The organism is Candidatus Phyllobacterium onerii, from assembly GCF_028331445.1.
GTDB classification, from domain to species: Bacteria; Pseudomonadota; Alphaproteobacteria; order Rhizobiales; family Rhizobiaceae; genus Phyllobacterium; species Phyllobacterium onerii.
Map to the genome: position 1 here is coordinate 1 of NZ_JAQMHX010000003.1, position 57671 is coordinate 57671.

General features: G+C 55.5%; 56 protein-coding genes (1 of these 56 running past the window's edge). 24 read left to right on the plus strand and 32 right to left on the minus strand.

Translation table 11 applies throughout. The features are described 5' to 3' along the window. Positions 1–288 precede the first annotated feature (288 nt). From PHA01_RS08060 to PHA01_RS08075, 4 genes are read right to left on the minus strand one after another with little or no spacing between them, the layout of a single operon-like run. Positions 289–909, minus strand: coding sequence for an ABC-type transport auxiliary lipoprotein family protein (locus PHA01_RS08060; RefSeq protein WP_271894464.1), 621 nt, complete (start codon positions 907–909; stop codon positions 289–291). A gap of 36 nt (positions 910–945) precedes the next feature. Then, positions 946–1938: an MlaD family protein gene (locus PHA01_RS08065; RefSeq protein ID WP_271894465.1), complete on the minus strand. Its 993-nt coding sequence runs from the start codon at positions 1936–1938 to the stop codon at positions 946–948. Positions 1939–1941: 3 nt separating this feature from the next. Beyond that, positions 1942–2811, minus strand: coding sequence for an ABC transporter ATP-binding protein (locus PHA01_RS08070; protein ID WP_271894468.1), 870 nt, complete (start codon positions 2809–2811; stop codon positions 1942–1944). A 7-nt stretch (positions 2812–2818) separates the two neighbouring features. Continuing rightward, a complete protein-coding gene (locus tag PHA01_RS08075) occupies positions 2819–3994 on the minus strand; it encodes an ABC transporter permease (RefSeq protein ID WP_271894469.1) in 1176 nt (391 codons plus the stop codon). 57 nt (positions 3995–4051) lie between these two features. On the opposite strand from PHA01_RS08075, the gene dgcA reads away from it, so the two are divergent. Further along, positions 4052–5035 (plus strand): N-acetyl-D-Glu racemase DgcA, encoded by a 984-nt coding sequence (gene dgcA, locus PHA01_RS08080; RefSeq protein ID WP_271894470.1) that lies wholly within the window; start codon positions 4052–4054, stop codon positions 5033–5035. Here dgcA and PHA01_RS08085 read toward each other — a convergent pair. The 3 genes from PHA01_RS08085 to PHA01_RS08095 form a co-directional block, all read right to left on the minus strand. Then, on the minus strand, positions 5032–6234 hold the full coding sequence (locus tag PHA01_RS08085) for an MFS transporter (protein WP_271894471.1): 1203 nt from the start codon (positions 6232–6234) through the stop codon (positions 5032–5034). The genes dgcA and PHA01_RS08085 overlap by 4 nt on opposite strands. A gap of 128 nt (positions 6235–6362) precedes the next feature. Next, a complete protein-coding gene (locus tag PHA01_RS08090) occupies positions 6363–7439 on the minus strand; it encodes a glycosyltransferase family 4 protein (protein ID WP_271894473.1) in 1077 nt (358 codons plus the stop codon). Continuing rightward, positions 7429–8250 (minus strand): UDP-2,3-diacylglucosamine diphosphatase, encoded by an 822-nt coding sequence (locus tag PHA01_RS08095; protein ID WP_224513066.1) that lies wholly within the window; start codon positions 8248–8250, stop codon positions 7429–7431. The genes PHA01_RS08090 and PHA01_RS08095 overlap by 11 nt, the downstream gene beginning before the upstream one ends. Positions 8251–8476: 226 nt before the next feature. Here PHA01_RS08095 and PHA01_RS08100 point away from each other — a divergent pair, with 226 nt between their 5' ends. Together PHA01_RS08100 and PHA01_RS08105 are read left to right on the plus strand one after the other, a co-directional pair. Next, positions 8477–10774, plus strand: a complete 2298-nt coding sequence (locus PHA01_RS08100; RefSeq protein WP_271894476.1) for an NADP-dependent malic enzyme — start codon at positions 8477–8479, stop codon at positions 10772–10774. Positions 10775–10843: 69 nt separating this feature from the next. Further along, positions 10844–11788, plus strand: a complete 945-nt coding sequence (locus tag PHA01_RS08105) for a DUF2865 domain-containing protein (protein WP_271894478.1) — start codon at positions 10844–10846, stop codon at positions 11786–11788. On the opposite strand, the gene gltX is transcribed toward PHA01_RS08105, so the two are convergent. From gltX to rpiA, 11 genes are all read right to left on the minus strand, one after another. After that, positions 11706–13079, minus strand: coding sequence for a glutamate--tRNA ligase (gene gltX, locus PHA01_RS08110; RefSeq protein WP_271894479.1), 1374 nt, complete (start codon positions 13077–13079; stop codon positions 11706–11708). The genes PHA01_RS08105 and gltX overlap by 83 nt on opposite strands. Before the next feature lie 65 nt (positions 13080–13144). Continuing rightward, entirely contained in the window at positions 13145–14959 is a 1815-nt protein-coding gene (locus tag PHA01_RS08115) for an ABC transporter ATP-binding protein (protein ID WP_271894480.1), read from the minus strand. A gap of 359 nt (positions 14960–15318) precedes the next feature. Further along, entirely contained in the window at positions 15319–16995 is a 1677-nt protein-coding gene (locus tag PHA01_RS08120) for an NAD+ synthase (RefSeq protein ID WP_271895033.1), read from the minus strand. A 53-nt stretch (positions 16996–17048) separates the two neighbouring features. Then, positions 17049–17399: a diacylglycerol kinase gene (locus tag PHA01_RS08125; RefSeq protein WP_271894481.1), complete on the minus strand. Its 351-nt coding sequence runs from the start codon at positions 17397–17399 to the stop codon at positions 17049–17051. Positions 17400–17447: 48 nt separating this feature from the next. Further along, on the minus strand, positions 17448–17876 hold the full coding sequence (locus PHA01_RS08130; protein ID WP_271894482.1) for a GFA family protein: 429 nt from the start codon (positions 17874–17876) through the stop codon (positions 17448–17450). A 63-nt stretch (positions 17877–17939) separates the two neighbouring features. Further along, positions 17940–19115: a Na+/H+ antiporter NhaA gene (gene nhaA, locus PHA01_RS08135; RefSeq protein ID WP_271894484.1), complete on the minus strand. Its 1176-nt coding sequence runs from the start codon at positions 19113–19115 to the stop codon at positions 17940–17942. 110 nt (positions 19116–19225) lie between these two features. Next, the gene (locus tag PHA01_RS08140) at positions 19226–20605 is read right to left on the minus strand and encodes a class II 3-deoxy-7-phosphoheptulonate synthase (protein WP_112528508.1); all 1380 of its coding nucleotides are present in this window, start codon (positions 20603–20605) and stop codon (positions 19226–19228) included. Positions 20606–20789: 184 nt separating this feature from the next. Continuing rightward, positions 20790–21458, minus strand: coding sequence for a gamma-glutamylcyclotransferase family protein (locus PHA01_RS08145; protein ID WP_271894486.1), 669 nt, complete (start codon positions 21456–21458; stop codon positions 20790–20792). Continuing rightward, positions 21436–22830, minus strand: a complete 1395-nt coding sequence (gor, locus tag PHA01_RS08150; RefSeq protein WP_271894487.1) for a glutathione-disulfide reductase — start codon at positions 22828–22830, stop codon at positions 21436–21438. Before gor ends, PHA01_RS08145 begins: the two co-directional genes overlap by 23 nt. 115 nt (positions 22831–22945) lie before the next feature. Further along, entirely contained in the window at positions 22946–23524 is a 579-nt protein-coding gene (locus PHA01_RS08155; protein ID WP_271894488.1) for a DUF2059 domain-containing protein, read from the minus strand. A gap of 79 nt (positions 23525–23603) precedes the next feature. Continuing rightward, a complete protein-coding gene (rpiA, locus tag PHA01_RS08160) occupies positions 23604–24314 on the minus strand; it encodes a ribose-5-phosphate isomerase RpiA (protein ID WP_271894489.1) in 711 nt (236 codons plus the stop codon). Positions 24315–24514: 200 nt separating this feature from the next. On the opposite strand from rpiA, the gene PHA01_RS08165 reads away from it, so the two are divergent. The 6 genes from PHA01_RS08165 (at position 24515) to PHA01_RS08190 (ending at position 30051) form a co-directional block, all read left to right on the plus strand. Then, entirely contained in the window at positions 24515–25198 is a 684-nt protein-coding gene (locus PHA01_RS08165; RefSeq protein ID WP_271894490.1) for an HAD family hydrolase, read from the plus strand. A 173-nt stretch (positions 25199–25371) separates the two neighbouring features. Next, on the plus strand, positions 25372–25824 hold the full coding sequence (locus tag PHA01_RS08170) for a BA14K family protein (protein ID WP_417020946.1): 453 nt from the start codon (positions 25372–25374) through the stop codon (positions 25822–25824). Between the two features lie 232 nt (positions 25825–26056). Next, a complete protein-coding gene (locus PHA01_RS08175) occupies positions 26057–27469 on the plus strand; it encodes a circularly permuted type 2 ATP-grasp protein (protein WP_262292963.1) in 1413 nt (470 codons plus the stop codon). A 69-nt stretch (positions 27470–27538) separates the two neighbouring features. Continuing rightward, a complete protein-coding gene (locus PHA01_RS08180; RefSeq protein ID WP_112528524.1) occupies positions 27539–28480 on the plus strand; it encodes an alpha-E domain-containing protein in 942 nt (313 codons plus the stop codon). 5 nt (positions 28481–28485) lie between these two features. Next, on the plus strand, positions 28486–29283 hold the full coding sequence (locus PHA01_RS08185) for a transglutaminase family protein (RefSeq protein ID WP_271894491.1): 798 nt from the start codon (positions 28486–28488) through the stop codon (positions 29281–29283). A 30-nt stretch (positions 29284–29313) separates the two neighbouring features. Continuing rightward, entirely contained in the window at positions 29314–30051 is a 738-nt protein-coding gene (locus tag PHA01_RS08190; protein ID WP_112528526.1) for a proteasome-type protease, read from the plus strand. A gap of 11 nt (positions 30052–30062) precedes the next feature. On the opposite strand, the gene PHA01_RS08195 is transcribed toward PHA01_RS08190, so the two are convergent. Together PHA01_RS08195 and PHA01_RS08200 are read right to left on the minus strand one after the other, a co-directional pair. Continuing rightward, complete coding sequence (locus PHA01_RS08195; RefSeq protein ID WP_271894492.1) at positions 30063–31985, minus strand: L,D-transpeptidase family protein; 1923 nt, start codon at positions 31983–31985, stop codon at positions 30063–30065. Positions 31986–32518: 533 nt separating this feature from the next. Further along, entirely contained in the window at positions 32519–32899 is a 381-nt protein-coding gene (locus tag PHA01_RS08200) for a gamma-butyrobetaine hydroxylase family protein (RefSeq protein WP_271894493.1), read from the minus strand. Between the two features lie 294 nt (positions 32900–33193). Between PHA01_RS08200 and moaA the strand changes: the two genes are divergently transcribed. From moaA to PHA01_RS08240, 8 genes are all read left to right on the plus strand, one after another. Next, positions 33194–34183 (plus strand): GTP 3',8-cyclase MoaA, encoded by a 990-nt coding sequence (gene moaA, locus PHA01_RS08205; protein WP_271895038.1) that lies wholly within the window; start codon positions 33194–33196, stop codon positions 34181–34183. Between the two features lie 131 nt (positions 34184–34314). After that, the gene (locus PHA01_RS08210; RefSeq protein ID WP_334312012.1) at positions 34315–35217 is read left to right on the plus strand and encodes a DMT family transporter; all 903 of its coding nucleotides are present in this window, start codon (positions 34315–34317) and stop codon (positions 35215–35217) included. 2 nt (positions 35218–35219) lie between these two features. After that, positions 35220–35852: a molybdenum cofactor guanylyltransferase MobA gene (mobA, locus tag PHA01_RS08215; protein ID WP_417020936.1), complete on the plus strand. Its 633-nt coding sequence runs from the start codon at positions 35220–35222 to the stop codon at positions 35850–35852. Continuing rightward, positions 35849–36358 (plus strand): molybdopterin-guanine dinucleotide biosynthesis protein B, encoded by a 510-nt coding sequence (mobB, locus tag PHA01_RS08220; protein ID WP_271894495.1) that lies wholly within the window; start codon positions 35849–35851, stop codon positions 36356–36358. The genes mobA and mobB overlap by 4 nt, the downstream gene beginning before the upstream one ends. Before the next feature lie 236 nt (positions 36359–36594). Then, positions 36595–37386, plus strand: coding sequence for an ABC transporter substrate-binding protein (locus PHA01_RS08225; RefSeq protein WP_271894496.1), 792 nt, complete (start codon positions 36595–36597; stop codon positions 37384–37386). A 129-nt stretch (positions 37387–37515) separates the two neighbouring features. Next, positions 37516–38229 (plus strand): ABC transporter permease, encoded by a 714-nt coding sequence (locus PHA01_RS08230; RefSeq protein WP_271894497.1) that lies wholly within the window; start codon positions 37516–37518, stop codon positions 38227–38229. After that, a complete protein-coding gene (locus PHA01_RS08235) occupies positions 38226–39062 on the plus strand; it encodes an ABC transporter permease (RefSeq protein WP_271894498.1) in 837 nt (278 codons plus the stop codon). Before PHA01_RS08230 ends, PHA01_RS08235 begins: the two co-directional genes overlap by 4 nt. A 26-nt stretch (positions 39063–39088) precedes the next feature. Next, the gene (locus PHA01_RS08240) at positions 39089–39709 is read left to right on the plus strand and encodes a glutathione S-transferase family protein (RefSeq protein WP_271894499.1); all 621 of its coding nucleotides are present in this window, start codon (positions 39089–39091) and stop codon (positions 39707–39709) included. Between the two features lies 1 nt (position 39710). Here the strand turns inward: PHA01_RS08240 and PHA01_RS08245 are convergent, their stop codons facing one another. Further along, a complete protein-coding gene (locus tag PHA01_RS08245; protein ID WP_271894501.1) occupies positions 39711–42170 on the minus strand; it encodes a penicillin acylase family protein in 2460 nt (819 codons plus the stop codon). Between the two features lie 56 nt (positions 42171–42226). Between PHA01_RS08245 and PHA01_RS08250 the strand changes: the two genes are divergently transcribed. Beyond that, entirely contained in the window at positions 42227–43099 is an 873-nt protein-coding gene (locus PHA01_RS08250; RefSeq protein ID WP_271894502.1) for an NAD(P)-dependent oxidoreductase, read from the plus strand. Between the two features lie 22 nt (positions 43100–43121). Here the strand turns inward: PHA01_RS08250 and PHA01_RS08255 are convergent, their stop codons facing one another. From PHA01_RS08255 to PHA01_RS08270, 4 genes are all read right to left on the minus strand, one after another. Further along, positions 43122–43601, minus strand: a complete 480-nt coding sequence (locus PHA01_RS08255; protein ID WP_112528551.1) for an Lrp/AsnC family transcriptional regulator — start codon at positions 43599–43601, stop codon at positions 43122–43124. A 110-nt stretch (positions 43602–43711) separates the two neighbouring features. After that, positions 43712–44323, minus strand: a complete 612-nt coding sequence (locus PHA01_RS08260) for a uracil-DNA glycosylase family protein (protein ID WP_271894503.1) — start codon at positions 44321–44323, stop codon at positions 43712–43714. Between the two features lie 21 nt (positions 44324–44344). Further along, complete coding sequence (locus tag PHA01_RS08265) at positions 44345–44956, minus strand: glutathione S-transferase family protein (RefSeq protein WP_271894504.1); 612 nt, start codon at positions 44954–44956, stop codon at positions 44345–44347. After that, positions 44956–45516, minus strand: a complete 561-nt coding sequence (locus PHA01_RS08270) for a thermonuclease family protein (protein ID WP_271894506.1) — start codon at positions 45514–45516, stop codon at positions 44956–44958. The genes PHA01_RS08265 and PHA01_RS08270 overlap by 1 nt, the downstream gene beginning before the upstream one ends. A gap of 249 nt (positions 45517–45765) precedes the next feature. Here PHA01_RS08270 and PHA01_RS08275 point away from each other — a divergent pair, with 249 nt between their 5' ends. Both PHA01_RS08275 and PHA01_RS08280 read left to right on the plus strand, forming a co-directional pair. Next, a complete protein-coding gene (locus PHA01_RS08275) occupies positions 45766–47289 on the plus strand; it encodes a sensor histidine kinase (RefSeq protein WP_271894508.1) in 1524 nt (507 codons plus the stop codon). A 90-nt stretch (positions 47290–47379) separates the two neighbouring features. After that, entirely contained in the window at positions 47380–47826 is a 447-nt protein-coding gene (locus PHA01_RS08280) for a DoxX family protein (protein ID WP_271894509.1), read from the plus strand. Between the two features lie 49 nt (positions 47827–47875). Here the strand turns inward: PHA01_RS08280 and cobT are convergent, their stop codons facing one another. Then, entirely contained in the window at positions 47876–48895 is a 1020-nt protein-coding gene (cobT, locus tag PHA01_RS08285; RefSeq protein WP_271895042.1) for a nicotinate-nucleotide--dimethylbenzimidazole phosphoribosyltransferase, read from the minus strand. A gap of 124 nt (positions 48896–49019) precedes the next feature. On the opposite strand from cobT, the gene cobS reads away from it, so the two are divergent. Genes cobS through PHA01_RS08300 form a run of 3 tightly spaced genes read left to right on the plus strand, consistent with a single transcriptional unit; the run spans position 49020 to position 50753 of the window. Beyond that, positions 49020–49793: an adenosylcobinamide-GDP ribazoletransferase gene (gene cobS / locus PHA01_RS08290; RefSeq protein WP_271894511.1), complete on the plus strand. Its 774-nt coding sequence runs from the start codon at positions 49020–49022 to the stop codon at positions 49791–49793. 18 nt (positions 49794–49811) lie between these two features. Beyond that, on the plus strand, positions 49812–50042 hold the full coding sequence (locus tag PHA01_RS08295; protein ID WP_271894512.1) for a DUF1289 domain-containing protein: 231 nt from the start codon (positions 49812–49814) through the stop codon (positions 50040–50042). 6 nt (positions 50043–50048) lie between these two features. Further along, positions 50049–50753, plus strand: coding sequence for a TIGR02281 family clan AA aspartic protease (locus PHA01_RS08300; protein ID WP_271894513.1), 705 nt, complete (start codon positions 50049–50051; stop codon positions 50751–50753). A 4-nt stretch (positions 50754–50757) separates the two neighbouring features. Here the strand turns inward: PHA01_RS08300 and dusA are convergent, their stop codons facing one another. Beyond that, positions 50758–51741: a tRNA dihydrouridine(20/20a) synthase DusA gene (gene dusA, locus PHA01_RS08305; RefSeq protein ID WP_271895044.1), complete on the minus strand. Its 984-nt coding sequence runs from the start codon at positions 51739–51741 to the stop codon at positions 50758–50760. A 316-nt stretch (positions 51742–52057) separates the two neighbouring features. Between dusA and PHA01_RS08310 the strand changes: the two genes are divergently transcribed. Continuing rightward, on the plus strand, positions 52058–53152 hold the full coding sequence (locus PHA01_RS08310) for a porin (protein WP_271894514.1): 1095 nt from the start codon (positions 52058–52060) through the stop codon (positions 53150–53152). 56 nt (positions 53153–53208) lie between these two features. Here the strand turns inward: PHA01_RS08310 and phnN are convergent, their stop codons facing one another. The 5 genes from phnN to phnE (PHA01_RS08335) all read right to left on the minus strand — a co-directional run. Further along, positions 53209–53823, minus strand: coding sequence for a phosphonate metabolism protein/1,5-bisphosphokinase (PRPP-forming) PhnN (phnN, locus tag PHA01_RS08315; protein ID WP_271894515.1), 615 nt, complete (start codon positions 53821–53823; stop codon positions 53209–53211). A gap of 8 nt (positions 53824–53831) precedes the next feature. Then, complete coding sequence (locus PHA01_RS08320; RefSeq protein ID WP_271894516.1) at positions 53832–54971, minus strand: alpha-D-ribose 1-methylphosphonate 5-triphosphate diphosphatase; 1140 nt, start codon at positions 54969–54971, stop codon at positions 53832–53834. Between the two features lies 1 nt (position 54972). Next, positions 54973–55680 carry a DUF1045 domain-containing protein gene (locus PHA01_RS08325; RefSeq protein ID WP_271894517.1) on the minus strand — a complete coding sequence of 236 codons (708 nt, stop codon included), beginning with the start codon at positions 55678–55680 and terminating at the stop codon, positions 54973–54975. Positions 55681–55761: 81 nt separating this feature from the next. After that, entirely contained in the window at positions 55762–57102 is a 1341-nt protein-coding gene (gene phnE / locus PHA01_RS08330) for a phosphonate ABC transporter, permease protein PhnE (protein WP_271894518.1), read from the minus strand. A gap of 7 nt (positions 57103–57109) precedes the next feature. Next, positions 57110–57671: the 3' portion of a phosphonate ABC transporter, permease protein PhnE gene (gene phnE / locus PHA01_RS08335; RefSeq protein ID WP_271894519.1), read on the minus strand. It continues 398 nt past the right edge of the window; 562 of the gene's 960 nt are visible here — the last part of the coding sequence; the start codon falls outside the window, past its right edge; its stop codon occupies positions 57110–57112.

Below are 57671 nucleotides of genomic sequence, written 5' to 3' on the forward strand. Positions count from 1 at the left end.
TGTTGCCCAAACCTCGGACGGTCGCTTGCCGCAGCGGCTGCGGGCTGTGAATGAGCCCGCAGCCGCATCAACAAAATACCTCATCCCAAACAAACAATCCTCGGGCTTGACCTGAGGAGCATCACGGGTCCGTTTGCTCGACTGGATCCAGTCGAGCAATAGAATGCAATTCGTCGTTATAAATCCGCATCTATCTGGAATGCGTCGGGAAGGTGCAATGTGCGGGCTTCTTGACCGTCGGTCCTCGGGTCAGGCCCGACGATGACGGAGACGTAGGTGCGTTGTCGCTCAGATGACCGACAGTGTCCACGTGACAATATCGTTCGAGGCACTATCAAAGGCTCTGTCAAGCGCGGCGATATAGGATGCATTGCCCTCGCCGCTGACTCGCGATGTCGCGCGGAACACACGCGCGGCGCGCACAGTCCCATTCTTGTCGTTCAATATCTTGATGGCGATTTCGACAATCGCGATCCGGCCGCTGGATACATTGATATTGAAAGTGCGGATGTCGCTGATCACTTGATAGTCGATGGCAAGGCCTTCACCTGGACGCCCGACACCGCCAAGACGACCTGTGCTCTCGAAGGCCTGGACCAGCCGTGATTGTACGATATTCGGCAAGCGATCAGCCCATTGCGCACCCTTCAAGAAGGAAATCGAATTCGGGCCTGATCGAACGACAATATTTTCGCCATCCAGCGCTTTGAGAGCGGAGGGTGCCGCGATCAGAATCTGACGGCCCTGCTTCTTCGGTGAAGAAACGTCTGGCGAAGCGCTGGAAAGATCGAAAGTATCAAGCTTCTTGGAGCTTGCGCAGGCTGAAACGGACAAAGCCAACAGCAGAGCGGCAATAGTCGTTCTTGTTTTCACCAGCGCCCCTCTGTCCGTGTCATGCGAACGCACCAACCCCGTTGACTTTCATGCGATGCGAATCGCCCAAAGTCAACGGCGTGTGCGTCCGTCATACTCCGGAACGCTTCCGCCTCCACCAAAAATTACGCGCTGCGGGTTCTTTTCAAGGTCGGTGATCGCCCGTTCGATGCGCTGAACTGACTGACGGCTCTCGTTTACGAGCGCCTGTACGTCGCGCAGGCCCTGCCCGGAGAATCGGTTGATGTTATCGGTGATCGGCCCGAGCCGGGCGTTCAGATTGTCGGCAACCGCGCGATAGGATTTGAGTGTATCCTGCGCCTCCCTGACGACGCTGCCATCCTGATCCGACAGCTGCTTGTCGAGCTTGGCAAGAACGCCATCAACCCGCGTCGATGCACTGTTAAGCCGGGTCATCATTTGCCGCGCTTCTTTCACCACGGCCTGAACATCTTCGGCACTTTGGCTGAATTTATCGATGACATCGGAATTGTTGGCCAGTGCATCGGTAAACTTCTTGGTATTGTTGACCGTGTCGACCAACGGCCCCTTCACTTCGGTAATGAAGCTTTCAATGGAACCCACTGCACCATCCACACGCTCAAGAATTGTCTGCGCCTTCTGCAAAAGGTTGTTCACGACCGAAGGATCGGCATCCATGCGCGCGATCTGATCGTCCTTGGCAGCTTCTTCCAGGAGGTTGGGCTCGTTGAGCTTACCACCCTTGAGCTCGATGAAGGCCTGTCCGGTCAGGCCGGCAAAGCCCAATGTCGCCTGCGTGGAACGGGTGATGGGCGTCGTCGCGTTGACTTCTGTCTGCGCAATAACCGCATCGGGATTATTGGCATCGATCGACAGGCGACGAACACTGCCAACCTTGATACCGTTGAACAGGACCTGGCTGCCTTCAGCCAGCCCGGTAACGGAGCCGACAATGCGGATTTCAAGCGTCGCGGTTTCACTACGATCACCATACCGGGCGATCCAATAGACGAATCCAAAGGCGAGGATGCACACTACGAGCGTGAAGACACCGACCAGGACATAGTTGGCTTTCGTTTCCATAGATTACTTCGTCTGATCCTGCTCTGCCCTGGGTTGTCCTTTGGTCTGCTCGTGCGTTGATCGCCGCCTGTTGTCGCCGTTGGAGACTATCTGGCGTGCGCGCTTTCCGCGGAAATATTCCTGAACCCACGGATCGTCGAACGCCAGCATGTCCTCAATCGTTCCCTCAACGAGAACTTTCTTCTTTCCCAATACCGCGATTCGGTCGCAAACGGCGAACAAGCTGTCGAGGTCGTGAGTCACCATATAAACTGTCAAACCCATCGTATCGCGCAAATTGGCGATGAGTTCGTCGAATTCCGCCGCACCAATCGGATCGAGACCCGAAGTCGGCTCGTCAAGAAAGACGATTTCCGGATCAAGCGATAAGGCGCGCGCCAGTGCGGCGCGCTTGATCATCCCGCCTGAAAGCTCCGATGGGAACTTTTCAGCTGTATCCGCTTTGAGGCCGACCAGTTCGATTTTCAGGCGCGCAAGTTCATCCATGAGCCTTTGCGGAATATCGAGGTATTCCCGCATCGGCACCTGGATATTTTCAAGCACCGTCAGGGCAGAAAACAACGCGCCCTGCTGGAACAACACGCCCATGCGCATGTCGACGCCTAGCTTCTCTTGTTCCGAGGCGCGATCAATATCATGACCGAAGATCTTGATCTGTCCGCTCTGTTTCTGATTAAGACCGAGGATCGCCCGCATCAGCACCGATTTGCCCGTGCCTGATGCCCCGACGAAACCCAAAATCTCGCCGCGATAGACGTCGAGCGAGAGATTATCCAGAATCTTCGCCCTGCCGAATGACACGCTGACATCCTTCACCGAAAGGATCACTTCTTGCGCGTCAATGTCAGGTTGTTTGCTTGTTGCCGGCGTCATTTCTGGCTCAAAAGTTTATCGATGCGTAGAAGACTGCGAAGATGCCATCGACCACGATAACGACGAAAATGGACTTCACGACGGACGCCGTCACCCGCTGACCGAGAGACTCAGCACTGCCACCAACTTTCATGCCCTCCACCGATGCCATGATGCCGATAATCATCGCCATGAACGGCGCTTTGATCAGACCGGCCAGATAGCTCGACGTATCGATTGCGTCACGCAGCCGCTGAATAAACGCATCGGGCGTGATACCGGAATAGGCCCAGGTGATTCCCATTGCACCGCCCAACGCTGCGAAATCCGCAATGATCGTCAACAATGGCAGGGCAATCACTAGGGCCACCAGACGCGGAAATACCAGAACGCCGACCGGATTGAGACCGATGACGGTGAGCGCATCGGTCTCTTCACGCATTTTCATCGAGCCGATTTCGGCCGTGATGGCACTTCCCGAACGGCCGGCAATCATGATGGCGGTCAGAAGCACGCCGATCTCGCGCAACACCAGAATACCGACAAGATCGACGACGAATATCTCTGCGCCGAAATAACGAAGCTGGAACGCGCCCTGCTGGGCGATGATCGCACCGATGATCGTTGACATCAGCACCACCACCGGCACGGCGCCGATACCCATGCTGTCGAGCTGGTGCACGATCGCTGCCGGCCTGATGCCGCTGCGCCCGCTGCCCTTCATCTGGGCGCCGCGCACGGTTGCACCGAGGATATGCATGGCTTTGGTGAAGTCGTCGCCAAAGGCGTATACGGTTCTGCCGATGGTTTCCAAAAAGCGAATCAGCAGGGATGGCCGCTCGATATGAACCGGCTCCTCAGGTGCCGAAGCAGCTTCGCCGACTGCTTCGAACAAGGCGCCCCAGCTTTCGGATTGTCCTTCGACGGTGACCTGCTTGCCAGCTTTCTCCAGTGTGGTTCGCAGGCGTTCTATCAGCCATGTTCCTGCGGTATCCAGCAATTCAATGCCGGAAACCTCGATTATTGCACTGGAAAAACTGTGATCGTGGGCAATTTCGCGCATGCGGTCATCGACACGGCGAACATTGCGTGTGGTCCATGCACCCGATAGCGTGATCGTCGCGCGGTCGCCGTCCTTGCTGAATTCAACGTGAGGCGGCGCTGCGGTAGAAGCACTTGAATTGTTTGCTCTATCGGTCAACATCACACACACATATCGAGTCTCGTGCTTCCTGTCACTTGAACAATTAAGGCGTGAAATATGGTTGTGAGCGTAGAAATATCGGTGGAGCGCTGGCCCATTGCCGGAACATTTACGATCTCTCGCGGCTCGAAAACCGAGGCAGCCATTGTGCTGTGTACACTGTCTGACGGAACGGTCACTGGACGTGGCGAGTGCGTGCCCTATGCACACTATGGCGAGAGCCTGGACTCCGTTTGCGCAGAGATCGAAAGATTGCGCGAGGCATTGGCAAATGGCGCTACACGAGACGATTTGCCGGCATTGATCGGTGCTGGCGCGGCCCGCAATGCGATCGATTGCGCATTGTGGGACCTGGAGGCAAAACGCAGCGGCAAAGCTGTGACTGATATTCTTGGATTGTCACCTTTGCACGATCTGACGACAGCAGTGACCGTTTCATTCGGCGATGCCCCGACCATGGCTGCCGCGGCTCGGGACTTCGCGGACCGTCCGTTGATCAAGGTCAAGGTTGGCGGCGAGAACGATGCCGAGCGCATTCGAGCGGTCGCGGACGCCGCACCGTCAAGCCGTATCATCCTTGATGCCAATGAAGGCTGGAGCGAGGAAAACATTGTTCAGAACATGTTGGCCGCAGCGAAGGCTGGTGTCGTCCTCATCGAACAGCCTCTACCTGCCGGCAAAGATGCCATCCTCACCAAAATTCCGCATCCGGTGCCCATCTGTGCTGATGAGAGTGCCCATGGCACAGACGATCTCCACACACTCCTTGGCCGCTACGACAGCATCAATATCAAGCTCGACAAAACGGGAGGCCTCACCGAAGCGCTGCGGATGCAGAAGCGTGCCCGGGAGCTTGGGTTTGGCATCATGGTCGGATGCATGGTCGGGACGTCCTTGGCCATGGCGCCTGCAGTACTACTGGCGCAGGATGCGGATTTCATCGATCTCGATGGACCGCTGATCCTGCGCGAAGACCGCAAACCCGGCCTTTTGTTCCAAGGTAGCCGCGTCTCACCGCCACTCCCCGAACTGTGGGGTTAACCCTCTCGTTGCTCCAGCCCTAGCGAAACGATGGCGAGGCCGAGACCGCAGGCAGCGAGGAAAACCATCACGTAAAAACCATTGATTCCGGTGGCGCTGTAGAGCGGGCCCGACGCCATGGTAGCGATGGCGAGCGATGTACCGATGAAGAACGTCGAAAGCCCCTGTGCGGTGCCGCCGCGTTCCTCGGGAATGGTCAGGGCTATCATTTTCTGCATGCCGAGAAACGACAATGCGAATGAAAACGCGTGCAGGCTCTGGACGGCGAGAAACCCGGCAACGCCAAGACTGGCGGGTGCAATAAGCGGAAAAACCGCCCAACGGAACATCGCAGCGGCCGAGCCGATGATCAGGACTTTAGCCGGATGCAGGCGCCCGAACAGTCGACGGAAAAACGTAAACATGATGACTTCGGCGACGACGGAAATCGACCAAAGGGCGCCGATCATAGTCTCTTCGATACCAATCGATTTCCAGTAGATAGCGGAAAAGCTGTAGCCATAGGCATGGCTCGCTTGCGTGATGCCGGTGGCAATGAGAAAGGTGACGAAAGCCGGCCTGCGCAGCGCCCTTCCCGCATCGGCGATATCCACATCCGATAGCGGTGAAAGACGCCGCGGCTTGCCGATGCGCGGCACGATGAAGCTCATGCCACACGCTGCAATCAGCGTGGCTAAAAGTGCCCACGGGATGATGTGCTCACCCACCTGCTGGATCAACACCCCGCCAACGAAAGACGTGAGCAGAAACGATATCGAGCCCCAGACGCGCATTCTGGCGAAATCGGCGCCATACCGGCGGACGCCGGACAGCGCGATCGTGTCGGCTAGCGGCACCTGCGACGTCCATGGCGGCGCAAGTATCAGGGATACGATCAGAATTCCGATGAAGCCGAACGGGACGAAATAGAAGGCCGCGACGATGACGGCCAGGATTGTCGCCATGGTCAATATGTGAGCGCGGTCATTCGAACGGTCGGCGAGCATCGATACCAGCGGCGCGGCGACAACGCGCACGAACAACGGCATCGACAATACGATGGAGATTTGCGTCGGTGTCAGCGCGCGATATTCGAGCCACAAGGGAAAGTATGGCAGATGCAAGCCGCTTGATGTGAAAATCGCAAAATAAGCCAGTGCAACCCGCAGCTCGAAGCGAAACGGCATGTCCTGGATAGGGTCCGCTGCAGCGGCTGTCATGGAAAAACTTTCGGAAGATCGAGCGGTTCAGGTGGAATCGCAACCGTGCATTGCCTGAGATTCGCAACTATCACGAAATTCGCCAAGCGCCTAGAAACGCTCGAGTATCATCCGCAACTAACATGATGCTATTGCGCTGATACCGCTTTGCCGGATTTTACTTTGCGTGGTGCAGGCGCAGTCGCACTGCCAATCGTCGTCAGCACGCTCTCGAATATATCGGCGCAGGCTTCCCAACTGAAGCCTTTGAGTCTGACGTCGGGATCGACCTGGCCCATTTCCAGCGCGCTCAACGCAGCCTTTTGCAGATTATCGGAAAGAACGCCCGCGCCTGACGCACCGATGACATCCTTGGGGCCCGGTACGGGATAACCTGCAACAGGCAGCCCGCAGGCTATGGCCTCAAGCAGGACAAGACCGAACGTGTCCGTGCGGCTCGGAAAGACGAAGACGTCCGATCCCGCATAATAGCGAGCAAGGGTTTCCCCTTCTTTCTTGCCGGCAAAAACGGCATCCGGATATTTCCGCTTCAATTCATCCAGATCCGGACCGTCCCCTACGATAAGTTTGGTGCCAGGCAGATCGAGAGAAAGGAAGGATTCAAGGTTCTTTTCAGGCGCCACACGGCCGACGCAGAGAAAGACAGGTCGGGGCAGTTTGAGATCGACATCGGGTTGCGGCCGGAAAAGCGCACGATCAACGCCGCGCGTCCACACTTTCAGCGTCGCAAAGCCGCGTTCGGCCAGTTCGTCATGGATGGACTGTGTCGGGACCAAGCAATGTTCGGCTGCATTATGGAAACGCCGCAGGAAACTATAGGACCATGACAGAGGCACAGGCAGCCGCTCGCGCAGGTATTCAGGAAAACGCGTATGGAAGCTGGTGGTAAAGCGCCAATTATTCTTCAGGCACGCACGGCGTGCCATGATGCCGAGAGGACCTTCGGTTGCGATATGGACGTAAGCTGGCTGCAGCGCTTCGATCCGCGCTCTGATGGCAAGGGGATGCGTCAACGCCAGGCGGATTTCCGGATAAGTCGGGCAAGGCGCAGAACGATAATCGGCAGGCGAGATGATCGTCACTTCAAAGCCGCGCACTTCCATTTGCTCACGCAGCTTGGTCAGCGTACGAACCACGCCATTGACCTGCGGATGCCACGCATCCGATACGATGACCAGGCGCTTCGCTTGACCGTCAGGCTGCATTCGCCGCCTTTGGACGCTTGTCATCCAGCCTGACGACAGGCGCGAAGCCGGCCTGTTCGCCGATCAGATGCGTCCAGGAAAGGAGTTCCATGCGACCGTCGAAGTGCTCGACGATGGCCGTGCAGCTTTCAACCCAATCGCCGGTATTGATGTATTCGATGCCATCGATCTGCTCGATCGTTGCGTGGTGGATATGGCCGCAGATCACGCCATCCGCACCAATGCGCCGGGCCTCGTCCGAAACCACTGTCTGGAACGACCCGATAAAGTTCACAGCCTTCTTGACGCGGAACTTTGCCCAGGCCGAAAACGACCAGTAACGCAGGCCAAGCATACGCCGTACCTTGTTCATAAGTGTGTTGATGGCGAGCGCAGCGTCATAGGCCCAATCGCCGAGATAGGCGATGTGGCGGGCATTGCGCACAACAACGTCGAACTGATCACCGTGGATGACGAGGAATTTCCGGCCATCCGCAGTCTCATGCATGATCCGGTCCATGACCTCGATGCCGCCGAAGTGCGTCCCCTGGAAATCACGCAGGAACTCGTCATGATTGCCAGCGATGTAGAGGATACGCGCGCCCTTGCGGCTCTTGCGCAGGAGCTTTTGCACAATGTCATTGTGCTCTTGTGGCCAATGCCAGTTGCGGCGCAGGCGCCAGCCATCAACAATATCACCAACCAGAAAGATCGTATCGGCGTCGTGGTATTTCAGAAAATCCAGCAGAAAACTGGCCTTCGCACCTTTCGAGCCGAGATGCACATCGGACAGGAAAAGCGTGCGGAATTTACGGGCCTCGATCTCGACCATGATGCTGATCTCCGTTCAGCTGACGCAAAGGAGCGTCCATTTGCGCTGACACAAACCTGATTCATGCAACAGTCTTATGACGGCACGTAAAAGTGCGTGTTTCGGCACGATAGGCACTTGCAACGAAATCGCGTTCCGTTATGCCTCTGGATGACATTTTAGCGTGCTGGAAAATTTGAATCGCCAGTGTATAAACGCGCGAGCCAAATCCCGGAGGACATCGTCAATGGCCAACGACCAAACGCCCAGCAACTCTGATCTCGAAGAAAGCGCGCTGTTCTATCATCGCTTTCCTCAGCCGGGTAAGCTGGAAATCCAGGCGACGAAGCCGCTTGGAAATCAGCGCGATCTTGCCCTTGCCTATTCTCCCGGTGTCGCTGCGCCATGTCTGGCAATTCACGAGAACCCAGCAACGGCCGCCGACTATACCAGCCGCGCCAATCTGGTGGCGGTCATCTCCAATGGCACCGCTGTCCTCGGCCTCGGCAATATCGGCCCGCTCGCGTCCAAGCCCGTCATGGAAGGCAAGGCTGTCCTTTTCAAGAAATTCGCCAACATCGACGTGTTCGATATCGAAATCGATGCACAGGAAATCAGCAAGATCGTCGATGTGGTAGCGGCTCTTGAGCCGACTTTCGGCGGCATCAATCTCGAAGACATCAAGTCGCCGGAATGTTTTGAGGTCGAAGAACAACTTCGCGCCAAAATGAACATCCCGGTGTTCCATGACGATCAGCACGGAACTGCCATCATCGTGGCGGCGGCTATTCTCAACGGCATGGAACTTGCCGGAAAAGAGCTCTCCAAGATCAAGATCGTTGCTTCCGGGGCCGGCGCAGCGGCAATCGCTTGCCTGAATCTCCTGGTGAAGCTCGGCGTTGACCGCAAGAACATCTGGGTCTGTGATATCGATGGCGTCGTTTATGAGGGCCGCAATACGCTGATGGACCGCTGGAAATCGGTCTATGTGCAGAAAACCGATGCGCGTGTTCTCGCAGACGTCATTGGCGGAGCTGACGTTTTTCTCGGCCTTTCGGCGGCCGGTGTTCTGAAGCCCGAGTTGTTGAAGCAGATGGCACCGAACCCGTTGATCATGGCCTTGGCCAACCCCAACCCGGAGATCATGCCGGATGAGGCGCGCGCAGCGCGTGCCGATGCGATGATTTGTACGGGCCGTTCGGACTTTCCCAACCAGGTCAACAACGTCCTCTGCTTCCCCTTCATCTTCCGCGGCGCACTCGATTGCGGCGCACGGGCGATCAATGAGGAAATGAAGATGGCGGCAGTGCAGGCTATTGCCGCTCTGGCTCGCGAAGAACCATCGGACGTTGCCGCTCGCGCGTATTCGGGCGAGACGCCGACCTTCGGGCCGAAATACCTCATCCCCTCACCGTTCGATCAGCGCCTCATTCTAAGGATTGCACCGGCCGTTGCCAAAGCCGCGATGGACACCGGCGTAGCCGAACGTCCGATCGAGGATTTCGATGCCTATCTCGACCGGTTGAACCGCTTCGTCTTCCGCTCCGGCTTGATCATGAAGCCAATCTTCACTGCAGCAAAAACGGCTGAGAAGAAGCGTGTCATCTATGCGGATGGCGAGGATGAACGGGTCTTGCGCGCAGCCCAGGTTGTGCTGGAAGAAGGCATCGCAATACCGACCCTGATTGGACGCCCGCAGGTCATAGAGACGCGTCTGCAACGCTATGGGTTGAAGATCAAGATCGGCACCGATTTCGATGTCATCAATCCCGAGGATGATCCGCGTTATCGCGATTACGTCGATCTGCTGCTCAATCTCACAGGAAGGCGGGGCACAACACCGGAAGTCGCTCGCACCATGGTCCGCGCTAGTGGCACCGTCATCGCAGCGCTTGCCATCGTTCGCGGTGAAGCCGACGCAATGATCTGCGGTCTTGAAGGCCGTTTCGAGCGGCACTTGCGTAATGTCGACCAGATTATTGGAAAACTGGAGGGCATACGCAATTTCTCGGCGCTGAGCCTATTGATCTCGCAACGCGGCGTGCTGTTCCTGACCGACACCTATGTCAGCATCGATCCGACTGCCGAGGAAATCGCCGAAAAAACGGTTCTTGCCGCCAACGAAATCCGCCGCTTCGGTATCGAGCCCAAGGCAGCCTTGCTCTCGCATTCCAATTTCGGCTCACGCGATTCCGAAAGTGCAGCAAAAATGCGGAGCGCATCAGAAATTCTGCGCGTCAAGGCGCCTGATCTGGAACAAGATGGCGAAATGCATGGCGATTCCGCGCTTTCCGCGATTCTGCGCGAGCGCGTACTTCCGCATTCGCGGCTGAGCGACGAAGCCAATCTGCTGGTCTTCCCTAATCTCGACGCGGCGAATATCACCCTCAACGTCGTCAAATCCGTCACCGATGCGTTGCATGTCGGTCCGATCCTGCTCGGTGCCGCCAAGCCCGCACATATCCTGACGCCGTCGGTCACATCGCGCGGTATCGTCAACATGACTGCACTGGCGGTGGTGGAAGCATCACAACGCGTTGATTAACAGGCGGGTGTCTTATTGCTGCCGCATGGCCGTGGCTGGTTCGTGCGCATTCACCCGCCTCGAATGCGCATGACAATCTTGGGCCGCCGCATGTACCGGACATTCCAGATCGCCTTCATAGCAGCGACCGCCGTCCTAGCGGCGACGCAACTTTCTTCCGCAAATTCAGATATTTGCTCGCGCATGCTGGACCGGCTCGACGAGCTCAACCGCAACGCCGATGTCGATGATTTCGAACTCAGTTTGCGGCGTGACCGCGTCGAAGCCGCGCTGGATGCCAATAATTGTTCTGCCGTAGACGACCGCGTCTATGATGACCCGGAGCCGAACACGGCGGGTTCGCAGTCTTACGAGGTTCTGGGGAAAGAGCCGGAACCTGTCGAGCCGGAAATGAGTACGGCACCGGTCTATGGCGGTCGGTACCAGACACTTTGCGTGCGCGCATGTGACGGCTACTACTTCCCGCTCTCCTATGAAACCGGCGCGGAGAATTTCTCACGCGATCAGGCGCAGTGTCAGTCCCAGTGTCCCGGCGCGAAGCTGTACTATCAGCCCACAGACAATCCAAATCCTGAAAGGATGACTTCGTTAAGCGGTGAAGATTACAAGGATATGCCGAATGCCTTCAAATTCAGGAAGGTAGGAGCCAATGGAACGCCGCAATGCGGTTGCCAGAGATCCGCCGCAAATTTCAGCACATTGGGCAATCCGGCGGCGGCGACATCGGCTACAGGAAAGCCCGGTGAACCAGCCAAAGTTGTCGAACCTGCGAAGCCTGTCGAACCTACAATTGAGCCGACCGTGCCGGCAGTTCAATCGACCGAAAATCCGTCGTCCATCATTCAGCTGGGTGAACCTGCGACAACCAAGACGGAAGCGCCGCAGCCGCTGCCGCTTACCCGCGACAAGCCGATCGATCCGAACCGCAAGGTCAGGGTCGTCGGGCCAACGTTCCTTCCCGACCAAGAAGGGGCAATAAATCTGCGAGCTCCGGACCAGAAGACAGCCCAGTAAGCGCGATGCGCAGTGGCATGAACAGCGGCTTGCCCTTGCGTCCGCTCTGGGCTTTCACCGCATCGGTCCACAGCTTCCAGGTCTCGCGGTTCCAAGGCTCGGGTGGCAGTAGATCGAATGCGGCACGAACGAATTCGCGGTCCTCTTCGGCAAGCTGTTCATCCGTCGCAGGACCGTCCTTGATGATCTCCCACCAACCGGTCGCATCCGAAATACGCGAAAGATTGCCCCGAACTGCGAGCCAGAATTCTTCCGCGCGGTCGCCCTCGATGCCAAGCGCTGCAAGACGGTCGTATGCTTGTGCGTAGGGCATTGCGTGGATCAGGGCACGGTTGAGCGCATCCAGTTCAGCCGGGTCGAACTTCGAAGCCGATTTGGAGGTTGCCGCTGGGTCGAAAATATCGGCCAACGTCGCCATGTCAGGTACGGCAGTCACATTCTCCGACGTTCCAATCAACACGGCAAGACTGGCCACAGCCATTGGTTCATAGCCGTCACGCCGTAAACTGCCGATCGAAAGCGCGCCGGTGCGCTTGGAAATCCCCTCTCCCGACGCCGTTGTCAGGAGATTGATGTGACCAAGTTCGGGAACCTTGGCACCCAGAGCCTCGATGATCGAAATCTGCACGCCACTATTGGTAATGTGGTCGTTGCCGCGGATGATATGAGAGATGTCCATGTCGATGTCGTCAACGACCGAAGTGAACGTGTAGAGATAGGTGCCATCTTCCCGGACCAGAACTGGATCGGAGAGCGAGGCGAGATCAACCGTTTCCCTGTCTCGCACAAGATCGTCCCAGTGAACTTCAGTCCTCGTTACTGAAAACGGATCGTCCTTGAAGTTTGGCAGAAGGAAGCGCCAATGCGGCCGGCGCCCTTCCGCCTCAAGCTTTTCCCTGTCGGCTGGCGTCAGCTTCAGGGCATCGCGTCCATAGATTGGCGGGAGACGCCGCGCCAGGCGCAGCTTGCGCTTGCGTTCAAGTTCCTCGGCAGTCTCATAGCAGGGATAAAGCACTCCCGCTGCCTTGAGTCTCTCCGCCGCAGCGTCATAAATCGGGATACGCTTCGACTGGTATTCGACGCGCACTGGTTTGATGCCCAGCCAGTCGAGGTCCGCGATCGTCGCCTCGGCATATTCCGTCTTGGAACGAACAGTATCCGTATCGTCAAAGCGCAAGATGAATTGGCCATTGTTCTTGAGGGCGAAAAGCCAGTTGAACAAGGCAATACGCGTATTGCCAATGTGGATATAGCCGGTCGGAGACGGTGCAAAACGGACGGTGATGGTCATGCGTGCGGCATATCCGATAGAGCCAGCAATGGCAATATGGGCCGCGCTCGCACGCGGCCCATATCTTAGTCATCGTTGAGGACAAGCCCCTTGGTCAGCTCAAGCGTCTGCAACTCGAACAAACCGCGGTAGATACCGCCATTGAGCCCGATCAATGCCTCGTGGTTACCCTCTTCGGCAATACGGCCATGCTCAAAAACCAGGAGCCGGTCGAGCGAGCGCACAGTCGACAGGCGGTGTGCGATCACCAATGTCGTCCGTCCCAGCATCAGCCGCTCCATCGCCTGCTGGATCAGCATTTCCGATTCTGAATCGAGGCTGGAGGTCGCCTCGTCCAGAATGAGAACGGGAGCATCCGCAAGGAACGCCCGGGCAATGGCCACTCTCTGGCGCTCGCCGCCTGAAAGCTTGACACCGCGTTCGCCGACCAGCGTGCTATACCCCTTCGGCAACGCCGAGATGAAGTCATGCGCGCTGGCCTGTCTTGCCGCCTCTTCGATCTCACCCTGCGTGGCACCGGGCCGGGCATAGGCGATATTCTCCGCCAGCGAACGGTGAAACAGGATCGGCTCCTGTTGCACGATAGCGATCTGCTGGCGGAGCGAAGCCTGTGTGATCCCGGCAATATCCTGACCATCGATCAGGATCCGGCCCGACTTCACATCGTGCAATCGCTGGATCAGCTTGACGAACGTCGTCTTGCCCGAACCCGAATGACCAACCAGGCCGACACGTTCGCCTGCCCGGATCGTCACCGAAAACCGGTCATAAAGCGGCAGGCGATGTGCTCCATAGTGGAACGTCACATTGTCAAACTCGATCTTGCCATTGCTGATCCGGATCGGCTTCGCGCCGGGCCTGTCTTCAATGCCAAGCGGTTGACTCTGGATATCAACAAGCTCCTCCATGTCGTTGACCGAACGCTGCAAATTGCGGATGTGCATGCCGACCTCCCGCAAATAGCCCTGCAGGATGAAGAACGAGGTGAGGACGAAGGTGATATCACCCGCACTTGCCTGCCCCTTCGACCACAGGATCAGCGCGAAACCGATGACCGCAGCCCGTAGCACCAGCAGCATCGTTCCTTGAGATGTCCCGTTCCAGGTACCACGAACCCAGGTGCGCGCCGTCCGGTCCCTCCATTTCGTCAGAACCTTGGCGAGACGCGCATCCTCACGGCTTTCCGCACCGAAACCCTTCACTACCATGTTGCAACTAACGGCGTCAGCCAGCGAACCGCCAAGCTTTGTGTCCCAACGATTGGCAAGGCGTGCCATGGGTGCCACGTACCCGAGCGACAGCGATGCCGTGACTGCAACGAACAGCAACGATCCAATGCCGATGATGAGGCCCATCAACGGCCAGTACCACGCCATCAGCGCCGTCGAACCAATCAGCATGATGACCGACGGAAACAGCGCCAACAGCAGCGTATCGTTCAACAAGTCCAGCGCCCACATGCCACGTGTTACCTTGCGCACTGTTGAGCCGGCAAAGCTGTTGGCATGCCACTCCGTCGAGAACCGCTGGATGCGATAAAACGCACCCGAGGCAATCTCCGTCATCATGTTCAAGGTCAGATCAACGATCTGCATGAAGGTGATGTGCCGCAAGATGATTGCACCGAGCGACAAGGCAAGAAGTGTCGAGAACGCAGCAATTGCTGCATTCCAGACGACTGCCTCGGTGGCGTGACCGTTGACCACAGCATCGACCAGCCGGCCAGAATAGAGCGGCGTCAACACGTCGGCCAGTGTCGACAGCAACACTGCACCAGCAATGACGGCGATACGCACCGGCTGTCGCTGCCAGTGTAACCAGGTGAAACCAAGAACGCTGCGGAATGCACCGCCGCGCAGGTCTTTACGAAATAAAGCCATGACGATTGTCCGATGCGAATGCGCACCAGCCTCAATAGAAAAATGCAAACGAGAATGCCGTGAAAAAGAAGACAGAATCAGTACGGCATGAATGATCTGGCAACTCGCCTGAATACAGGAAAGGCCATTATCGGCGATGAGTTACCTTGACCGGTGAAGTCAATCGAAAGGCAATAAGCCTTTCGTCATCACGTGTCAGGAACGAGCGCCGCCCCGCGGGGACATAAACATGGGTGCCATTCGAGAACCTCCCGGTCGTTATTGCCGGAGGTCGGCTTATAGTTGAATCGTTTTGCGCCGCCAAGTGTCTTTTTCCAGCGGTCGGTTTTCGAGAATCAGGTGCGGCGAGATTGCAACAGTTACTGCGATCGATCCCGGAACCGGTTGGTGATGGGATAGCGCCGATCACGGCCGAAATTCTTCTTCGTTACCTTGACGCCTGGGGCCGATTGGCGGCGTTTGTATTCGGCAATGTAGAGCAGGTGTTCGATACGCTCTACCGTCGCGCGGTCATGCCCGCGTTCGACAATTTCATCGACGCCCATCTCGTGTTCAACGAGGCATTCGAGGATATCATCGAGAACCGGATAAGGCGGCAGCGAATCCTGGTCAGTCTGATTTTCCCGCAGCTCTGCCGAGGGCGCCTTGCTGATGATATTCACCGGAATAACTTCGCCAGACGGACCCAGGCCGCCCGCAGGGACGTTCTTATTGCGCCACTCCGACATGGCATAGACCTGCATCTTGTAGAGGTCCTTGATCGGATTGTAGCCACCATTCATATCGCCATAGAGCGTGGCGTAGCCGACCGACATTTCCGACTTGTTGCCCGTGGTGACAACCATGGAACCGAACTTGTTGGAAATCGCCATAAGGATGGTACCGCGGGCACGACTTTGCAGGTTCTCCTCGGTTATGCCCTCCTTGGTGCCTTCAAAGGTGGGTGCAAGCGCTTTGAGGAAGCCCTCGACCGGCTCAAAGATCGGGACGATATCATAGCGGCAGCCAAGCATCTTGGCGCAGTCCTCGGCGTCCTTAAGCGAGTCCTTCGACGTATAGGTGTAAGGCATCATGACAGCCCGCAGGCGTTCCTCGCCTAGTGCGTCCACCGCGAGCGCGGCGCAGATTGCAGAGTCGATGCCGCCAGACAGACCAAGCACAACGTCCTTGAAGCCGTTCTTGTTGACGTAGTCACGCAGGCCAAGCATGCAGGCGCGGTAGTTCGCTTCCTCCCCTTCAGGGATCCGCGACATCGGTCCTTCAGTGCAGGTCCAGCCATCTGCGCCGCGTCGCCATGTCGTGACGATCAGTTGCTCCTCGAACTGCGACATCTGGAAGGCAAGATTTTTGTCGCCATTGAACGCGAAGGAAGCACCGTCGAAAATCAGGTCGTCCTGTCCGCCAAGCTGATTGGCGAAAATCAATGGCAACCCCGTCTCAATCACCTGGCGTAGCGCCACCTGATAACGCACATCGACCTTGCCGCGATAATAGGGAGAGCCATTCGGCACGCAGAGAATTTCCGCACCACTCTCCGCCAATGTCTCGCAAACACCGAGATCGCCCCAGATATCCTCGCAGATCGGAATGCCGATGCGAACGCCGCGAAAGTTGACCGGACCGGGCATTGGACCGGCCTGGAACACACGCTTTTCGTCGAACTCGCCATAATTGGGCAGATCGACCTTGAAACGTTCCGCAATAACCTTGCCGCCATCCAGCACCATGACCGAGTTGTGCAGGCCGGTCTCGCGCTTCAGGGGCGTGCCGACAACTACGCCAGGTCCGCCATCCGCAGTGTCCAAAGCGAACTCCTGGACTGCCTTCTCGCAAGCGTCCATGAAGGCGCGCTTCAACACCAGATCCTCCGGCGGATAACCGGAAATGAAAAGCTCGGTGTAGAGGACCAGATCGGCGCCTTGACGTGCAGCGTCAGCTCGAGCCTCGCGTGCCTTTACCAGATTGCCCCTGATATCGCCCAGCACTGGATTGAGCTGAGCGATGGCGATACGGAGAATGTCGGGATTTTTGCTCATAATGAACATATATCGTTTCGTTGGTGGAAAAACAATGTTTGATCAAGCAGTGGTCAGGAAAAAAACACGCTCCACACGGTGTAGGCCCAAACGGTAGCGACGAGGATAACCGAGATCAGCACCGCAAGCGATCCGCAATCCTTGGCGATCTGGATCTCGCGATGAAAATCCAGTGAAACCGCATCACAGGCGGCCTCGATGCCGGTATTGAGCACTTCGATCATGATCAGAAACAGTACCGATCCCGTAAGGAGCAGGAACGAAAGACCGGTCGGCGCGATGAGGGCCGCAGCGGGAATGGCAAGAATGAACAGCATAAGTTCCTGCTGAACTGCCTTCTCATGCTGCGCCAGATGCTTCAGCGCACGCATGGAATTTATGAATGCGAGTACCAGACGCTGCATGCCCGCTCCCGAGTTGTTACGGCAGGTATAAGGAGAGTTGGGCTCGCGTCAATCCTGTCCGTCGGACGCTACCACGACTCCGCCGCCACTCCTTGCATATTTGGGCAGGTGATCGTCAATCTGGTAATAGTCGCCCTTGTTCTCGACAAAGATATGACTTTCTCCATGCAGGCTGGACGGCTGATCGAATGATCCCGCCATGACGGAAATATAATCGAGATCCTTGTGCTTCCAGAAGAGCACTGAGCCGCAATTCTTGCAGAAGCCACGGTGGGCAAATTCACTCGCCGCATACCAGCTGATATTTTCTTCACCGGAAATGTCGATCGAATCGTCCTGCACGTTCGTCGCAGCGTAAAAATGGCCCGACTGTTTGCGGCATTGCGAGCAATGGCAGTAGACGACACCACGCAGCTTGCCGCGCGTTTCGAAATGTACTCTGCCGCACAGGCATGAACCCCGATGCAAGTCCACCATGCTCTGACCCCGTTTATTGTTGAGAACAAACATAGGCGATGCCACAGGCGCCGCCTTTCGCATTCACGTCTTTGCCGGACGCTTCGAAGACAGAGTGAGCAGGAAAGCTCCGAAGACCGCTGACAGCAACGAACCGAGTAGAACGCCGAGCTTGGTTTCATCCTGCAACAATGGGGAATTCGCATAGGCAAGCAGGCCGATGAACAGGCTCATCGTGAAGCCGATCCCACAAAGCGTAGCCACACCATACATTTGCAGCCAGCTGGTGCCGACAGGCCGTTCGGCCAGACGAAGCTTGATCGCCAGCCAGGCAAAGGAGAACACGCCGATCTGCTTGCCGACAAACAGGCCGGCTGCCACGCCGAGCGGAACCGGATCGGCAAGGTTCGACAGCGACACGTTGCTGAAGGAAACGCCGGCGTTGGCGAAACCGAAGATTGGCACGATCAGAAAGCCAACCCACGGCTGAATAGCATGCTCGAGTTCGACCAGCGGCGAATCGACCTCCCCCTTCGCGCCGCGCATGGGAATAGCTAAGGCCAGTAGCACACCGGCAATCGTTGCATGGATCCCCGATTTGAAGACGAGGATCCAGAGGATCACCCCGAGAACGAGATAAGCCCAAAGCCTAACGATACCCGTCATGTTCATCAGCATAAGTATCGTGAACACGGCGGCGACACCGACCAACGCAGGAATGTTCAATCCCTCCGTATAAAACAAGGCAATGATGATGACCGCACCCAGATCATCGATGATGGCGAGGGCCGTCAGAAAGACCTTCACTTGTATCGGAACGCGCGACCCGAGCAACGACAGAACGCCCAGCGAAAAGGCGATATCGGTGGCGGTCGGGATGGCCCAACCGCGAACTGTCTCACCCTCATTAAAGGCAAGAAAGATCAGTGCGGGAACGACCATACCACCGACGGCGGCAAACCCTGGCAGTGCGCGCCGCGACCAGCTCGACAGTTGACCGCTGATCATCTCCCGCTTGATTTCCAGGCCAACCAACAGGAAAAACACGGCCATAAGCGCATCGTTCACCCAATGAAGGATGCTCAGACCGCCAACATAAGTCTTCAGCAGACCGAAATAATCTTCGCTCAAGGGAGAGTTGGCGGCAATCAGTGCCAGCGCCGCGACCGCCATCAGAATGATGCCGCCGGAGGCCTCACTCTCAATGAACGAACGGAAAGACGCTGACAGGCGGATTCGGCGGACGGGTTTTGGATCCATGAGACCTTGATAGAATCTCGAACGGCAAAACTCCAGCCCAAACGTTTTGATTATTGAAATTGAAGAAGGCGGCCCAAAAGACCGCCTTCTATTTCACGAATACCTGAAGATTAACCGTTGACGGCCATTTTCTGTGGATGGCTGTCGCGCTCTTTCTTCAGAAGTTCCGCAACCAGAAACGCCAATTCCAGAGCCTGATCGGCATTGAGGCGCGGGTCGCAGTGGGTGTGGTAGCGATCCTGCAGATCTTCCGCCAGAACCGCCCGCGCACCGCCGGTGCATTCCGTGACGTTATTGCCCGTCATCTCGATGTGGATACCGCCCGGATAGGTTCCTTCGGCATGATGCACTCCAAAGAAGGTCTCGACTTCCTTCAGAATACGGTCGAATGGCCGTGTTTTGTAGCCATTGGCGGTGATGGTATTGCCATGCATGGGATCACAGGACCACACGACCTCACGACCCTCTTGTCGCACCGCACGAATGAGCTTCGGCAGGTGGTCGGCAACCTTGTCATGGCCGAAGCGGGCGATCAATGTCAGGCGGCCGGGCTCATTCGCAGGATTGAGCAGATCGATCAGTCGCAGCAGATCATCAGCTTCCAGTGACGGACCGCATTTCAGACCAAGCGGGTTTTTGATGCCACGGCAGTATTCCACATGGGCATGATCCGCCTGACGCGTACGGTCACCAACCCAGATCATATGGCCAGACGTCGCATACCAGTCGCCAGACGTCGAATCGACGCGGGTCAGTGCTTCCTCATAGCCAAGAAGCAGGGCTTCGTGACTTGTGTAGAAATCCGTCTCGCGCAACTGGGCATTTGTTTCCGCGGTAATGCCAACTGCACGCATGAAGTCGACGGTCTCGGAGATGCGACGTGCTAGCTGGCCATAGCGCTCGCCTTGCGGGCTATCGGCAACGAAACCCATCATCCACTGATTGACGTTCTCCAGATTGGCATAACCACCCTGGGCGAAAGCGCGCAGAAGATTGAGCGTCGCAGCGGATTGGCGGTAAGCCATTTCCTGACGAGCCGGATCCGGGGTGCGCGACTGTTCGGTGAACTCGGTACCATTGATAATGTCGCCGCGATAGATCGGGAGCTCGATGCCGTTTTTGGTTTCGGTGTCGGAGGTACGAGGCTTGGCGAACTGACCAGCGATCCGGCCAACCTTGACGATAGGCTGAGAAGCACCAAAGGTCAGCACGACGGCCATCTGAAGGAAGACGCGGAAGAAATCTCGAATATTATCCGCACCATGTTCGGCAAAGCTCTCGGCGCAATCGCCGCCCTGCAGAAGGAAGCTTTCACCCCTGGAAACAGCCGCAAGCTGCTTCTTGAGCTTGCGTGCCTCACCTGCAAAAACCAACGGCGGATAAGTCCGAAGACGGGCCTCGACATCGCTCACAGCCTGAGCGTCCGGATAATAAGGCACCTGCTTGATAGGTTTGCCTCTCCAGGAAGTCGGTGTCCAGTTCTTGGTCATTATTGCACCTGTTACTTGCTTTCCACATTGGTAGCGATTGTTTGAGACTATCCGGTCCAGACCGGAAGGCGCTCATATAGTCCAATTATGTGGGATATACCAGTCCTGTTGGCGGCCAGCGGGGCTGATCTCACTACGGCGCCGCAGGCGGATTAATTTGGACATTATAATTGAGCAGCGAGACTTACTTTGCGTCAGCGGCAGCCGCTTCATCGATGTCCTGAGGATCGGCAAAGTTCGCACCGATTTCCTCGAGCAGCCTATCAAACATGTCGATTTCTTTGTCGCTGAGCTTGACGGCGCGCGGATAGGCCGGCGACGGGCGGTCCCTGTAAATCGGTGTGTTGAAATATTCCGTTTTGAGAACGAAACGACGAAGTCCTTCCTCACCGTGCTCGACCAGAAAACCCTGCATGACCGCATCCAGATAGGATTGCAGGATCATCGGCGGTTGCGGATGAACTGGTACATATTGGTGCGCCTCATAGACGAAGATTGGGATGCCATCGGGAAAAGGCATTACAATCTCGATTTGTTCGGGCAGGACGCTGCGGCGGTCGTAATTTTCCTCGCGCAAATCGACGGCTGGAAGGTTTTCCAGATAATCGAAAACAAGCAGACCATCCACGCTGGAATTTTCGTCGCGACGAACAGACAATAGAGCGGCGTGAAGTCCGGCTTCGCGAGGACTTGCGCGCCACAATCTCCGCCAGCCATGAAGTTTTGCGGGCATGGCGTGAACGATATTGGTTCGCAACGTATGGCGGTTTACCAGCGAGCCATAACCGAAATAAGCGACAAGTTTGCCGCTCTTCGCCAGGACTTCAATTTCACCCATCGATACGTTCGCCATTCACCAATCTATAGCTTGGTTTATACATGGTCACCAGCTCTTCTGAAGCTGTAGGATGTACTGCCATTGTGCGGTCGAAATCATCCTTGGAGCAGCCGGCTTTGATCGGAATGGCCAAAAGTTGAGCCATTTCACCCGCATCGGGCCCCAAGATATGCGCACCGATAACCTTCCTGCTGCCGGCATCGACAATCAGCTTGGTCAGCATTTTGTCCTTGGCGCCGGATAGCGTATTGCGCATCGGGCGGAAAAGAGCACGGTACACCTCGATCTCCCTGAACTCCTTTGCCGCCTCTTCTTCGGTCAATCCCACAGTACCGATTTCGGGTTGAGAGAAAACCGCAGTCGCGATCTGACGGTGGTCAGGTTTGGTCGGATTGTTCTTGAACGCTGTCTCGATAAAGCACATGGCCTCATGAATGGCGACCGGCGTCAGCTGAACACGATTGGTCACGTCGCCTACAGCCCAGATGTTCGCCTTGCTTGTGCGCGAGTACTCATCCACCTTGATTGCGCCAAGTTCGTCGAGTTCGACACCCGCCACTTCCAGGCCCAGCGATTTCGTGTTCGGTGCCCGGCCAATGGCCAGCATGACCTGATCCGCAACAAGCTCATCGCCCGAATAAAGGCGTACACCCAGCCTCCCGTCAGGCTGGCGCTTCACTTCCTCGATGACTTCCACGCAACGGACGTGGATACCTTTGGCAACCATAGCCGCGTGCAGTAACTGCCGCAGATCGTGGTCAAAGCGCGACAGGATTTCCTTGCCGCGGTAGATCAACGTCGTTTCGACGCCGAGACCATGGAAGATATTGGCGAACTCAACTGCGATGTAGCCACCGCCTTCGATAATGACGGCCTTTGGCAATTGTTCTAGATGGAATGTCTCGTTGGAGCTGATGCACAATTCGTGTCCCGGTAAAGCCGGATGCGGGTTGGGATGCCCGCCTGTGGCGATAAGGATCTGATCAGCCGTCACCCGCTTGCCAGTCTTGAGAATTTCGATGGTGTGATCGTCGACAAGCACCGCACGGCTGTCGAAAATCTCGACGTCCGAATTGTCGAGCCCCTGCCGGTAAAGGCCCTCTAGCCGCCCGATCTCCCGATCCTTGTTCGCAACCAGCGTCGGCCAATCGAACCTGGTTTCTCCGACGCTCCAGCCATAACCGGCCGCAGCCTCGAAATGTTCGGAAAACTGCGACGCGTAGACAAAAAGCTTTTTCGGCACGCAGCCACGGATGACACAGGTGCCACCCATGCGGTATTCTTCGGCGAGCCCGACTTTCTTGCCCATGGCGCCGGTAAGCCTTCCGGCCCGTACACCGCCCGACCCTCCCCCAATGACGAAAAGGTCATAATCATAGCTTGGCATGGTGCAAAAACTCCGAATCTGATGAGCAGCGCTTATATGGGTTGTATCTTGGCCACTTAAAAGAACAAAGCCCGGCTAACTGCCGGGCCTTGCATAATGTCGATCGAAAGTATCCTTAAGGCTTCTTTGGTTGAGCTGGCGCGGGCGTCGCCGGAGCTTGGGCAGGCGCGGTTGCAGCCGCTGCCGCAACAACCTTTTCTGCGACGGCCTGGGCAAGATCGCGAGCGATGCCGCGCTGCCAGATGCCAGCGGCCTTCATTACCTCGCGCGTAACGATCGGACCTTCCGACAAAAGCTTCTTGCCAGCTTCGGAATTATAAAACCCAGTGATTGCGTTCAGCTCTTCTTCACTGAACGACACTGCATAGGCGCGGGCAGCTTCATTTTCGAGATCCGCACGACGTGCCGCAAGCGCGAGGGCCTGTTCGTCGACGGCTGCGCCGATGATGGACTCAAGGTTAGGATCCTTCTGGATCAACTCACCCTTAAGCTGCTGCGCAACGCCAGGCAGGATCGAGTCGAATTGATCCGTTGCCTTGATTGCGGAAATAGCAGCCCGGGCGGCAGCCAGATGCGACGGGGTGATGTTATTGTTGGTGTTCGTATCCTGCGCCTGAGCGGCGCTGAAACCGCCAAGCATGATTACGACGGCCAAAGGTGCAATCAAGCGGCGGAAGCCAGTTGCTCGGTTCATGAATTTATCGCTCCGTTTTCGACGTTGTCGCGCATAACCCAAAAATCATCCTTGATTTTCAGAAGGCTTTGCGCAGGATTCAAAGTGCGTCTGCTTCACTGCTCCGCAGTGTTCTGACACCGTCAGCACCGGCCAAAATGGCCACGCGCGCCAGCCCCAGAAAAAGTCCATGCTCCACCACGCCGGGTATGGCGTGCAGAGCGTTCGATAAAGCTCTTGTATCCGGAATGCGGCCAAAAGATGCATCCAGGATCAAATGCCCGCCGTCTGTAACAAATGCTTCGTCTCCCGTCATCCTCAATGTAACAGGACCTGAAAGTCCAAGCCTGCGAGAGGCTTGCTCGACGGCGAGTTTCGTGGCTGCAAGCCCAAAACGATTGACTTCGATAGGCAAGGGAAAGGCGCCCAGCATATTCACCAGCTTCGATTCGTCTGCAATCACGATCATTTCACTCGAAGCGGCCGCGACGATCTTTTCCCGCAGCAAGGCGCCGCCGCCGCCCTTGATCAATGTGAGGTCAGAGTCGACCTCGTCGGCGCCGTCGATCGTAAGATCCAGCTGCGGTGTTTCTTCGAGAGTGCTGAGCTTGACACCGAGCTCGCGGCAGAGAGCCGCAGTGCGTTGCGATGTGGGTACGCCAATAACGTTCATTCCAGACGCGACCTTGTCCGCCAGGAGCCGCACGAACTCCTCAGCAGTCGAGCCTGTTCCGATTCCAAGGCGCATGCCATCCTTGACGTAGGTCAGGGCCTCCGCAGCCGCTTTGATCTTCAGCGATTTGGCATCCATGGTGGTGCGCCCTCTTGTAGCTTTGACTTGCCGTTTCTTTGAGTCGACACTGGCTGCTCCCTACCACGTCAGGCGACCGGGTCAAGGCTCGGAACTTGATTTTGAACCCACCTTATACTTCAGTGTGGGAAGGTCACCTCACGAAACCAGCAGTTCTGCTGCTGTTTTCGCCATCGGCTACGGATGCCACAGGAACATAAATGTCCAAACCCATTGTCGTATTTGATCTTGACGGAACTCTGGTCGATACCGCCCCCGACCTGCTCGATAGTCTCAACCATTGCCTTGATGAAGCAGGCCTGCAAAAGGTCGATCCGGTCACGTTGCGCCGTTATGTCGGACAAGGTGGACGGGTGATGATTGAACGAGCATTCGAAGCACAGCAAAAGCTGCTGAGCCCAGAACAACTTGACTGGCTGGTCGGTATCTTCATCGAACATTACGGTGCCAACATGCCCGGACACTCCGCGCTCTATGAAGGCGCCGAACAGGCAATGGAAGACTTGTCGAGCGCCGGCTATCTGCTGGCGGTCTGCACCAACAAGTTTGAAGGCCTATCCGTCAACCTCCTGGCCGGTCTTGGTCAATCATCGCGATTCAGTGCGATTTGCGGTGCCGATACCTTCGCCTTCCGAAAGCCTGACCCGCGCCATCTGGTTGAAACCATCCGCAAGGCTGGCGGCGATCGCGAGCGCGCTGTGATGATCGGTGACAGCCAAACGGATATCAACACGGCAAAGGCCGCAGGAATTCCTGTGATTGCAGTGGATTTCGGCTACTCGGATCTACCGGTTGCAACCTATGAGCCGAGCCGGGTCATCTCACACTATCGTGAGTTGAAGGTAAAGCTTGCAGACGATTTGATAGGTGCAGTTAACGCTTGAACCGTCTGAATTGGAACGATTTTTTTATCCGAACGTTAACCAGCTGCAGATGTTGGGCTCAGGATTAGCCTTCCATCCGAGGTTTTTTTGCTCTTACATTGAAGACGGGCGCAGTCCCGGGATTTCAGGAGGAAAAATTGAGGAAACTAACTTCAATACTTGCCGCACTTGCGATGTCGGCGGGGCTGATTTCGGTTGGCCCGATGCCCGCCTTTTCGGCGCCGCTTGCGCCGTTGAGTATCGAAACCACGAGCGCCAACATCGAGCAAGTTCAATACCGGCGGCATTATCGCGGTGGCCGAAACTGGAACGGTAATCGTTACTATCGTGGAGACCGCTATTATCGCGGCGGCCGCTACTATGGTGGCAACCGGTATTGGTACAGAGGACACCGCGGATACAATTACTATCGTCCGGGCTATCGATATTATAACGGAGCCTGGTTCCCACTGGCCGCCTTTGGTACCGGTGTGATAGTGGGTAACGCTATTGCGCCTCGCCCGGTCTATCGCGCCGGCAGTGCGCATACGCAGTGGTGCTACAACCGCTATCGATCGTACAGGGCCTATGACAATACATATCAGCCCAACAACGGCCCCCGTCGCCAATGCGTATCGCCGTACTGAGCCTGACGACATGATTCCAGGGCCCGTTTACCAGTGGTAGGCGGGCTCTTTTTATTTTTGAAAATAGCAAACACGAGCTCACGCATTAGACGAAAATCGCATTGCGCCTGCCTCAAACGCTCTGTAGTTGCCTAATTTTTGAGCCGTGCTTCCGGAGTCATTCCTCAACAATGGAATGTGCTTGCATTTTCTGCTGAACCCGCTTGAATACGGTTATATGAAGGGGGTTTGAGTGAAGCCATTTGATGAGATGATCAAAACAGGCGGAGAAGTGCGCCCGCCATATGAACAGCTAAAATGCTGGCTCGATACGCAGAATCCCGAGCGGTTGGCTCAAAAGTCGCTTGATGCCGAGAACGTTTTTCGCAAGACCGGGATCACATTTGCAGTCTACGGCGACGAGGAAGCCGCCGAACGCCTCATCCCATTCGATATCATCCCCCGCATCATCACCGGCAATGAATGGCGCCGCCTGTCGCAGGGCATCGAGCAGCGTGTCATGGCGCTCAACGCGTTTCTTGATGATATCTATCATCGCCAGGAGATCATCCGCGCCGGCCGCATTCCACGTGAACTTTTCACCCACAACGATGCCTATCTGCCGGAAATGGTCGGGTTTAGACCACCGGGAAACGTCTACACGCATATCATCGGCGTTGATATCGTAAGGACGGAAGAGAACCAGTTCTACGTTCTGGAAGACAATGCGCGCACACCTTCCGGCGTTTCCTACATGCTGGAAAACCGCGAAACGATGATGCAGCTCTTTCCGGAACTGTTCCAGCAGATCAAGGTGCGTCCCGTCGAGACATATCCCAAGCTGCTACGGCAATCATTGGCGGCGGTTGCTCCACCCGGCTGCAAGGGGACGCCCACCATCGCGGTGCTGACGCCAGGAATCTACAACTCCGCCTACTTCGAACACGCCTTTCTCGCCGATCAGATGGGCGTCGAACTCGTCGAGGGGAGCGATCTCAAGATCGAGAACGGTAAGGTCGTCATGCGGACGACAGAAGGCAACCGCGCCATCGATGTGCTCTACCGGCGAGTCGACGACTCTTTCCTTGATCCCCTCACCTTCCGCCGCGATTCAGCGCTCGGCGTTGCCGGGATCATGGATGTCTATCGTTCGGGGAACATCACTATTGCCAACGCGCCCGGCACCGGGATCGCCGACGACAAGGCGCTCTATTCCTATATGCCTGAGATCGTTGAATTCTACACCGGACGCAAGGCGATTTTGGAAAATGTACCCACGCATCGCTGCTCGGAACCGGACACGCTCAAATATGTGCTCGAAAACCTCTCTGATCTCGTGGTCAAGGAGGTGCACGGCTCCGGCGGATACGGGATGCTGGTCGGTCCGGCGGCTTCCAAGAAGGAATGCGAAGCCTTCGCTCTTAAACTGAAGGCCAACCCGAAAAATTACATTGCACAACCAACGCTCGCGCTTTCGACAACCCCGATCATGACCGAAAAAGGTTTGGCGCCGCGTCATGTGGATCTGCGGCCATTCGTGCTCGTGTCTGACCGCATACGCATCACACCTGGCGGTCTGACGCGTGTCGCATTGAAAGAAGGCTCGCTCGTGGTCAATTCGAGTCAAGGTGGGGGTACGAAGGATACCTGGGTGCTGGACGACTAGACTTGTTCTGAGGGGAATTAAGAATCGCTCAAGACGGTTCCAGAACTACAAAGAGGATACCACTAGAAAATGCTTCTTGGCCGCACCGCAAATGGTCTCTACTGGATGTTCCGTTATATTGAGCGGGCAGAGAATATGGCACGGCTCATCGATGCCGGACTGCGAATGGCACTGACGAAAACGTCCGACGCCCCAGAGGAATGGTCCTCCGTGTTGATGAGCGCGGGAGTAAAGATCGGCTATGACAGCAAATACAAGGAGTACAATGCGAGCCTTGTCTCCGATTTCCTGTTGCGTGATCTAAGCAATCCCTCGAGCGTCATGGCTTGTGTAGAAACCGCGCGATCCAACGCACGCATGGTGCGCACTGCGCTTACGCGTGAGGCTTGGGAAAGCGTCAACGAGACCTGGATGGTGCTCAAATCGACACTGGCTTCAATCATCCCCGAAACCGACCTTCCACGCGTTCTCGATCAGATCAAGCGCGAAACTGCGATTATCCGCGGTGCTTTTCATGGAACGATGCTGCGCAACGAAATTTTCAATTTCGCACGCATCGGCACTTTCATCGAGCGGGCGGATAACACCGCGCGCATTCTAGACGTCAAATATTACGTGCTGCTTCCCTCGATTTCATATGTTGGAACGACCCTCGACAACTTCCAATGGGAATCTATCCTGCGATCCGTCTCCGCGCACCGCTCTTATCGCTGGGTTTATGATGTCGAATACAATCCGGTGAACATTGCGGATTATCTGATCTTGAATTCACGCATGCCCCGGTCCCTGAACTTCTGCTACTCCAATATCGTGGATAATCTGAAATACCTTGCCCTCGACTACGGCAAGCGGCACGAATGCCATGACATGTCCGAGGGTATTATGACCCGGCTAGAGAACAATGAGATCCGCACCATTTTTGACAATGGGTTACACGAATTCCTGAGCGATCTCATTTATCAAACGAACAGCTTGAGCAGCAAGATTGCTCACGCCTACAATTTCGATTGAAGATCATGCTTTTGAACATCCAGCACAATTCCCGCTATCGATACGACGCCCCGGTTCATTATTCGGTGCTGCGGTTGCGTATGCATCCGCAGAGCAGTCCGGGCCAGAAAGTCATCGACTGGGCACTCAAGATAGAGGGCGCGACCCAGGAAGCGAACTACCGTGACGGCTATGGCAATCGCACCATGCTGATACGGCTTGATCGCGACATCAAGGAACTCGTCATACGCGCTGAAGGCCAGGTCGAAACAGAGGATCGTACAGGCGTTCTCGGCAAGGTCTATAATTTCATGCCGATATGGCTCTACGAACGTGAAACGGACCTGACCAAACCGGGTGAGTCGATCCGCGAATTGGCAGCAAGCTTGCCGGCCAAGAGCGACAAACTGGCAATCATGCACGAACTGATGGCACTGTTGCATCAGAAAATGGCCTATACACCAGGCACTACCAACATCAACACGACAGCCGAGGAGGCCCTGCTCAACGGAAGCGGTGTCTGCCAGGATCATACCCATGTCTTCATTTCTACCGCGCGCCTGCTCAATATTCCTGCCCGCTACGTGTCTGGCTATCTCATGCTCAACAACACGATCGAACAGACGGCGAGCCACGCGTGGGCAGAGGCTCACATAGAAGGACTGGGCTGGGTGGGATTCGACGCGGCCAACGATATTTGTCCGAATGAAACCTATGTGCGTCTGGCTTGCGGCCTCGATTACCGCGAAGCGGCCCCAGTTTCCGGTATACGCTTTGGACCGGGCATTGAATCACTTGCCGTAGAGGTCAATGTAGAGCAGTAATCGCTCTGCTATCGGGATTCGGGATTCGCTATGACTTACTGCGTGGGGCTCAAACTGGACCGCGGCCTTGTGTTCATGTCTGACACCAGAACAAATGCCGGTGTCGACAATATCTCCACGTTCAAGAAAATGTATACGTGGGCCAAGACGGGTGACCGCGTTATCACGCTGGTTTCCTCTGGCAACCTGGCAACAACCCAGGCCGTCATCAGCATCCTGAATGAACGCACCAAGGAGCCATCCGAACGGTCGCCGTCGATCTACGAAATGCCATCGATGTTCCAGACGGCAAGGCTCGTTGGCGATACAATTAGACATGTCATCGACGAGGTGGATTCGGGCGGGCAGCGCGCCGATTCATTCGGTGCCTCGATCATCCTCGGTGGTCAGATCAAAGGCGGCGATCCACGGCTTTTCCTGATCTATCCCGAGGGGAATTTCATTGAGGCGACGCCGGATACACCCTTCTTCCAGATCGGTGAGCACAAGTATGGAAAGCCCATTATCGTGCGGTCCTATGACCCCGCACTGACTTTTGAGGAGGCCACCAAGCTGTTGCTGGTTTCCTTCGATTCCACGTTGAAATCCAACCTGTCAGTTGGCCTGCCGCTGGACTTGCAGTTCTACGAGTCGGACAGTCTCAAGCTTGGTTTCGAAAAACGCATCGAACGCCATGATCCTTATTATGAAATGATTTCGGATGGCTGGTCGCAGGCCTTGAAACTTGCATTCCAAAGCCTGCCACCTTTCGAAATCAAAAACGACTAGGGGCGCTGCCTTTATAGTTTCGCAGTCTGGACGCTTGTTGCCTGTCGCATTGCCCGCGTCTTGACGAAAGCCTTCTCGAGATAAGCGTCGCGCTCATAGACGTCGTCGTAATACTTGATCTCGCCCGTCGTCGCGTCTGGCCACGCAGTGAAATAGGACACGTAGACCGGCAACTGGTCCTTTACCTTGACGCTGCGTTCGTTTTTGCCGAAGTACTGTTTCAGATCTTCGACCGGAACGCCGAGCACTGCCGCGGCCATGTCACGTGGGCGCTCCAGGCGGATACAGCCATGGCTCAATGCCCGCATGTCCCGCTTGAAATATGATTTGGCCGGCGTGTCATGCATATAGATGTCGTGACTGTTCGGAAAGAGGATCTTCAGTTCTCCGAGAGCGTTGTCGAGGCTCGGCTTCTGGCGAATGCCAACGCCACCGCCGTTTGAAGCAACCTGATACCAATTGATCGAGCTCGACGGAACCACGCGACCCGACTTGTCATAGACTTCGTATCCACTATTTTCGAGATAGGACGGATTGCTGAGTATTTTCGGCATCATCTCGTTGAGAATGATCGAGCGCGGCACCCCCCAGGATGGATTGAAGACAACGGTCTCGATCGTATCATCGAAGAAATAGGTCTGGTTCGTGGGTGATCCGACTACGATATTCATCGCCAGTTTTTCTGTGTTGTCGTCGAAGTACTGGGCCCGGTAGGCAGGCTGATTGATGAAAACATAGCGCTTGCCGAAATCATGCGGCAGCCAGCGCAGCCGCTCCATGGAATACAAAATACGGTTCCGTTTGGACAGAGTTGTTTCAGTTTGAAGCGACTTGATGGTATTGCTGCCGATTACCCCGTCGGCCTTGCGTCCCTGCGCCTTCTGAAAGTCCTTGATGGCTTGGACGAGACTCTCATCATAGACATAGCTGTTTTCGTGCGCGGCCAGCACAATCTTGTGCTCTGCCAAATAATCCTGCGGCGCTTTCGCCCGGATCAGCGCTACGACATTGCGAAGTTCATCGCTTGTATCGCCCGGGCGGATCATTGTGCCGGGAGCAATGCTCACAGTCGGCTCATTGGTGTCATCGAGCTCGTGCAGATTTTGTTTAAGCTCGGCATACCATTTATTCTGCGGTTCGAAAGCAACAAGCGTCGCGGCGGGATCGTTCGACGAAGCGAGCTGTTCGATCACGTCGCGCGGCTTGACACGGCCCGTAGCAAAGTCATGGAACCCGCTGAGGCGGTTTGGGTTGATGCGGCCCTCACCTTGGTCCATGGCGTAGCGCAGCGCTCGTGCCGACATCGACAATTCGAAATCTGCAAGCTCCTTCAATCGCGCTGGAATGTTGGCACGGTCATAATCGTCACTCGGCACCGTAACGGCATAGTCTTGTGGATCAAGACCATCGTCGGCAGCCTTTGCAAAAAGCGCCACGACCGCCTTTGCCTGTCGTGTCACATCATAAGAAGCCGTCCAGATAGAGCGCTGCTTCGTGGCATAATATGAGACGATCGCGTCAGAGATTTCCTTTTCCGCCAGAACGTGAGCAGCCTTCAGATGGTCGATCTTCAGACCGAATTCATCCATCGCCATTGATGGCGAGATATCCGTGCCATGATCGGCTGAAGCCGTGATCTGTGTATCCACTTTCGAGAAATCGATCGGAACCAGGCCTTCGGGCTTGTAGTCATAGTTTGTCGGCGCTGTGACGACCACGCGCTTGATAGGGGCGTTCGGACGCCGCACGCTCGCATCCTGCAGCCTGCCAGGATGGACCTGATGTGTTTGGTCAACAGGACGCGACTCGACGCGGCGATTGCCGAACAGCAGTTCCATCAGGTTATTGGCTGCCGATGCCGGCGACATCGAGATAGCCGTGGCCGACAACATCGCAGCCAGAAAGATTACATTTTTTTTGGAACGGGAATTCATGATGCGTGCCCAGCTGGAACTGTGTTGCCCACGGATGAACATGAGCCATTGATGAGGTGTGTAGCCAGTTTGACCGCATCGTATTTAGAATCTTTTAACAATGCCCCGCCCCCAAATATTAACTCGCCGCGGCACAATTTTAAGCTGTGTGCTGGTTTTGACACATTTATCCCAATTCACCCGCACTTTCATGTTAATTCATCACACAAATAGTTGACCAATCCAGGTCATTCCCAAAAATCGTAATAATATTCCAGAAGAAGCGACGCACTGGATCGAATTGGAGAACAAGGCAAACAAGTTTTTCAGCATGTCGCTGTTGTGTTTGGCGGTTCTTGGAATGAATTCTTTAATGTCACCCGCAAATGCGCAGGATACACTTATCAAGAGAATATTTCTTACGGGTCAACGCGAATGCCAAGTCGGCAGATAGCCATCGACTCGCCTACTGTACGTAGATCCGTTTCATTTCCTGCAACCTGTGGTTCTGGGATCGCGCGGGCTGCATTCGCATGGCATTGTCTTGAAGTAACTCAAGTCACTCGCCGCGGCGTGAACGGTTCGCGGCTTAAACCCTTCTCGGCAAGTTCGTCGAGATAGGCCTGCCAGCGTGTATCCTTGTTACGCCCAAGATCGATCAAATAGTCCCAACTGAACAGGCCGGTATCGTGCATATCGTCAAAAATGATGCGCACAGCATAATTTCCAACGGGTTCCATCTTGGCAATCTCGACATTTATTTTGCCCGGCACTGTCTGGCGCTGTTCGGGCGAGTGCCCTTGTACTTCCGCCGAAGGTGACGCGACCCGTAAAAGCTCCGCCGTAAGCACATAGCTTTCCCCATTGTCGAAGACGATCGTGAACGATCGGCGGTCTTTGCTTACGCGCAGTTCTTTGGGCCAGGCATCAGTCATTGCGAACGCTCCTCGTGCTCCCTCTTCTGTAAGAACAAGGATCGATCCCCGCAAGTCCGTCCTTTCCAATACACGGCTGGCACTGTGCAGACTGTTTCGCTTGCACACGGCCAATTCTCTGCTTTGTTAGACGCGGTCGGCAACGAACGCAGGGTTGAACAAACTGCGTGGAAAAGCCTCAGCGTTTGTCTCGTCCGACGGCTGGACAATTGGAAGCCGGCACCCTATCTCTTTGGTAGGAGGAAGCTCTTGGATCACGTTGCATTGCTCGATACGACGGCACATCAGGCCCCCATGATCGACCCTTTCGGGCGAACGATCAGCTATTTGCGCGTATCGGTGACGGATCGCTGCGATTTCCGCTGCACGTATTGCATGTCAGAACACATGACATTCCTGCCGAAGAAGGATCTGCTGACGCTCGAGGAGCTGGATCGGCTTTGCACGGCATTCATCGAGAAGGGCGTGAAAAAACTGCGTCTTACCGGCGGCGAGCCGCTGGTTCGCAAAAATATCATGCATCTGATCGGAGAGCTTTCGCGTCATCTTCAGTCCGGTGCGCTCGAAGAGTTGACCCTCACCACAAACGGCTCGCAGCTCGCACGCTTTGCGCCTGAGTTGGCCGGCCATGGCGTCAAACGTATAAACGTATCACTGGATACGCTGGATCCTGATAAATTCCGTGCCATTACCCGCTGGGGTGACTTCAACCGGGTAATGGAAGGCATCGATGCTGCGCAAGCAGCCGGCATTAACGTCAAGCTGAACGCAGTCGCCCTTAAGGGCTTCAACGATCGCGAGATTCCAGAGATGATCCGCTGGGCTCACGGGCGCGGTATGGACCTGACGCTGATCGAAACCATGCCAATGGGTGAAATCGAACTCGATCGTACTGACCAGTACCTGCCGCTGTCGCTGCTTCGGGCCAAACTCAGCGAAGAGTTCACCTTGAACGACATCGCCTACAAGACCGGCGGCCCTGCCCGCTATGTCGAGATCGAGGAAACCGGCGGGCGTGTCGGCTTCATCACACCGATGACGCATAATTTCTGCGAGAGTTGCAACCGTGTACGTCTGACTTGCACCGGCACGCTTTACATGTGCCTTGGCCAGGAAGACGCTGCTGACCTGCGTGAACCATTGCGTGCGTCGGAAGGTAACGAACTTCTGAACAATGCCATTGACGAAGCAATTGGCCGCAAGCCGAAGGGCCATGATTTTATTATCGACCGCCGTCACAATCGCCCTGCTGTCTCCCGTCACATGAGTGTCACAGGCGGTTAGAGTCTCGGCCCTAGACTCGCCAAAACATTCCAGATGCACTGATCAGCACAGATTGATATATCTAAGAAAGCGATTCTGGAGGAGAATCGCTTTCTCATTCGGAATTGACCATCTTGGCGCTATCTCCCAATTTGCGTGGCAGTCTTTTCATGGCCATCGGCATGGCCAGTTTCACGTTCAACGATGCGACGGTCAAATTCGTTGCCGAAGACATGAATATGGGCCAGGTCATGCTCGTACGCAGCTCGATCTCGACCATTCTTATCCTTGCGCTCGCCTGGCACAAGGGCATGCTGGTTCCGCTGCGTGAAGCCCTGCATAAAATGACCATCTTGCGCGTGATCGGCGAGGTCGTTGGCACGGTCAGCTTTCTTGTCGCTCTGGTTCACGTGCCTCTCGCCTTGACCTCGGCAATTCTGCAGGCTCTGCCCTTGGTGGTGACCCTCGGGGCTGCGCTGTTCTTCGGTGAGCCGGTTGGCTGGCGGCGTTGGATTGCAATCATTGTCGGCTTTATCGGCGTACTGATAATCGTCCGGCCGAGCCATAACGGTGTCAGCCCATACATTCTTCTGATCGTTGTCACTGTGATTTTTGCCTCTATGCGTGATCTCGCGACGCGCAAGGTCCCAAGGACCATCCCGGTACTGATGATCTCCGCGCTAACATCGACAGGTGTGGGACTTGCCGGGATAGGCATGATCGGTCCGCTGGGCGGATGGACACCAATGTCGCTGACAAACACCTTGCTACTGACACTTGCGGCATGCTGCGTCATGGTCGCGTATCACTTCATCATTCTGGCTATGCGAGAAGGCGAAATAGCCTTCGTTGCTCCGTTTCGCTACACCAGCCTGATCTGGGCCATCTTGCTCGGTTATCTGTTTTTCGGCGATCTGCCGGATGTCCCCATGATCATCGGCTCCATCGTCGTGATTGGCAGCGGGCTCTATACGCTTTACCGTGAGCGCATCGTCGGCCGGTTGGAGCCGGTCGCAACCACAACGGCGGCGGCGACGTCACCTGATGGAGTATAGGCGTGAGAATTGCGGGTATAATACTGGCTGGCGGTCAATCGCGAAGGATGGACGGAGTCGACAAGGCATTGCTGCCGTTTGGCGACCGGCGCGTGATCGATCATGTCTATGCGCGTTTGTCGCGTCAAATCGAACCGGTGGCTTTGAACAGCAATAACGAGCCGATGCTCTTTTCAGCTTTGCCCGTTCCCGTAATCCCCGACGACATTGATGGCTTTGCCGGTCCTCTTGCCGGAGTTCTAGCTGCGATGGAGTGGGCAAACAATCAGGTGGTGCCGTTCACCCACGTAGTAACAGTGGCGACGGACACGCCATTCTTTCCCGAAAATCTTGTTGATACGCTACGCCAAGCTGTCGCAGACGCTCCTCGAGGACACATCGCAGTCGCAGCTTCTGGAAACAGGCTGCACCCGGTTTTCGGCCTCTGGCCAGTTTTCCTCAGGAGCGATCTTCGCCGTTGGCTGAGCAACGAAAAGAACCGCCGTGTCGTTGCCTGGATCGAGGGCCATCCGCACAAGATTGCGGAATTCCCGATGATAACAACCCAATCCGGGGCGTCTCTCGACCCGTTCTTCAACATCAATACACCCGAAGATATTGCCGAAGCCAGGCAGCGGTGGAGTTCCATACCATGACGCCTCGCATATTCGGGATAACCGGCTGGAAGAACTCGGGAAAGACCACGCTGACCGTCAAACTCGTCGGCGAATTGACCCGCCGGGGCTGGAAGGTTTCGACCGTGAAGCATGCCCATCACGATTTCGATATCGACAAGGAGGGCACTGACTCGTTTCGTCACCGCAAGGCAGGTGCCGGCGAGGTGGCGATCGTCTCGGATCGTCGCTGGGCGTTGATGCATGAGCTGGTGAGTGAACGCGAACCAACGCTGGCTGATATCATTGCCCGTTTCGCACCCTGTGATCTTATCCTGGTGGAAGGCTACAAGCGCGAGGGGCACAAGAAGATCGAAACCCGCCGTACCGAAGGCAGATCAGGGGAACGATTGACGACAGGCGATCCAAGTATCGTTGCGATCGCCAGCGATTACCCCATTTTGGACGAGAAAGTACCTGTCCACGAACTTGATGATATTGCTGCCTTGGCCGATTTGATCGAACGCGAAACAGAGCTTTCCCGATAGGCGTGTCAAAAAATAACGTTTCACCCGATTCGTGCGCAACAAAAGTATAAGGCCCAAAATAATTATGTGATTTTGACGGTCAGATTCGCTTCGCGACGCACGATTCCCGGTTGCAATTAAAAGAAAACTAGTGGGAATATCCGTATCAGGAGCAGTGACATAAACTGCGACCTTACCCGGAAGGCTGTCCAGAAAAATAGGGGAACAGCCGGGTTATAAAAGAGAGGTTCAAATAAATGCGTATCACTAAGCGTCTCGTACTCGCGATTTCCGCTGCAGCTCTAGCCTTTTCCATGGGCGCGGCACACGCGGAGGACGCACTGAAACTCACAATCGCGTCCGAAGGAGCCTATCCGCCCTTCAACAATCTTACCCCCGACGGCAAGCTTGAGGGGTTCGACATCGATATCGGCAATGCGCTTTGCGTGGAAATGAAAGCCGAATGCACTTGGGTATCCCAGGATTGGGACGGCATGATCCCGGCGCTACAGGCAGGCAAGTTTGATGCGGTCATTGCATCCATGTCGATTACGCCCGAACGTCTGGAAAAAGTCGACTTCTCCAAGAAGTACTACAATACGCCTCCGGCGATTGCCGTACCGAAAGACTCCGATATCAAGGACATCACACCAGAATCCCTGAAGGGAAAAACTCTGGGTGTACAAGGGTCGACCAGCCATTCGAACTACGCTCAAGCCAAGTATAGCGGTTCGGATATCAAGATGTATCCGACTTCAGATGAATATAAACTTGATATCAGCAATGGCCGTATCGATGCTGTTATGGACGACGTGGTTGTTCTGGGCCAGTGGCTCGATAGCGATGCCGGCTCTTGCTGCAAGCTCCTCGGCACAATTACGCCTGATCCCGCGATCCACGGTCCGGGTGCCGGCGTGACGGTGAAGAAGGGCAATACCGCGCTTGCCGACAAGTTCACCGCGGCTATTGCGGCGATCCGTGCAAACGGAAAATACAAGGAAATCAACGACAAGTACTTCAAGATCGACGTTTACGGCGGCGAGGATTGAGCCAAACGCGCTGACTTGATATGAAATGTGGATGGCGGGGCACACCGCCATCCACGGCTTTGAATAAAAATGACGGGCAGGCTCAGAAAAGGGCCATGGGGAAACAGCCCGCAAATATGAAAGTTGCCTATGGAAGGCTCAATAGCGTTACTGGGTTTTGGCGAGGGCGGTTGGGGTCCGAGCATTGCAAGCGGCGTTCTGGTAACAGTCAGTCTCGCGCTGGCCACATTGCCGGTCGGGTTGGCGATCGGCTTCTTCGTCGCACTTGGCAAACAATCGCCGGAACGTTCCGTTAAACTCGCCGCAAACATGTACACGACTATTTTTCGAGGCTTGCCTGAACTGCTCACCTTGTTCGTGGTCTATTTCGGCGCGCAGATCGGCATTCAGAAGCTGGGGCAGCTTCTTGGCTACCAAGGCACGATTGAAATCAATTCATTCATCGCCGGCATGTTCGCACTAGGGGTCGTGTTTTCATCCTATGCCAGCGAAGTGTTCCTTTCCGCATTTCGTGCGATACCGAAGGGTCAATATGAGGGCGGCTATGCCATCGGACTTTCCAGCGGTCAGACCATGCGCAAGGTCATCTTGCCGCAATTGATCCGCATCGCGCTCCCTGGGCTGGCCAATCTATGGATGATCCTGCTCAAGGACACAGCTTTGGTTTCAGCCATTGGGCTTGCGGACATATTGCGCCAGACTGGAGTTGCAGCTCGTGTTACGAAGCACGCCTTCCTGTTCTTTGGTGTGGCCTGCATGATTTATCTCGTGCTCGCCATTCTTTCATCCTTTGTCATCGACGCGATCGAACGCTCATCGGCCAAGAGCGGGGTAAAGCGATGACGGAAAGCTTCATCAACGCGCGGCCCGCGACTGTCCTGCGTCCCCCGGCGCCGCCGAAAAAATGGACCCGAGGCCGGGTCGTTGGCCATCTGCTTGTGGGTCTTTGGATCGCTCTTCTCATCGGGCTGCTCGTCTATCTTTACAGCGCATGGAACCCTGAGCTCATCGCGAAATACGGCCCCACATATCTTGCGGGCCTAAAGACCACGATCGGGCTTGTGGGGTCGTCAATCCTGCTCGGCGCGTTGATTTCGATACCGGTGGCCCTTGGCCGGATGAGCAAAAACCGCATAGCATCGTCCATCGCCTACGCCTACGTCTATTTCTTCCGGGGAACACCGCTCATTGCGCAAGTCTTTCTGTTTTATTACGGCCTCGGATCATTCAAGCCCCAACTCGAAGCAGTTGGCCTTTGGACGTTTTTTCGAGAGGCGTGGTATTGCGCCCTGCTAGCGTTTGCCCTGAACACAGCGGCTTACCAGGCCGAGATACTGCGCGGCGCGGTCCGCAGCGTTTCACTCGGACAATGGGAAGGAGCGGCGTCACTCGGTATTTCGAAATTCGTTACGTTCTGGAAGGTGATCCTGCCTCAAGCTCTGATCGTGGCATTGCGGCCCTATGGCAACGAGATCATCCTGATGATCAAGGGCTCAGCAATCGTTGCTCTGATCACAGTTTACGATTTGATGGGCTACACCCGCCTCGCCTATTCGAGAACCTTCGATTTTCAAGCCTATCTCTGGGCTGCAATCATTTATCTGATTTTGGTGGAAATCATTCGGCATATCTGGGATTGGTTGGAACGTCGCATCACGCGTCATCTCATACGCTGAGACCAACCCGCCAAAGAGAATCTACCATGCTTAAAATCTGGGGCCGTACTAACTCAACCAACGTCAAGAAGGCGCTTTGGGCCGCTGAGGAAGTCGGCGTTCCTTACGAAAACATCCCTGCGGGCGGCGCCCATGGCGTCGTATCCGATCCTTCGTATAGGGCAATGAACCCGAACGGCTTGGTACCGACGCTGGAAGACAAGGATCTGGTGCTCTGGGAAAGTAACACGATTGTTCGCTATGTCGCCGCGCAGTATGGACAGTCGACGCTCTATGTCGACGATGCAGCAACACGGGCGAAATCGGAACGATGGATGGACTGGGCGACCTCCACCCTCGCCGGTCCTTTCCGCGACTTGTTCTGGAATCAGGTGCGTGTATCACCAGAAGAACGCGATGATGCAGCTATGGAAAAAGGGCTTCAGGCATGCAGCAAACTATTCGCTATTGTTGACACCACGCTTGCCTCGCAGCCCTATCTGTCGGGCTCCAAGTTCGGCATCGGCGATATCCCCGTCGGCTGCTTTGCCTACGCCTGGTTCGAAATGGCAATTGAGCGCCCGGATCATCCCCACCTTGAATCCTGGTATGAACGCTTGAAGTCGCGTCCTGCCTACCAGAAGACAGTGATGACCGCCCTCACCTGAATCATTCTTTTGGTTTCAGACGCCACACGCCCAGCAGACCGTCCTGATAGCTTTGCTCATCGGTGGGAATGGTGATGGCCCCAGTGTCAGCCCATTTTTGAGCGAAATCACGATAGTTCGATGAAAATACATTTCCCGACTGGCCAGTCGTCTGGATATACGTCGAACGATTGAGATCGGCGAGGTCGAACAGCCCACGATAGCTGGTGCCATGCGCCACGCGGAACGGATTGCTTTCATCCATAAACGATGACTTGCCACGATTTAGCGTATAGGCACCTCCTGACACAGGTACGGTGACATCGAAGAGTTGGTCGAGGGGGCTAACCTGCGAAAACGGCCGGTGTGCTCCGTAGGCATAGTGCAACGTACCCCAAGCCCATTTGGAGCGGTCCGAACCAAGACGCGCGTCAATATCCTTGATCGCATCGGCGAGTGACAGTGCCAGAATATCGCCGCAACTCTCTTTCTCCGGCGTGCGGCCGTCATCGCACCAATCACGCGCCGGGGTTTGCCCAAGCCAGCGCAACATAGCGTCGACATGGCCCTGCCAATACGATGGAAAGGCGTCGCCAAGATCGTCTTCAAGAATGCGCTTCGTCGCCATCCTCAGCCAGGCACTGAACAGCAGCGGTTCGATGCGCGTGCGGTCCTCGACAAAATCCCACGCCTGCAACTGTTTGGTAACATCGAGGTCGACATCACTCCGTCCATCGACCAGTCTCAGCATGACCGGAGCCAAAGCGGCGTAAGCACTGTCCAAGGCGTCACCCTGGACCTTGCTGTTGCTTTCCAGCGTCTGCTGGTTCGCACCGTAGATCAGTGTCTTTATGCGCTCGAAGCGCCAGGGTTCGTCCCAGTCGAAGGTGAGGAAATGTGGATAGCTCGCATCGACGATCTTCGTATTCGCAGTCGCAAGAACATTGTCTGCAGGATTAGAGCCGCGCGGCAATTCCTCGTAGGGTATAAAGCTCTTCCAGTCGTAGGTGGCGTCCCAACCCGGGGATGGCGCTCGTCCCATGATTTGATTGGCAGGATCACGCACAGGCACCCTGCCGGGAGCAATCAGGCCGATATTTCCATCGGCATCTGCAATCACGATTGACTGCATCGGGGTTACGAAGTCGCGCATCCCATTCTGAAAATCCAAGACGCTGGCAAAATCCCAGAGCTTCAATCCGGCCGAAATAGTCTTGTCATCGCCAGCCAAAGCAGTCCAGGACAAGGACGCAACTGTGCCATCCGGCAGATAGTGGTCGAGCCCACGATAATCCGCAGGCAACACCGGACCATGACGTGTGGTCCTGCGGTCAAAGGTTACCGTGTCACTGCCTTTGACTTTGATGGATACGGCGTTTCTTTCGAACGGTGAGAAACCCTGAGGTGTTTGGTATTCATCGGGATTGGCGGGATTGATCCTCTCAACAAAAATGTCCTGAACATCGGATCCGGTATTTGTGAAACCCCACGCCACCCTGTCATTACGTCCAAGCAATACCAACGGTGCTCCCGGCAGAGTCACGCCGACGAGGTTTTTCGACGATCCATCACTATTCTTGACCTGCAGGTGCGCAAGATACCAGAGAGAGGGTGCAGTTAACCCTAAATGGGGATCATTGGCGAGGATCGGCTTGCCGGTCTCGGTTCGGGCGCCACCTACGACCCAATTGTTCGAAGCGCCGGTGGACATGATGTCATTCAACGCTGCAAACTGGCTTTCAGCCTCCGCCGCCCCCGCCTTAAGCGAGCCGCTGGGTAAGCCGAGAATCTGGCGCAGATCTGGCAAAGATGGTGGCGTATCACCCGGCACAGGGGGCAGCAAATCGATGATCTCCGCATCGCTCATGCCAAGACGGGCAAACTTCAATCTCAACACTTCGTCATCGATGTTGGCGGCCAGTGTCACCGACATCAATTTCAGCGTCACAATCACATCAGCGGGAGTCCATTTTTCCGGTGTATGGCCTAGTATGATAAATTCGGGCGAATATTTGGAACCAAATGTCGGCCCAGCTTCGGCAATAAACGCATTGATTCCAAGCACATATGCGTCAATCTTCTTCCTGTCCGCCTCGTCTAGTGACGCGGCGGAGCTTTGGGCCGATTCATAGAGGCCAATCGAGCGGATAAAGCGGTCGGTGAAAACAGTCTTGTCGCCGAATAACTCGGACAAACGTCCTTGTCCCGCCATGCGGTTCACTTCCATTTGCCAGAGGCGTTCCTGCGCATGGACAAAGCCAAGAGCGGCCAGAACATCTTCGACGGAGTTACCGATGATATGCGGGACAGCATTCTTGTCGCGCGTGACAGTGACCGGCGCGGACAAACCCGCAAGTACCATTTCGCCGGTTGCGGGCGCTACCGAGCGGGCGAGCCAGACATAACCGAGGACCGTGCCGAGCAATGCGATGGGGATGAGGGAGAAAACAATCCATAATAGGCCTTTGATGATCCGCCGCATTGTCCTAACGTCCCCGATACTCGCCACATGGCCTATCTGACAGAGGAAACTAAGGAATGGCAACAGTCGCTTTTATTGGTCTTGGCGTCATGGGATATCCGATGGCGGGTCATTTGAAATCGCGCGGCGGCCATGACGTTACGGTCTTCAATCGCAGTGGCGAGACGGCGAAGAAATGGGCCCAGCAATTTGGCGGCGCCTATGCGGCAACGCCAGGGGAAGCGGCAAAGGACAAGGACTTCGTCTTTTCATGTGTTGGCAATGATGACGATCTGCGTGCGGTGACTATCGGTGACAACGGTGCATTCCAGTCGATGAAGAAAGGCGCCATTTTCATCGACAACACCACAGCATCTGCGGAAGTTGCCCGGGAACTCGACACGGAAGCCCGCGAGCGCGGCTTCCACTTTCTCGATGCTCCCGTATCCGGTGGTCAGGCGGGCGCGGAAAATGGTGCGCTCACCGTTATGGTCGGCGGCGAGCAAGACGCATTTGACAAGGCAAAACCGGTCATCGAATCCTTCGCCAAGATGGTTGGTCTGATGGGACCGGCCGGTGCCGGACAATTGACCAAAATGATCAATCAGATCTGCATTGCCGGGTTGGTCCAGGGTCTTGCCGAAGGCATTCACTTCGGCAAACAAGCGGGTCTCGATATCGAGAAAGTCATCGAGGTGATTTCCAAGGGCGCTGCTGGTTCCTGGCAAATGGAAAACCGCCACAAGACGATGAATGCCGGAAAATATGATTTCGGCTTTGCGGTAGACTGGATGCGTAAGGACCTCGGTATCTGTCTTGCAGAGGCCAACCGCAACAATGCCAAGCTGCCGGTAACTGCGTTAGTGGATCAATTCTACAAGGATGTCCAGGTCATGGGTGGCAATCGCTGGGATACGTCATCACTGCTGGCGCGGCTGGAGAAAAAGTAATCCAGTCGCGCGAGCTATAGCCTCAATTCGACTCTTTCTCGATGCTCATGTAGTCGAGCGGCAATTCGGTGGTGTATTTGATCTGCTCCATGGCGAACGCAGACGAGACATCCCGAATGTCTATCTTGCTGATCAGGCGCTTGTAGACCGCATCATACGCAGCGATATCCGGCACGACGACGCGCAGGAGATAGTCGACATCGCCGCTCATGCGATAGAATTCAACCACTTCCGGGAACTCCTGAACAACTTCGGAGAAGCGCTTCAGCCATTCATTGCTGTGAGATCCAGTACGGATCGAGACGAAGACTGTGACTCGCGTGTTGACTCGGACAGGATCCAGGATCGCGACACGGCGCTGAATCACGCCATCCTCTTCGAGCTTCTGGATGCGGCGCCAGCACGGCGTTGTCGAAAGTCCGACTTTCTTGGCAACATCCGCTACGGCGAGCGTTGCATCCTCTTGTAGGAGACGAAGTATCTTTCGGTCGAGTCTGTCCATGTTTGCTTACAGTCCCATTGGAATGAGATACTTTATGGTCTGATAATCTGGCAGCGTACAAGAAAATTATTCTAAACTTTTTGAATTCAGAAAAAATTTCGTTCCAAAGCCTAAGAAGTTAGAATTCTGACCTTTTCCTGAAGCAAGGGGAGAACGTCTTGCGCGAACCATGGATTCTTTTTCAACCAGGAGCTGTTGCGCCATGAGGGATGTGGCAGCGGTAGAATTGACGGCCCCGATTCTGGCTCGAAATAATCGCGCCAGTTCAACACCGTTTCGGTCATACTGGCGCGGCGACGGCTTCCGAGATGATAGGCTTGCGCATATTGGCCGATCGTCAGGACAAGTTCGATCTGCGGCATGGAATGAAACACACGATCATGCCATGTTTCGCGGCATTCTCGCCGAGGTGGAAGATCGCTACCATGCGCGTCATATCCCGGAAAGCAGAATCCCATCGGGACAATGGCGAACTTTTCCGGATCGTAGAATGTTTCGCGATCGACGCCGAGCCAGTCACGTAATCGAACCCCTGAAGGATCGTTGAACGGCAAACCAGTGTTGTGCACGCGAATGCCGGGTGCTTGCCCGCAAAGGACAATGCGCGCTGTAGCAGAGAGCACGCAGACCGGATTGGGTTCATCTGGCAGAGGCATGCCATACCGTGGAGCGTCCCGGCATATCCGGCACGCCTTGATCTCCGACGACAAGGTATCGAGCATTGGCGGCAAATCGCTCAAACCTCACGCTTTGGCGCTGGGGCGGCTCGAAACTGATTCGTGCCAGCGCCGGAGGCTACCCAGTTCCTCAGGCATTTGTATCCTGGCGAGTTTTAAGAAGTCGATCGACACAAGCAGCGTGATATCCGCGATCGAAAACTCATCACCTGCCAAAAACTCGTTCGCGGCGAGTTGATCATCCATGATCTTCATCGACGCCAACGCTTTCGGCCGGTTGGCTTCGCCCCAAGCCGGGATCTGCGGAACCTCCCATTCGACCATAGCAGGGTGCGTATGGCGAAATGCCGCCATTACGACGGTGAGGACATGGAGATCAGCGCGGCGGTTCCACATTTCCACCTGCGCCTTGCCAACGGCGCCCGTACCAAACAAAGGCGGGTCGGGATACAATTCCTCAAAGTAGCGCGAGATCGCTACCGATTCACTGATAACCGTGCCGTCGTCGAGCTCGAGCGCTGGCAACCGCTGAAATGGATTGAGCACTGTAAACTCAGGCGTCTTGTGTTCCATGGCGGTCATGTCAATTGGTACCAAGGGCACCTCGATGCCCTTTTCAGCCAGGAAAATACGAATGCGGCGTGGATTGGGCGCGCGCCCTCCATCGTATAGTTTCATCAGAGTCCTCCCACTAAACCACGGATCCATTGTACGAATTGGTCAATCAGGTCCGGCGCACGATTGGATTGCGGTTGCGGCGCTTCCGGCACCTGCTCATGCTCCCTGCGCCAATCTTGCGGCGTATCAAATTTTCCCGACCACAGACCTTTTTTGTCTCTTCGAGCTTGCAGTTCTGCATCACGATAATCGCCATAAGCGATCGCCTGTCCAGCCTCAACCATGGCGCGATTGAGATTTATCGCGCCAATAAAGCAAACAGCCAGGCTGCGATTATATTTATCGTGGCCGTTTCCATCGCAGCGAACTGGTCTGCCCTGGATCAGCTGAACCAACGTCTGCCTGGCGGCTTTCCCACAAGCATCAGCGCCGCAACTCTGATCGAGCTCGGGAGCATCGATGCCCTGGAGACGAATGTGGTTGCCTGAAATGGAAAGTGTGTCGCCGTCAATGACATAGGCCTTGCCCGCGAGCGACTGTGTCGGAGCTTTTGGTTGACTGAGTTTAGCCGCCAGCAGGGCGACCAGCACAAAGAAGACCACCATCAGGCTGTAGTCCACCAGTTTGCGCCCGAATGAACGCGGCGCCGGCGGAGGACGCCGCCATCTGCGACGATAGCTGCGGTACCCTCGGTTCATCGCTATTTCTGCAAAAAAATAGAGGTCATAAGGTTTAAATAGGTCCTTGGAGCTAATCCGATCGATACCATTTGCTGTATTGGTTTGATGGAGTGTTAATCATTTCTGAATAGCCTTGCGATGCAATGCTGCCACAAGTGCAGAGCTATGGATATATCTGGAACGAGGCGCATGGCATCACTCGACGCGACCAGTGCAGACAAGAATGTTGTTGATCGCCGCAAATTGCCGCGCAACAAGGATCTGACTGTGGTCATGCGCGGAGCACGTGAACGCCTGATGGAGCGCGCAGGCATCCATCATTTCGATCGCGAACTGCTCTTCATGCATACGCGTGCCTTGATCATCAACTCAGCGACTATTCCGCTTCTGATAGCCATGATTGTCGTCATAGGGGTGTTCGCCGGTTTCGACAGGACGATCGTTTTGTGGGCCGGCTTTGCTATTGGACTCTATGGGATACTGGGGCTTCTTGCACGCCACCTGGAGAAGACAGGCCTCGCCAACGAGGAAATCCGGAAATGGCAAATAATCTATCTGAGCGGTCATTTCATGACCAGTCTGGGATGGGCCTACTTCACCTTCCTCGATTGCACTGCCTGCGGTACCAATCTGTTTCCCGTAATCAAGGCCGTGGTCATTATTCTGGTGATGGCGATTACCGCCATTATCTCGTCGGCACTTCGTGCAGCCATTCTTGCGGCATTCGCCCTACCAGTGCTGACCTACACCCTGCTGGCTTGGACGCATTTCGACAATCCAGTGCAGGCAACGATGGTAATCATGCTCGTTGCAGGGCTCGCCTTTTTCTATCTGGTTGCAACCCGGCTCAACCAATCGGTTGCAATCACTTTGGCATTGCAAGCAGAGAAAGATGCGTTGATCGCCGAACTCGAAACGGCAAACGCCATGTCCGACGAAGGGAGACGGCGTGCAGAGGAAGCCAATCTCGCCAAGTCGCGCTTTCTGGCTTCGATGAGCCACGAACTACGCACGCCCCTCAACGCAATCCTCGGCTTTTCGGAGGTCATGGCCAAGGAAGTGCTGGGGCCGATCCAGAACGGGACATACCGGGAATATGCCAGCGATATTCATGCTTCTGGCGAACATCTGCTCAACCTCATTAATGAAATACTCGATCTGAGCCGGATCGAGGCAGGGCGATACTCCATCAATGATGAGCCGCTGTTGCTGACCGACATTGCGAGCGAATGCATTCACATGATGAATTTGAAGGCCCGCAACAAGGATATCGCCCTTATACCACAGTTCGAGACTGGGATGCTGCGCCTCACGGCCGATGAGCGCTCGATTCGCCAGATATTGCTCAATCTCATGGCCAATGCGGTCAAGTTCACGCCGCCAAACGGTAAAATCTATGTCAAAGTGGGCTGGACCGCAGGAGGTGGCCAGTACATTTCGGTCCGCGACACTGGCCCCGGAATTCCGCCGGAAGAAATACCCATCGTTCTTTCAGCTTTCGGCCAAGGTTCGATTGCAATCAAAAATGCCGAACAGGGAACTGGTCTAGGTCTTCCCATCGTTCAGGCGTTGGTCCACATCCACGATGGCGAGTTTCATCTGTTCTCCAAATTGCGCGAAGGGACGGAAGCGCTTGCTACGTTCCCGCGCGGCCGCGTACTTCAGGGCACCCAGGCAAAGCAAAGCAAGCCTTTCCATAAAAAAGCTGCCTAGAATACTCAAGTTCAATTTATTGTTATTTGCTCGTTGGTGAGCGGCCCTGCATTGCTCATGGCAGCGCAACAATGAACGGAACATTTCTCAATGAATTCAACCGGCAATAACCGTCCTTTGATCATCCCCGCTCTTGGTGGCATCTATGCCGCTCTCGGTGATATCTCCGAAACGATCCTGCGGGTGGTGGCTGGTGCTGCACTCGTCGTGCACGGGTCGGGCAAGATCGTCAATCCGATGGGCTCGGTGGAAATGGTTGAAGGCCTCGGCTTCTATCCGGGCGTGTTCTGGTCGCCGCTTCTCGCCGCCACCGAGTTCTTTGGTGGCATTTTACTTACTATTGGTCTACTTACGCGCCCTGCAGCGTTCGCGACGGCGATCGTGCTTGCAGTCACGATATACTTCCACGGTTTTGTGCAGGGGCAGGGCTGGAGCGGTTCAGAAAAATCTATCCTGTGGACGGCAATCCTCTTTTTCTTCGTCATTCGTGGGGCGAGCAACCACTCCCTTGATGCCAGGATTGGCAAGGAGTTTTGAACTGCTACCATTTGAAAAAGGGGCCTGCTTTTGCAGGCCCTTTTCTTATTCAATCCCGATTGCTGACGCCGGCCTGATCGAACGTCGCCATACCGCTGTGGCAGAGTACCGCTGCCTTGACGATGCCCGCTGCAAGTGCCGCGCCGGTACCCTCGCCGAGCCGCATTCCCAGGTCGAGCAATGGCTTTTTCCCAAGCTTCTCCAAAACCTTGCGATGGCCTGGCTCCGCTGAGACATGGCCGAACAGGCAGTGATCGATCGCTTCCGGATTCGCAGCGTGCAAGATCGCTGCAGCCGCGGTGGCCACATAGCCATCGATGATAACCGGGATTTTCTCAACACGCGTGGCAAGAATGGCACCAGCCATTGCAGCGATTTCACGCCCACCCAGGCGGCGCAGCACTTCGAGTGGATCTTTCAAATGCGAAGCGTGGAGTGCAACTGCTGTGCGCACAGCATCGGCCTTGCGCCTCATTCCCTCATTGTTGGCGCCGGTGCCTGGACCAACCCATTCCTCCGCAGTACCGCCATAGAGGCCGTGGAATATCGCCGCGGCAATCGTCGTATTGCCGATGCCCATCTCGCCGATGCAAAGAAGGTCAGTACCACCAGCTATCGATTCCATACCGAACGCCATGGTCGCCGCGCAGGTCTTTTCGTCCATGGCCGCTTCTTCGGTGATATCAGCAGTCGGATACTCAAGCGCCAGGTCAAAGATTTTCAGGCCGAGGTCGTTGGCGATGCAGATCTGGTTGATCGCGGCGCCGCCCGCAGCAAAATTTTCGACCATCTGCGCCGTGACGGAGGAGGGATAGGGCGAAACACCCTTGGCGGTAACGCCGTGATTGCCTGCAAAGACCGCGACAAGCGGCCGGGTGATCTGCGGGCGCGAACGCCCTGTCCATGCGGCAAGCCATTCGACAATCTCTTCCAAACGCCCAAGTGCACCCGGCGGCTTGGTCAACGTCGCATCGCGCTTGCGCACGGCGGCAACTGCGGCCTCGTCAGGTCCAGGCAATGTCTCGATGAGAGTACGAAAATCGTCAAACGGCAGGCCAGTGGTCATGATATCCCTTGCGATCAACTCTTCATGGCAAATTAGCAAACACCGTCCTATAAGCGCTGGGAGAGAAAACGCAAAGGTCAACCCGCGGCGCAGAGTGTCGCGACCTCGGTGAGTCAGGGGCTGCGGCATGGATTTGGTCAATGACACGATGCGGGCGCTGGCCTTTCTCTCGCGACTGCCCGTCCCGCAGCGCTGGTTCGAAGGCTATGACAGTTCGCTAAGTAGTACTGTACGCGGCTTTCCCGTGGCAGGTATGCTTGTCGCCTTGCCCGCTTCGCTCATCCTGCTGATCACGCATGCACTGGATCTTCCCGAAATCGTCTCGGCGTTATTGATTGTCGTCGCATTGATCATCACCACCGGTGCATTGCATGAGGACGGGCTTGCTGATGTAGCTGACGGCTTCTACGGCGGGACGTCGATTGACCGACGGCTGGAGATTATGAAGGATTCGGCGGCGGGTTCTTACGGTGTACTTGCACTGATTGTCTCTGTCTTCTTGCGGACAGCGTTGCTTGCCACGATACTCGACGAGGTCGGCGTAATCCATGCGATAGCTGTCATCATAGGGACAGAAGCCGCCAGCCGCTCAGTCATGGCGAAACTCTGGCAGAGCCTGCCATCCGCACGCGTGGGTGGCGTCGCCGACCAAGCGGGAGCTCCAACTGCCGAAGCAGCCAATTTTGCTCTGATCCTTGGCGCTGTCGTTCTTGCAATCAGCTATGGCGCTGCTGGCGGGCCACTAGCAATCGTCATCGCGGTATGTTTGACGGCGCCCGTCTTTATCGGTTTTTCCGCACTTTGCCGCGAAAAGATCGGCGGACAGACGGGTGATACATTGGGGGCTATGCAGCAACTCGCGACAATTTCACTGCTGCTCGGTCTTGTCATTGCACTTTAGCCGTACCAAAACGTTGAAATGAGCATCATCGAGTCACCCTGCATCCTGGTCTGCGCCATTGATATGAAGACCGGCTTTTGCTTCGGTTGCGGGCGCACGCGCGAAGAAATAGGTGCATGGTCAATTATGTCGCCTGAGACTCGCCGCGGCGTCATGGCGGGCCTACCGGAGCGGCTAGAGACAGTTGAGCGGCGCCCGCGCCGCGAAACGAGACGCAGCCGTATGGCGCGCGAAAAGCAAGAAGGTTAGTCGAAGATGGGCCGCTTGTTCTGGATCATCATTGCTTTGATCGGCGCAACCTTGCTGCTATTGATGGCGAACAATGACAGCGGTTCGACCCTGGGCATCGCCAACGATGATTTCGCCCGTTTCGCTTACATGGGCATCTGGGGTGTCGTGCTTGGTTCGGCCCTGCTCGGCTCGGGAATTCCACTCAGTCACTTTCTACGCAGCATGGCAATCTGGGTCGTCATTTTCCTCGCGATCGTCGCCGGCTATCAATACCGCTACGAGTTGCAAGACGTTGGCCACCGGATAACTGCAGGACTAATCCCTGGAAGCCCTATTTCCAATCGCGATGGCGAAGGAACCATCACTGTGACGCTGGCCAAAGCAGATACTGGTCATTTCGAGGTTCGTGGCGACGTAAATGGTGCGACGGTACCATTCATCATCGATACCGGCGCCTCGTCGATCGTGCTCTCGGCTGAAGATGCTCGCCGCGCCGGTCTCAATCCGGACAAGCTCTCCTACAAAACGCCAATCATGACCGCCAATGGAATGGCGACTGCAGCTAGCGTCACATTGGACAGCATCAGGATAGGTGCCATCGAACGCCGTAACATTCGTGCGATGGTGACTGCAGATGGGAAAATGGCAGGCAGCCTGCTCGGCATGAATTTCCTCAATACACTCAGCGGCTTTTCCGTACGCGGCGACCGGCTCGTCCTCTCCGACTAGGTGTTCAGGCCGCTTCTGCCGTCGAGACGGTCTCGATCTCCGCATACGCCAGCCGGATCACAGCACTGGTTGCATCTGTTTGATTTGCTTCCGTCGACAGTATTTGGCGCCAGCGCCGTGCTCCGGCCGCTCCATGGAACAGGCCTACCAGATGCCGTGTGATGTGCGACAATCGACCGCCACGGGCGATATGGGCATCCGCATAGTCGCAAATGTGGTCTATGATCGCGTCGATTGAAGGCGCCGCGCTTTCGCTGCCGTATATGCTTCTATCGACGTCGAGCAACAGCATCGGGTTGTTGTAAATCGCGCGTCCAAGCATGACACCGTCAACATGATTCAAATGGTCAAGCGCTTCATCGAGCGTCTGAATGCCGCCATTGATCCCTATGAATTGACTCGGATTTTGCTGTTTCAGACGATAGACGCGTTCATAATCCAACGGTGGAATATCGCGGTTTTCCTTGGGCGACAAACCCTTCAGCCAAGCCTTGCGGGCATGCACCCACAACGCATCTGCACCAGCATGGAAAACACCGCTCGCGAGTTCATCAAGGGCCGTTTCCGTATCTTGATCGTCGACACCGATCCGGCACTTGACCGTCACCGGAATTGCGACTGCCTGCTTCATCGCCTCGACGCTTGAGGCAACGATGTGCGGCGTTTTCATCAGGCAAGCGCCGAATGTGCCTGATTGAACGCGATCAGATGGGCATCCGACATTGAGATTGATTTCCTGATAGCCCATGGCTTCGCCGATACGCGCTGCTTCAGCCAGCTTGATGGGGTCGGACCCACCAAGTTGCAGCGCAACGGGATGTTCAGCTTCGGCAAACCCAAGAATGCGCTCGCGATTGCCGTGAATCGCAGCATCAGCAACAACCATCTCCGTATAGAGCAAGGCATGACGCGTGAATTGTCGGTGGAAGGTCCGACAATGCCGGTCCGTCCAATCGATCATAGGAGCGACTGCAAATCTGTTGCGCATGTAGTTTTCATTTATATCGACTTGGTCAGTCACTATGGAAACGTCCGTTTGTGTACTCTCGGGCATATAATGTACCAGGCGCTGCTTACCAACATCTGATGGTCCTCATAGAACGCAAAGCGGCGATTGTCCAACCCGCCAGCTATCTCTACGCTTCAGTGAAACCCCGCCGTTTTCGGATCTCGTTGTAAAATCGCAACAACGATTTCAGAACCCGCAGTTCGATAGTGGTTAGATTTTGCGCGTGTCAGCGAACAGGAATATGCATCGGTTGGGGACATGAGCTTGTGACTATCTTTTTAACCGGAGATTGGAAATGAACATCAAAAGCTTCCTCCTCGGCTCGGCTGCTGTCCTCGTAGTGGCATCCAGCGCCCATGCTGCAGACGCGGTTGTCGTGGCAGAGCCAGAGCCTGTTGAATACGTAAGGGTATGTGACGCTTACGGCGCCGGCTTCTTCTACATCCCAGGAACTGAAACCTGCCTTAAGATCGGCGGTTATTTGCGTTACGATGCAGCCGCTGGTGACGATGTCTATACCGGTGGCCATGTAGGCGGCGAGAACGACACCTGGAGCAAGAGCACTCGTGCTGAGCTTCGATTCGACGCGCGCTCTGAAACCGAACTCGGCACATTGCGCTCCTACATCGACGGCCGCTTCCAGTACACCAATGGCGAGGACGATGGTGGTACCCTTCATCAGGCCTATATTGAACTCGGCGGCTTCCAGATCGGTGTCAACGACGCAATCTTCGGTTCATGGGTCGGCTATGCAGGTGATATCGTCAATGACGACGTGATCCAGTATGGCAGCGATAGTTTCTCCAGTAACGAGATCAGCTATACCTACAAGGCAGGCAATGGTTTCTCCGCTATCATCGCCGCCGAACAGGGCTCGGTGGAAGCGGACTACGATTACACTATCGACGACTACATGCCCCACATTCTTGCAGGCGCCAAATTTGAACAGGGCTGGGGAACGATCTCCGGTATTGTTGGCTACGACTCGGTGCAGGAGGCCATTGGCGTCAAGGCGCGTCTGGATGTGAAATTCACCGATACGATCTCAGCCTGGGTAATGGGCGCTTATCAATCCGATTATGACCCGGATTCATTCGTGACCAATACCAACAAGAACTGGTATGGCTTGTGGGAAGGCGATTGGGCGGCTTGGGGCGGTTTCGCCGCCAAGGTTTCCGACAAGGCGACGATCAATGGCCAGGCTGCCTACGAATCCGAAGGCACGTACGCTCTCGCCCTTAACGTGGCTTACGAACTTGTTCCAGGTTTCACGATCACGCCTGAAATTAACTACACCAAGTTCGACGGCGCCCGTCAGGATGAGGCCCTTCTTGAAGGCGGCAGCGATGACGCGTTCGGCGGCATCATCCGCTTCCAGCGCAATTTCTAGAAATTGAATAGCTGGAGATCCGGAGGCGGCGCCTCCGGATTTGTCCCCAAATTGGGTTAAATCTGTTCCGAAATAGCAGCAAACGCCGCAGACTTCTTCAGGACGGCAACAAATTCGTTGCCAGCGTCTGAAACCGCTCCGGAATTATCGATCATAATTGCATCCGCCGGATCGCATGGATTGGGCGCGGCCCGCATCAAACGGCGCTGGATTTCAGCAGCATCTTCGCGTCCGCGTGAAGCTAACCTCTTTGCCAGAACCTCATGCGACGCAGTGATGTGCACCACGATGAAATTGACGTAGGCTGCACGTAACGCGGGCAATACACCGCGCGAGACATTTGCGATCGCGACTGCCCCGCGCTCGATCTCGTCGTCAACAGATTTCGGCAAGCCGTAATGCAGGCCGTGCGCCTCCCAGAAATGCGAGAATTCCCCTGCCCGCTTTGCTGTCAGGAACTGCTCTTCGCTCAGAGTGTCATGGTCTTCCGCATCGATCGACGACGGGCGTGTCACGATACGGCGAACAAAATGGTAGCCTGGCTGTTCGTTAAGTTCAGCGCGAGCGAAATCAATGATCGTGTCTTTCCCCGCCCCGCTGGGCCCGACAACGGCAACAAAGGCACCGTTGCGCAGCGGTGCGGATGCGGGATTGAGCGCGCGCTCGATCATTCCTGCCATCATACGACCCGGCGACCTTCCCGCCAGACGGTGCGCACCACTGGAATGTGTTCATCGACACGAACCCGCACGAGATCGGCGCGCTTACCGAGTTCGATGACGCCACGATCGTCAAATCCTACGGCGTTTGCCGGGTTCTTCGTCACGAGACGCACCGCATCCGGTAGCGTGATGCCGTCAACCGTTTCCCCAAGAAAAAAGGTCGATTGGATCAGGCTGAACGGAATGTAGTCGGACGATAGAATATCAAGGTGGCCGTGTTCAACCAGTTCGCGGGCCGACACATTTCCAGAATGCGAACCGCCACGCACCACATTCGGCGCGCCCATCAGCACTGAAAGTCCGGCCTGCTTTGATGCAGCGGCAGCTTCGAGCGTCGTTGGAAACTCCGCCACATGAATACCCTGCTCTACCGCTTCGTCCACATGGGCGCGGGTCGCATCATCATGGCTGGCAAGGACAATTCCGCGCTCACGGCAAAGTTCAGCGATGGCCTTGCGCTGTGGTCCGGAATTCTTCGCCGATTCCGCCATACGTTTCTCACAAAATGCGTTGAATTCCTTGTCCGAAAGTTTCAGCTTGCGCTGGTAATAGTATGCATAGGTTTCCAGGCTGACGAACTGCCGCTGACCCGGCGCATGATCCATCAACGAGGCCAGCCGGACACGGCTGTCATTTTCGAAGTGGGCAAAGCCTTCAAGGCAATCAGATGCCGATACCTCACAGCGCAAGTGGATATAGTGATCGGCTCGCAACCGGCCCTGCTCCACACTATCTTCAATTGCATCGGCAAGCTTGCGGCTTTCATCTGCGGACATGTCCGCATCTTCATCGAGTCCGACCCGCAGGGCATCGAAAACTGTGGTGATGCCCGATGCAGCGATTTGCGCATCATGTGCGAGCACTGCCGCGATCGGATTCCAGCGCACCCGCGGACGTGGCATGTAGTGCCCCTCGAGGTGATCCGTATGCAGTTCGATCAGTCCGGGAATAAGGTAATCACCTTCAAAATCATCACCGCGAGAGACCGAACCTTCCGAGATATCGGCGATCTTGCCATCTCTGATCACAACCGTCCCGGAGATGACCTCCTCTTCAAGGACGATTTTCGCATTGCTCAAGATCAATTCGGCAGACATTTTAGGCGGTCTTTCTTCTGTTGGTTCCTGCAAGTGGATGCAGCGAGTGTATCTCGAAGGGGAAACCGGGCTCGGCTTCGGTAAAAAGCGCGAGATTATTTATCTCAACAGGCTCTTCCAGAACCGGTTCAAGGAATTCGCTCAAAATCCGTTCTATTTTAGGGCGGTCGCGCTCCGGTATTATATCGGTAAGCGTCATGTGGAAGCGAAAATCCTCAAAAACATAGGGATAACCCCATTGTTCGAGATTTCGCCGCTGCGACACTGTCATTCTGTCTGGACTACGCCGTTTGATTTCCTCTTCAGTTGGAGGCGCACGGAAGCGGTCAAGCGCGACGACGACATCGTTCGCCAGTTGGTTGAGAGGCGCCACCGGCTCTTCCGGAACCAGTGCAAAAAATCCGTCAAGGTTGGCGATCTGTAGTTTCGGAATCTCTACTGGATCCATGGAGGAGGCAAAATGCATGAGCGCCGACAAAAGCTCTTTTTCCTCAAAGCCCTCGGCAAGATGGAACGGAGCTTTTAAAGTACCATGGAAGCCATAGCGACGTGCCGATGACGTCAACAGCGTGAAATCCTCATGCGCCAGGTCGCGGATCTGCGGCGGCCTCACCGGTTGACCGGTAAAGGCATTTCGTCCAAGCCAGTTCGCCGCGACTTTCAGAAGCGGGTCACTTGATGGCGGCGTGAAGTAGATCGCATAGCGCATATTGATTCCTCCGGAACACTCTCGCGTTACGCTCCGATTATGACAAGCCTTTGAATGCTGTCATATTAATAGGCTCTGCCTCTAATGCTGCGGCTTGCCGATCAGCCGCGAACGCAGCGCATTGGAGATGCTGTCAAAGATAAACACGACCAACAGGATCAAGAGGACCATATAAGCAACATTTTCCCAGTTCTTGTTGGTGCGCATCGCTTCCCAGAGCTTGAGACCGATACCGCCAGCCCCGACCGCACCGATGATAGTCGCGCCGCGAATATTTGATTCCCATTGATAAAGCGTCTGGCTGATCATGACCGGCACGACCTGCGGCATGACACCGTAGCGCTGGACGAGTACATGGTTTGCACCGGTCGACTGCACACCTTCCCGCGGCTTGTCGTCGATGTTTTCAAGCCCTTCAGAGTATATTTTGCCGAGTGTCCCGGTCTCAGTCAGGAAGATCGCGGCACTACCCGCAAGTGGACCCGGTCCAAATGCACGGGTAAAGAACAAGGCCCAGATCAGCATGTCGACCGAGCGCAGAAAATCGAAGAAACGCTTGAACGATTGATTGACGAAGCGGCTTGATGTGATGTTGCGGGCAGCAAGAAATGCCAAGGGAAAGCTGACAACTGCACCCAAAATTGTTCCAAGGAACGCCATGATGATGGTCTGCAGTAGTTTGACCCAGACATCCCCGTGCTGCCATTCGCCATTGTTAAGGAAGTTATCGATGGCCAGCGACAGGTTTGATCTTCCAGGCTCGATCTGGGCGCCGGTCGTGACGAGGCTCATCACCTCACCGATCGATTTTCCAAAAAAGGGTGATTGCGGATCGAAGATGAAATTGGCCCAGCCAAGGAAACGTTTGCGGATCTTGACGCGGTCAGCCTCGACACGGACTTCTCCTGCAAAGCCCATATCCGCGACGACATCTTCATCATAGACGCTGACCCAGGGTCGTATGTTTCCCGAGACGGTAGGCTTTCCGCCCGATAGTTCCACTCGCACGGATTCGCCATGTGCCGTCAGCGTTGCTTCGGTGTCGCTGAAAGTGACCGCCCGGCTCGGCCCACGAATTTCGACGGTCACGGTTCGATCGCTGTTTTGCTTGACCCAATCAGGCTTTGGGTCATTGCCCAATGGCGAAAATCGCGGATACTTCGGGGTGATCGTGTCGCCTTCGAGCCGAAATTCAGCCTGTACGTCGTAGCTGACCCATTGGCTCAGATAAATCCCGACGCGCTCCCAATGGCCTTCCGATATGGCCTTGGGGATCTCGAAAAACCAGACTGCGTAGATACCGTAGAGGAATAGGCTGATAACCATCAGCAAAGGCGCGAAGCGCTTGAAAAAGGAGCGCTGGAAGACCTCAGGATAGCGCTCCTGGATTGATTCTGCCTGGCTTGCATCGATAAAGGTCATGGCATCCTCAATGCTTCAGAAGGAAGGCGTTTTCGCCAACCAGCCGGCGTCGCAGCCAAGCGGAAAACTGATCGACGGCAAAAATGGTGACGAAGAGCAGCAACACGAGCGCCAAAGTCTTGGCGCCGAAACCGCGTGAGATTGAAAGCTTCAATTCTTCACCTATGCCGCCTCCACCAACCGCGCCAATGATGGTCGAGGCGCGAATATTGATTTCAAGCCGCAACAGCGCATAGGACATGAAGTTTGGTAGTACTTGTGGCAAGGCAGCAAAACGGACGCGTTCCATCCAGCTGGCGCCTACAGATCGCATGCCCTCGTCCGAGCGCATATCGACATTCTCGATAACCTCGTAAAACAGCTTCCCGAGCGCACCGATGCAATGCAGGCTAATTGCGATTATCGCCGCGATCGGTCCGATTGAAAGAATAGCCGAAAACAGCCCTGCGATGACAATCTCCGGAAAAGCCCGGAGAAATTCCATGAACCGTTTGACCGCGATGCGCAGTGGATTGGACGGGGTAAGATTGCGCGCAGCCATGAAGCTAAGTGGGACTGCAAAGATAAAT

What these genes read in the sequence shown, in the direction of transcription:
- PHA01_RS08065 (WP_271894465.1), bottom strand. Translation starts at nt 1,938, where the DNA reads ATGGAAACGAAAGCCAACTATGTCCTGGTCGGTGTCTTCACGCTCGTA.
- PHA01_RS08070 (WP_271894468.1), bottom strand. Translation starts at nt 2,811, where the DNA reads ATGACGCCGGCAACAAGCAAACAACCTGACATTGACGCGCAAGAAGTG.
- PHA01_RS08075 (WP_271894469.1), bottom strand. Translation starts at nt 3,994, where the DNA reads ATGTTGACCGATAGAGCAAACAATTCAAGTGCTTCTACCGCAGCGCCG.
- dgcA (WP_271894470.1), top strand. Translation starts at nt 4,052, where the DNA reads ATGGTTGTGAGCGTAGAAATATCGGTGGAGCGCTGGCCCATTGCCGGA.
- PHA01_RS08085 (WP_271894471.1), bottom strand. Translation starts at nt 6,234, where the DNA reads ATGACAGCCGCTGCAGCGGACCCTATCCAGGACATGCCGTTTCGCTTC.
- PHA01_RS08090 (WP_271894473.1), bottom strand. Translation starts at nt 7,439, where the DNA reads ATGCAGCCTGACGGTCAAGCGAAGCGCCTGGTCATCGTATCGGATGCG.
- PHA01_RS08095 (WP_224513066.1), bottom strand. Translation starts at nt 8,250, where the DNA reads ATGGTCGAGATCGAGGCCCGTAAATTCCGCACGCTTTTCCTGTCCGAT.
- PHA01_RS08100 (WP_271894476.1), top strand. Translation starts at nt 8,477, where the DNA reads ATGGCCAACGACCAAACGCCCAGCAACTCTGATCTCGAAGAAAGCGCG.
- PHA01_RS08105 (WP_271894478.1), top strand. Translation starts at nt 10,844, where the DNA reads ATGACAATCTTGGGCCGCCGCATGTACCGGACATTCCAGATCGCCTTC.
- gltX (WP_271894479.1), bottom strand. Translation starts at nt 13,079, where the DNA reads ATGACCATCACCGTCCGTTTTGCACCGTCTCCGACCGGCTATATCCAC.
- PHA01_RS08115 (WP_271894480.1), bottom strand. Translation starts at nt 14,959, where the DNA reads ATGGCTTTATTTCGTAAAGACCTGCGCGGCGGTGCATTCCGCAGCGTT.
- PHA01_RS08120 (WP_271895033.1), bottom strand. Translation starts at nt 16,995, where the DNA reads ATGAGCAAAAATCCCGACATTCTCCGTATCGCCATCGCTCAGCTCAAT.
- PHA01_RS08125 (WP_271894481.1), bottom strand. Translation starts at nt 17,399, where the DNA reads ATGCAGCGTCTGGTACTCGCATTCATAAATTCCATGCGTGCGCTGAAG.
- PHA01_RS08130 (WP_271894482.1), bottom strand. Translation starts at nt 17,876, where the DNA reads ATGGTGGACTTGCATCGGGGTTCATGCCTGTGCGGCAGAGTACATTTC.
- nhaA (WP_271894484.1), bottom strand. Translation starts at nt 19,115, where the DNA reads ATGGATCCAAAACCCGTCCGCCGAATCCGCCTGTCAGCGTCTTTCCGT.
- PHA01_RS08140 (WP_112528508.1), bottom strand. Translation starts at nt 20,605, where the DNA reads ATGACCAAGAACTGGACACCGACTTCCTGGAGAGGCAAACCTATCAAG.
- PHA01_RS08145 (WP_271894486.1), bottom strand. Translation starts at nt 21,458, where the DNA reads ATGGCGAACGTATCGATGGGTGAAATTGAAGTCCTGGCGAAGAGCGGC.
- gor (WP_271894487.1), bottom strand. Translation starts at nt 22,830, where the DNA reads ATGCCAAGCTATGATTATGACCTTTTCGTCATTGGGGGAGGGTCGGGC.
- PHA01_RS08155 (WP_271894488.1), bottom strand. Translation starts at nt 23,524, where the DNA reads ATGAACCGAGCAACTGGCTTCCGCCGCTTGATTGCACCTTTGGCCGTC.
- rpiA (WP_271894489.1), bottom strand. Translation starts at nt 24,314, where the DNA reads ATGGATGCCAAATCGCTGAAGATCAAAGCGGCTGCGGAGGCCCTGACC.
- PHA01_RS08165 (WP_271894490.1), top strand. Translation starts at nt 24,515, where the DNA reads ATGTCCAAACCCATTGTCGTATTTGATCTTGACGGAACTCTGGTCGAT.
- PHA01_RS08170 (WP_417020946.1), top strand. Translation starts at nt 25,372, where the DNA reads ATGTCGGCGGGGCTGATTTCGGTTGGCCCGATGCCCGCCTTTTCGGCG.
- PHA01_RS08180 (WP_112528524.1), top strand. Translation starts at nt 27,539, where the DNA reads ATGCTTCTTGGCCGCACCGCAAATGGTCTCTACTGGATGTTCCGTTAT.
- PHA01_RS08185 (WP_271894491.1), top strand. Translation starts at nt 28,486, where the DNA reads ATGCTTTTGAACATCCAGCACAATTCCCGCTATCGATACGACGCCCCG.
- PHA01_RS08190 (WP_112528526.1), top strand. Translation starts at nt 29,314, where the DNA reads ATGACTTACTGCGTGGGGCTCAAACTGGACCGCGGCCTTGTGTTCATG.
- PHA01_RS08195 (WP_271894492.1), bottom strand. Translation starts at nt 31,985, where the DNA reads ATGAATTCCCGTTCCAAAAAAAATGTAATCTTTCTGGCTGCGATGTTG.
- PHA01_RS08200 (WP_271894493.1), bottom strand. Translation starts at nt 32,899, where the DNA reads ATGACTGATGCCTGGCCCAAAGAACTGCGCGTAAGCAAAGACCGCCGA.
- moaA (WP_271895038.1), top strand. Translation starts at nt 33,194, where the DNA reads ATGATCGACCCTTTCGGGCGAACGATCAGCTATTTGCGCGTATCGGTG.
- mobB (WP_271894495.1), top strand. Translation starts at nt 35,849, where the DNA reads ATGACGCCTCGCATATTCGGGATAACCGGCTGGAAGAACTCGGGAAAG.
- PHA01_RS08225 (WP_271894496.1), top strand. Translation starts at nt 36,595, where the DNA reads ATGCGTATCACTAAGCGTCTCGTACTCGCGATTTCCGCTGCAGCTCTA.
- PHA01_RS08230 (WP_271894497.1), top strand. Translation starts at nt 37,516, where the DNA reads ATGGAAGGCTCAATAGCGTTACTGGGTTTTGGCGAGGGCGGTTGGGGT.
- PHA01_RS08235 (WP_271894498.1), top strand. Translation starts at nt 38,226, where the DNA reads ATGACGGAAAGCTTCATCAACGCGCGGCCCGCGACTGTCCTGCGTCCC.
- PHA01_RS08240 (WP_271894499.1), top strand. Translation starts at nt 39,089, where the DNA reads ATGCTTAAAATCTGGGGCCGTACTAACTCAACCAACGTCAAGAAGGCG.
- PHA01_RS08245 (WP_271894501.1), bottom strand. Translation starts at nt 42,170, where the DNA reads ATGCGGCGGATCATCAAAGGCCTATTATGGATTGTTTTCTCCCTCATC.
- PHA01_RS08250 (WP_271894502.1), top strand. Translation starts at nt 42,227, where the DNA reads ATGGCAACAGTCGCTTTTATTGGTCTTGGCGTCATGGGATATCCGATG.
- PHA01_RS08255 (WP_112528551.1), bottom strand. Translation starts at nt 43,601, where the DNA reads ATGGACAGACTCGACCGAAAGATACTTCGTCTCCTACAAGAGGATGCA.
- PHA01_RS08260 (WP_271894503.1), bottom strand. Translation starts at nt 44,323, where the DNA reads ATGCTCGATACCTTGTCGTCGGAGATCAAGGCGTGCCGGATATGCCGG.
- PHA01_RS08265 (WP_271894504.1), bottom strand. Translation starts at nt 44,956, where the DNA reads ATGAAACTATACGATGGAGGGCGCGCGCCCAATCCACGCCGCATTCGT.
- PHA01_RS08275 (WP_271894508.1), top strand. Translation starts at nt 45,766, where the DNA reads ATGGCATCACTCGACGCGACCAGTGCAGACAAGAATGTTGTTGATCGC.
- PHA01_RS08280 (WP_271894509.1), top strand. Translation starts at nt 47,380, where the DNA reads ATGAATTCAACCGGCAATAACCGTCCTTTGATCATCCCCGCTCTTGGT.
- cobS (WP_271894511.1), top strand. Translation starts at nt 49,020, where the DNA reads ATGGATTTGGTCAATGACACGATGCGGGCGCTGGCCTTTCTCTCGCGA.
- PHA01_RS08295 (WP_271894512.1), top strand. Translation starts at nt 49,812, where the DNA reads ATGAGCATCATCGAGTCACCCTGCATCCTGGTCTGCGCCATTGATATG.
- PHA01_RS08300 (WP_271894513.1), top strand. Translation starts at nt 50,049, where the DNA reads ATGGGCCGCTTGTTCTGGATCATCATTGCTTTGATCGGCGCAACCTTG.
- dusA (WP_271895044.1), bottom strand. Translation starts at nt 51,741, where the DNA reads ATGCGCAACAGATTTGCAGTCGCTCCTATGATCGATTGGACGGACCGG.
- PHA01_RS08310 (WP_271894514.1), top strand. Translation starts at nt 52,058, where the DNA reads ATGAACATCAAAAGCTTCCTCCTCGGCTCGGCTGCTGTCCTCGTAGTG.
- phnN (WP_271894515.1), bottom strand. Translation starts at nt 53,823, where the DNA reads ATGATCGAGCGCGCGCTCAATCCCGCATCCGCACCGCTGCGCAACGGT.
- PHA01_RS08320 (WP_271894516.1), bottom strand. Translation starts at nt 54,971, where the DNA reads ATGTCTGCCGAATTGATCTTGAGCAATGCGAAAATCGTCCTTGAAGAG.
- PHA01_RS08325 (WP_271894517.1), bottom strand. Translation starts at nt 55,680, where the DNA reads ATGCGCTATGCGATCTACTTCACGCCGCCATCAAGTGACCCGCTTCTG.
- phnE (WP_271894518.1), bottom strand. Translation starts at nt 57,102, where the DNA reads ATGACCTTTATCGATGCAAGCCAGGCAGAATCAATCCAGGAGCGCTAT.